General features: G+C 65.9%; 45 protein-coding genes (2 of these 45 cut by a window edge). 27 read left to right on the top strand and 18 right to left on the bottom strand.

Features of this window, described 5'->3' with window-relative positions; genetic code table 11:
• A protein-coding gene (locus MRBLMU1_RS09910) for a LysR substrate-binding domain-containing protein (RefSeq protein ID WP_363500309.1) crosses the window boundary here: on the bottom strand, window positions 1-87 show its beginning. 828 nt of this gene lie to the left of the window's left edge; the window shows 87 of its 915 coding nt (coding positions 1-87); the start codon lies at window positions 85-87; the stop codon falls past the left edge of the window.
• Window positions 88-199: 112 nt separating this feature from the next.
• Between MRBLMU1_RS09910 and MRBLMU1_RS09915 the strand changes: the two genes are divergently transcribed.
• The 8 genes from MRBLMU1_RS09915 to pcaD are packed head-to-tail and all read left to right on the top strand — an operon-like array spanning window position 200 to window position 7,018.
• Window positions 200-1,312 carry a muconate/chloromuconate family cycloisomerase gene (locus tag MRBLMU1_RS09915; protein WP_363500312.1) on the top strand — a complete coding sequence of 371 codons (1,113 nt, stop codon included), beginning with the start codon at window positions 200-202 and terminating at the stop codon, window positions 1,310-1,312.
• An 11-nt stretch (window positions 1,313-1,323) separates the two neighbouring features.
• A complete protein-coding gene (catC, locus tag MRBLMU1_RS09920; RefSeq protein WP_315217201.1) occupies window positions 1,324-1,614 on the top strand; it encodes a muconolactone Delta-isomerase in 291 nt (96 codons plus the stop codon).
• Between the two features lie 31 nt (window positions 1,615-1,645).
• Window positions 1,646-2,566: a catechol 1,2-dioxygenase gene (gene catA, locus MRBLMU1_RS09925; protein WP_363500316.1), complete on the top strand. Its 921-nt coding sequence runs from the start codon at window positions 1,646-1,648 to the stop codon at window positions 2,564-2,566.
• Window positions 2,567-2,580: 14 nt separating this feature from the next.
• Window positions 2,581-3,951 carry a benzoate 1,2-dioxygenase large subunit gene (gene benA / locus MRBLMU1_RS09930; RefSeq protein WP_363500319.1) on the top strand — a complete coding sequence of 457 codons (1,371 nt, stop codon included), beginning with the start codon at window positions 2,581-2,583 and terminating at the stop codon, window positions 3,949-3,951.
• A complete protein-coding gene (benB, locus tag MRBLMU1_RS09935; protein ID WP_363500322.1) occupies window positions 3,948-4,427 on the top strand; it encodes a benzoate 1,2-dioxygenase small subunit in 480 nt (159 codons plus the stop codon). The genes benA and benB overlap by 4 nt, the downstream gene beginning before the upstream one ends.
• Before the next feature lie 15 nt (window positions 4,428-4,442).
• Window positions 4,443-5,468, top strand: a complete 1,026-nt coding sequence (gene benC, locus MRBLMU1_RS09940) for a benzoate 1,2-dioxygenase electron transfer component BenC (protein WP_363500325.1) — start codon at window positions 4,443-4,445, stop codon at window positions 5,466-5,468.
• Window positions 5,465-6,250 (top strand): 1,6-dihydroxycyclohexa-2,4-diene-1-carboxylate dehydrogenase, encoded by a 786-nt coding sequence (locus tag MRBLMU1_RS09945; RefSeq protein ID WP_363500328.1) that lies wholly within the window; start codon window positions 5,465-5,467, stop codon window positions 6,248-6,250. Before benC ends, MRBLMU1_RS09945 begins: the two co-directional genes overlap by 4 nt.
• Window positions 6,251-6,253: 3 nt before the next feature.
• The gene (pcaD, locus tag MRBLMU1_RS09950; RefSeq protein WP_363500331.1) at window positions 6,254-7,018 is read left to right on the top strand and encodes a 3-oxoadipate enol-lactonase; all 765 of its coding nucleotides are present in this window, start codon (window positions 6,254-6,256) and stop codon (window positions 7,016-7,018) included.
• Between the two features lie 3 nt (window positions 7,019-7,021).
• On the opposite strand, the gene MRBLMU1_RS09955 is transcribed toward pcaD, so the two are convergent.
• Window positions 7,022-10,615, bottom strand: coding sequence for a pectinesterase family protein (locus MRBLMU1_RS09955; protein ID WP_363500334.1), 3,594 nt, complete (start codon window positions 10,613-10,615; stop codon window positions 7,022-7,024).
• 28 nt (window positions 10,616-10,643) lie between these two features.
• Window positions 10,644-11,261, bottom strand: coding sequence for a PEP-CTERM sorting domain-containing protein (locus MRBLMU1_RS09960; protein ID WP_363500337.1), 618 nt, complete (start codon window positions 11,259-11,261; stop codon window positions 10,644-10,646).
• Window positions 11,262-11,702: 441 nt separating this feature from the next.
• On the opposite strand from MRBLMU1_RS09960, the gene MRBLMU1_RS09965 reads away from it, so the two are divergent.
• The 5 genes from MRBLMU1_RS09965 (at window position 11,703) to MRBLMU1_RS09985 (ending at window position 19,489) form a co-directional block, all read left to right on the top strand.
• Window positions 11,703-12,326 carry a hypothetical protein gene (locus MRBLMU1_RS09965; protein ID WP_363500340.1) on the top strand — a complete coding sequence of 208 codons (624 nt, stop codon included), beginning with the start codon at window positions 11,703-11,705 and terminating at the stop codon, window positions 12,324-12,326.
• Window positions 12,327-12,544: 218 nt separating this feature from the next.
• The gene (locus MRBLMU1_RS09970; RefSeq protein WP_363500343.1) at window positions 12,545-14,089 is read left to right on the top strand and encodes an efflux transporter outer membrane subunit; all 1,545 of its coding nucleotides are present in this window, start codon (window positions 12,545-12,547) and stop codon (window positions 14,087-14,089) included.
• A 75-nt stretch (window positions 14,090-14,164) separates the two neighbouring features.
• Complete coding sequence (locus MRBLMU1_RS09975; RefSeq protein WP_363500346.1) at window positions 14,165-15,313, top strand: efflux RND transporter periplasmic adaptor subunit; 1,149 nt, start codon at window positions 14,165-14,167, stop codon at window positions 15,311-15,313.
• A 13-nt stretch (window positions 15,314-15,326) separates the two neighbouring features.
• Window positions 15,327-18,404 (top strand): efflux RND transporter permease subunit, encoded by a 3,078-nt coding sequence (locus tag MRBLMU1_RS09980; protein WP_363500349.1) that lies wholly within the window; start codon window positions 15,327-15,329, stop codon window positions 18,402-18,404.
• 38 nt (window positions 18,405-18,442) lie between these two features.
• Window positions 18,443-19,489, top strand: coding sequence for a GGDEF domain-containing protein (locus MRBLMU1_RS09985; protein ID WP_363500352.1), 1,047 nt, complete (start codon window positions 18,443-18,445; stop codon window positions 19,487-19,489).
• Window positions 19,490-19,491: 2 nt separating this feature from the next.
• On the opposite strand, the gene MRBLMU1_RS09990 is transcribed toward MRBLMU1_RS09985, so the two are convergent.
• The 5 genes from MRBLMU1_RS09990 to MRBLMU1_RS10010 form a co-directional block, all read right to left on the bottom strand.
• Window positions 19,492-21,015, bottom strand: coding sequence for a serine hydrolase domain-containing protein (locus tag MRBLMU1_RS09990; RefSeq protein ID WP_363500355.1), 1,524 nt, complete (start codon window positions 21,013-21,015; stop codon window positions 19,492-19,494).
• A 200-nt stretch (window positions 21,016-21,215) separates the two neighbouring features.
• A complete protein-coding gene (locus tag MRBLMU1_RS09995; RefSeq protein ID WP_363500358.1) occupies window positions 21,216-23,375 on the bottom strand; it encodes a TonB-dependent receptor in 2,160 nt (719 codons plus the stop codon).
• Between the two features lie 138 nt (window positions 23,376-23,513).
• Entirely contained in the window at window positions 23,514-23,834 is a 321-nt protein-coding gene (locus tag MRBLMU1_RS10000; RefSeq protein ID WP_363500361.1) for a hypothetical protein, read from the bottom strand.
• Between the two features lie 90 nt (window positions 23,835-23,924).
• Window positions 23,925-24,623, bottom strand: coding sequence for a response regulator transcription factor (locus MRBLMU1_RS10005; RefSeq protein ID WP_363500365.1), 699 nt, complete (start codon window positions 24,621-24,623; stop codon window positions 23,925-23,927).
• Between the two features lie 26 nt (window positions 24,624-24,649).
• Window positions 24,650-25,060 carry a hypothetical protein gene (locus tag MRBLMU1_RS10010; protein ID WP_363500368.1) on the bottom strand — a complete coding sequence of 137 codons (411 nt, stop codon included), beginning with the start codon at window positions 25,058-25,060 and terminating at the stop codon, window positions 24,650-24,652.
• 231 nt (window positions 25,061-25,291) lie between these two features.
• Between MRBLMU1_RS10010 and MRBLMU1_RS10015 the strand changes: the two genes are divergently transcribed.
• Genes MRBLMU1_RS10015 through MRBLMU1_RS10030 form a run of 4 tightly spaced genes read left to right on the top strand, consistent with a single transcriptional unit; the run spans window position 25,292 to window position 28,557 of the window.
• Complete coding sequence (locus tag MRBLMU1_RS10015) at window positions 25,292-25,567, top strand: DUF1427 family protein (RefSeq protein ID WP_363500371.1); 276 nt, start codon at window positions 25,292-25,294, stop codon at window positions 25,565-25,567.
• A complete protein-coding gene (locus tag MRBLMU1_RS10020) occupies window positions 25,564-27,501 on the top strand; it encodes an amidohydrolase (protein WP_363500374.1) in 1,938 nt (645 codons plus the stop codon). Before MRBLMU1_RS10015 ends, MRBLMU1_RS10020 begins: the two co-directional genes overlap by 4 nt.
• A gap of 2 nt (window positions 27,502-27,503) precedes the next feature.
• A complete protein-coding gene (locus MRBLMU1_RS10025; protein WP_363500377.1) occupies window positions 27,504-27,914 on the top strand; it encodes a DoxX family protein in 411 nt (136 codons plus the stop codon).
• Window positions 27,901-28,557 carry a YoaK family protein gene (locus MRBLMU1_RS10030; protein WP_363500380.1) on the top strand — a complete coding sequence of 219 codons (657 nt, stop codon included), beginning with the start codon at window positions 27,901-27,903 and terminating at the stop codon, window positions 28,555-28,557. The genes MRBLMU1_RS10025 and MRBLMU1_RS10030 overlap by 14 nt, the downstream gene beginning before the upstream one ends.
• 19 nt (window positions 28,558-28,576) lie before the next feature.
• Here the strand turns inward: MRBLMU1_RS10030 and MRBLMU1_RS10035 are convergent, their stop codons facing one another.
• Window positions 28,577-29,215 (bottom strand): response regulator transcription factor, encoded by a 639-nt coding sequence (locus tag MRBLMU1_RS10035; protein ID WP_363500383.1) that lies wholly within the window; start codon window positions 29,213-29,215, stop codon window positions 28,577-28,579.
• A 184-nt stretch (window positions 29,216-29,399) separates the two neighbouring features.
• Between MRBLMU1_RS10035 and MRBLMU1_RS10040 the strand changes: the two genes are divergently transcribed.
• On the top strand, window positions 29,400-30,371 hold the full coding sequence (locus MRBLMU1_RS10040; protein ID WP_363500386.1) for a LysR family transcriptional regulator: 972 nt from the start codon (window positions 29,400-29,402) through the stop codon (window positions 30,369-30,371).
• Between the two features lie 15 nt (window positions 30,372-30,386).
• On the opposite strand, the gene MRBLMU1_RS10045 is transcribed toward MRBLMU1_RS10040, so the two are convergent.
• The 4 genes from MRBLMU1_RS10045 to MRBLMU1_RS10060 all read right to left on the bottom strand — a co-directional run bounded on the left by MRBLMU1_RS10045 (window position 30,387) and on the right by MRBLMU1_RS10060 (window position 36,306).
• Complete coding sequence (locus tag MRBLMU1_RS10045) at window positions 30,387-31,337, bottom strand: tetratricopeptide repeat protein (protein ID WP_363500389.1); 951 nt, start codon at window positions 31,335-31,337, stop codon at window positions 30,387-30,389.
• Window positions 31,338-31,378: 41 nt separating this feature from the next.
• Complete coding sequence (locus MRBLMU1_RS10050; RefSeq protein ID WP_363500392.1) at window positions 31,379-32,638, bottom strand: D-amino acid dehydrogenase; 1,260 nt, start codon at window positions 32,636-32,638, stop codon at window positions 31,379-31,381.
• An 11-nt stretch (window positions 32,639-32,649) separates the two neighbouring features.
• Window positions 32,650-34,536, bottom strand: a complete 1,887-nt coding sequence (locus tag MRBLMU1_RS10055; RefSeq protein WP_363500395.1) for a DUF885 domain-containing protein — start codon at window positions 34,534-34,536, stop codon at window positions 32,650-32,652.
• 150 nt (window positions 34,537-34,686) lie between these two features.
• Window positions 34,687-36,306, bottom strand: a complete 1,620-nt coding sequence (locus MRBLMU1_RS10060) for an FAD-dependent oxidoreductase (protein ID WP_363500398.1) — start codon at window positions 36,304-36,306, stop codon at window positions 34,687-34,689.
• A gap of 115 nt (window positions 36,307-36,421) precedes the next feature.
• On the opposite strand from MRBLMU1_RS10060, the gene bla reads away from it, so the two are divergent.
• Together bla and MRBLMU1_RS10070 are read left to right on the top strand one after the other, a co-directional pair.
• Window positions 36,422-37,288: a class A beta-lactamase gene (gene bla / locus MRBLMU1_RS10065; RefSeq protein WP_363500401.1), complete on the top strand. Its 867-nt coding sequence runs from the start codon at window positions 36,422-36,424 to the stop codon at window positions 37,286-37,288.
• A gap of 30 nt (window positions 37,289-37,318) precedes the next feature.
• Complete coding sequence (locus MRBLMU1_RS10070) at window positions 37,319-37,864, top strand: hypothetical protein (protein WP_363500404.1); 546 nt, start codon at window positions 37,319-37,321, stop codon at window positions 37,862-37,864.
• A gap of 38 nt (window positions 37,865-37,902) precedes the next feature.
• On the opposite strand, the gene MRBLMU1_RS10075 is transcribed toward MRBLMU1_RS10070, so the two are convergent.
• The 3 genes from MRBLMU1_RS10075 to MRBLMU1_RS10085 all read right to left on the bottom strand — a co-directional run bounded on the left by MRBLMU1_RS10075 (window position 37,903) and on the right by MRBLMU1_RS10085 (window position 43,556).
• Complete coding sequence (locus MRBLMU1_RS10075; protein ID WP_363500407.1) at window positions 37,903-38,604, bottom strand: polysaccharide deacetylase family protein; 702 nt, start codon at window positions 38,602-38,604, stop codon at window positions 37,903-37,905.
• Between the two features lie 44 nt (window positions 38,605-38,648).
• The gene (locus tag MRBLMU1_RS10080) at window positions 38,649-39,308 is read right to left on the bottom strand and encodes a PEP-CTERM sorting domain-containing protein (RefSeq protein WP_363500410.1); all 660 of its coding nucleotides are present in this window, start codon (window positions 39,306-39,308) and stop codon (window positions 38,649-38,651) included.
• 201 nt (window positions 39,309-39,509) lie between these two features.
• Window positions 39,510-43,556 carry a Pls/PosA family non-ribosomal peptide synthetase gene (locus MRBLMU1_RS10085; RefSeq protein ID WP_363500413.1) on the bottom strand — a complete coding sequence of 1,349 codons (4,047 nt, stop codon included), beginning with the start codon at window positions 43,554-43,556 and terminating at the stop codon, window positions 39,510-39,512.
• Between the two features lie 141 nt (window positions 43,557-43,697).
• On the opposite strand from MRBLMU1_RS10085, the gene MRBLMU1_RS10090 reads away from it, so the two are divergent.
• The 6 genes from MRBLMU1_RS10090 (at window position 43,698) to MRBLMU1_RS10115 (ending at window position 54,533) form a co-directional block, all read left to right on the top strand.
• Window positions 43,698-45,197, top strand: coding sequence for an AMP nucleosidase (locus tag MRBLMU1_RS10090; RefSeq protein WP_363500416.1), 1,500 nt, complete (start codon window positions 43,698-43,700; stop codon window positions 45,195-45,197).
• 332 nt (window positions 45,198-45,529) lie between these two features.
• A complete protein-coding gene (locus tag MRBLMU1_RS10095) occupies window positions 45,530-47,437 on the top strand; it encodes a TonB-dependent receptor plug domain-containing protein (RefSeq protein WP_363500419.1) in 1,908 nt (635 codons plus the stop codon).
• A 1-nt stretch (window position 47,438) separates the two neighbouring features.
• A complete protein-coding gene (locus MRBLMU1_RS10100; RefSeq protein ID WP_363500422.1) occupies window positions 47,439-48,074 on the top strand; it encodes a YfiR family protein in 636 nt (211 codons plus the stop codon).
• Entirely contained in the window at window positions 48,071-51,139 is a 3,069-nt protein-coding gene (locus tag MRBLMU1_RS10105; protein WP_363500425.1) for a hybrid sensor histidine kinase/response regulator, read from the top strand. Before MRBLMU1_RS10100 ends, MRBLMU1_RS10105 begins: the two co-directional genes overlap by 4 nt.
• The gene (locus MRBLMU1_RS10110; RefSeq protein WP_363500428.1) at window positions 51,136-53,775 is read left to right on the top strand and encodes an EAL domain-containing protein; all 2,640 of its coding nucleotides are present in this window, start codon (window positions 51,136-51,138) and stop codon (window positions 53,773-53,775) included. The genes MRBLMU1_RS10105 and MRBLMU1_RS10110 overlap by 4 nt, the downstream gene beginning before the upstream one ends.
• Before the next feature lie 101 nt (window positions 53,776-53,876).
• A complete protein-coding gene (locus tag MRBLMU1_RS10115; RefSeq protein WP_363500431.1) occupies window positions 53,877-54,533 on the top strand; it encodes a PEP-CTERM sorting domain-containing protein in 657 nt (218 codons plus the stop codon).
• 3 nt (window positions 54,534-54,536) lie between these two features.
• On the opposite strand, the gene MRBLMU1_RS10120 is transcribed toward MRBLMU1_RS10115, so the two are convergent.
• Together MRBLMU1_RS10120 and MRBLMU1_RS10125 are read right to left on the bottom strand one after the other, a co-directional pair.
• Window positions 54,537-55,010, bottom strand: a complete 474-nt coding sequence (locus tag MRBLMU1_RS10120) for a hypothetical protein (protein WP_363500434.1) — start codon at window positions 55,008-55,010, stop codon at window positions 54,537-54,539.
• A 158-nt stretch (window positions 55,011-55,168) separates the two neighbouring features.
• Complete coding sequence (locus MRBLMU1_RS10125) at window positions 55,169-55,822, bottom strand: DJ-1/PfpI family protein (protein WP_363500437.1); 654 nt, start codon at window positions 55,820-55,822, stop codon at window positions 55,169-55,171.
• Window positions 55,823-56,070: 248 nt separating this feature from the next.
• Between MRBLMU1_RS10125 and MRBLMU1_RS10130 the strand changes: the two genes are divergently transcribed.
• Window positions 56,071-57,671, top strand: the 5' portion of a protein-coding gene (locus MRBLMU1_RS10130) for a TonB-dependent receptor (RefSeq protein WP_363500440.1). It continues 1,102 nt past the right edge of the window; only the first 1,601 of its 2,703 coding nucleotides appear in the window; the start codon lies at window positions 56,071-56,073; the stop codon falls past the right edge of the window.

Here is a 57,671-nt window from a genome sequence, read left to right on the forward strand (position 1 = left end):
CTGCGCGATGAACAGCCGTTTGGCCGCCCGAGTGAAGTTCTTCTCCTCGGCGACGGCGACGAAATAGCGCAGGTGGCGTAGCTCCATGAATAGCTTCTTTCATACCTGATGGGTATGGAGACCATACCAACTCAGTGTTGGACGCCCCCGTTTGAACGGCATATTGTGTATTTATTCCGACTTATTATACAAATTAAATATGATCCAGAGCATAGAAGTCATCCTCGCCGACGTGCCGACGATACGCCCGCACAAGCTGTCGGTTGCGACGATGAACACGCAAACGCTGGTGCTGGTCCGGGTCCGCTGCGCCGACGGCGTCGAGGGCTGGGGCGAGGGCACCACCATCGGCGGCCTGAATTACGGCGAGGAGAGCCCGGAGAGCATCAAGGTCAATATCGACACCCACATCGCGCCGCTGTTGATCGGTATGGAGGCGAGCCAGGTGGCGAAGGCGATGGCGAAGATCCGCAAGGTCATTCAAGGCAACCGCTTCGCCAAATGCGCGATCGAGACCGCGCTGCTGGACGCGCAGGCGCGCCGGATCGGCATCCCGCTCAGCGAGTTGCTGGGCGGCCGGGTGCGCGACGCGCTGCCGGTGGCCTGGACGCTGGCCAGCGGCGACACCGCCAAGGACATCGCCGAGGCGCGGATGATGCTGGAGTTAAGGCGTCACCGCATTTTCAAGCTGAAGATCGGCGCCCGCGCCGTCAGGGAAGACGTGGCCCACGTATTGGCGATCAAGAAGGCGCTGGGCGATACGGTCAGCGTGCGGGTCGACGTCAACATGGCCTGGAGCGAACTGGAAGCGGTGGAGGGGATCGCGGCGCTGGAGGCGGGTGGCGTCGATCTGATCGAGCAGCCGGTGAGGGCGGAGAACGTCGCGGCCATGGCACGGCTCGCGCAGCGGTATGCGGTGGCGCTGATGGCCGACGAGGCGCTTCAAGGTCCGCACGATGCGCTGGCGCTGGCCAACGCGGGGGCGGCCGATGTTTTCGCGGTCAAGATCGCGCAGTCTGGCGGGCTGGTTCCGGCGGCGCAGGTGGCGGCGGTGGCGCAGCTTTCGGGGATCGCGCTGTATGGCGGGACGATGCTGGAGGGAGCCATCGGCACCGCGGCATCGGCGCATCTGTTTTCGACCTTTGGCGATCTGTCGGCCGGCACCGAGTTGTTTGGACCGCTGCTGTTGACGGAAGAGTTGCTGCGCACCCCGCTGGTGTACAAGGATTTCATGTTGCAGGTGCCGACCGGGCCGGGATTGGGTGTGGAGATCGACACCGAGAAGCTCGATTATCTGCGCCGTAAATTTTAGAGGAGACCTTTATGTTGTTTCACGTCCGTATGGATGTCCAACTGCCACCGGCCATGCCGGCGGCGCAGGCGGACGAACTTAAAAAGACCGAACGCGAACTGGCGCAGAGCCTTCAGCGCAGCGGCAAGTGGCGCCATCTTTGGCGCATCGCCGGGCAGTACGCCAACGTCAGCATGTTCGACGTCGACAGCGTCGACGAGCTGCACGCGCTACTGACCTCGCTGCCGCTGTTCCCGTATATGCAAATCGAAGTAATGCCCATGTGCCGCCATCCATCCTCGATCCGCGACACCGACGCCTGACCTAAACGATCATCACAACAAGGAGACTAGCATGACCCATAACGAAATCGACACACTGGTAAAGAGCTGGATCATCGACACCGCCACCGGCCCGGTCAATCCACGCGTGCAGCAGGTGGTGTTCGGCCTGGTGAGCGCGCTGTGCAAAACCATCGAGGACCTGGACATCCAGTCCAGCGAATTCTGGAGCGGCCTGGAATACCTGCGCGAAGCGGGCGTGCGTAATGAACTGGGCCTGTTGGCGCCCGGCCTGGGGCTGGAACGCTTCCTCGATATCCGCGCCGACGAGGCGGAAGCCAAGGCCGGACTGGTTGGCGGCACGCCGCGCACCATCGAAGGCCCGCTGTATGTGGCCGGCGCGCCTGAAAGCAAAGGATACGCGCGCCTCGACGACGGCACCGAAAGCGACAAGGCCGAAGTCCTGTTCATGCAAGGCACGGTGCGCGACGAGCAGGGCAAGCCGGTTCCCGGCGCCAAGGTCGAAGTCTGGCACTGCAACCTGATGGGTGGTTATTCGTTCTTCGACCAGACGCAATCGCCTTTCAACCTGCGCCGCACCATCATCGCCGATGGCGAGGGCCGCTACCAGTTCCGCAGCATCCTGCCGGTCGGCTATAGCTGCCCGCCGGACGGCACCACCCAGCGCTTGCTCGATCAACTGGGCCGCCACGGCCACCGTCCCGCGCATATCCACTTCTTCATCAGCGCGGAAGGCCAGCGCAAGCTGACCACCCAGATCAACATCGACGGCGACGAGTTCCTGTGGGACGATTTCGCCTTCGCCAGCCGCGAGGGCCTGGTGCCGGCGGTGCGCAAGGTGACCGAGCCGGCCGCCATCGCGGCCAAGGGACTGGATCGGCCGTACTCCGAGATCGACTTCGATTTCCGCCTGTATGCCGAGCGCCAGCAAGCACCGGCGGCCGAAGTGCAGCGCGTGCGCGTGGCCGCCTGAGGGGAAATGCGATCATGATCCCGATTTACGTCGAGAAGAAGGCCGGGCTGAAAAACCTGGACCGCTACCTGCTCGAAGACCACGAGAAAGGCGATTACCGCCTGCACCGCAGCGCCTTCACCGATCCGGAACTGTTCGAACTGGAGATGAAGCATATCTTCGAGGGCAACTGGATCTATCTGGCCCACGAAAGCCAGATCCCGAACAACAACGATTACTACACGACGCACATCGGCCGCCAGCCCGTGTTCATCGCGCGTAACCGCCAGGGTGAGCTGAATGCCTTCATCAACGCCTGCACCCACCGTGGCGCGCAGCTGTGCCGCCACAAGCGTGGCAACAAGGCCACCTACACCTGTCCGTTCCACGGCTGGACCTTCAACAACAGCGGCAAACTGCTGAAGGTGAAGGACCCAGAAGGCGCCGGCTATCCGGATTGCTTCAACAAGGAAGGCTCGCACGATCTGAAGAAGGTCGCGCGTTTCGAAAGCTACAGGGGCTTCCTGTTCGGTAGCCTGAATGACGACGTGTTGCCGCTGGCCGAATTCCTGGGCGAGGCGGGCAAGATCATCGACATGATCGTCAACCAGTCGGCCGACGGATTGGAAGTGCTGCGCGGTTCGTCCACCTATACCTTCGAGGGCAACTGGAAGCTGCAGGCCGAGAATGGCGCCGACGGCTATCACGTCTCGGCGGTCCACTGGAACTATGCGGCCACCACCAACCGCCGCAAGGATCTGAACGAAGTCCGCCCGGATAATATCCGCGCCATGGACGCCGGTAACTGGGGAAAACAGGGTGGCGGTTTCTACGCGTTCGACCATGGCCATTTGCTGTTGTGGACCCAGTGGGCCAATCCGCAGGACCGGCCCAATTATCCAAAGCGCGCCGAGTACGCCGGGCAGTTCGGCGGCGCCACGGCGGACTGGATGATCGAGCGTTCGCGCAATCTGTGCCTGTACCCGAATGTGTATTTGATGGACCAGTTCGGCTCGCAAATCCGCTTGCTGCGCCCGATCTCGGTCGACAAGACGGAGGTGACGATCTATTGCATCGCGCCGAAGGGCGAATCCGACGAGGCGCGCGCCCGCCGCATCCGCCAGTATGAGGACTTCTTCAACGTCAGCGGCATGGCGACGCCGGACGATCTGGAGGAATTCCGCGCCTGCCAGCAGGGCTACAACGGCCGCGCGCTGGAATGGAACGACATGTGCCGGGGCTCGACGCACTGGGTGCAGGGCGCCGACGCGGCGGCGAGGGAAATCGGTCTGGCGCCCGTCATGAGCGGCGTCAAGACCGAGGACGAGGGCCTGTACACGATCCAGCACCGTTATTGGCTCGACGTGATGAAAAAGGCGATCAAGGACGAGGGAGAGGCGGCATGATCGACAAAATCAGCGCTTTCCTCTACAAAGAAAGCCGTCTGCTGGACGACAAGCAGTGGGACGACTGGCTGGAATGCTACCACCCGGACGCGCAGTTCTGGATGCCGGCGTGGGACGATGACGATGAATTGGTCAGCGACCCGCAGCGAGAGATTTCGCTGATTTACTACCCGACCCGCCAGGGCCTGGAGGACCGCGTATTCCGCATCAAGACCGAGCGTTCCAGCGCGACGATGCCCGACACCCGCACCAGCCACAATATCGCCAACGTGGAGATCGAGTCCTGCGAAGGTGGCCGCTACACGGTGCGCTTCAATTGGCACACGCTGAGCCATCGCTACAAGACGGACTTCAGCTACTTCGGCATGTCGCGCTACGTCATCGATTTTTCCGGCGAGCGCCCGCTGATACTCAATAAGTATGTGGTACTCAAGAACGATTACATCAACCAGGTGATCGACATCTACCACTTATAACACCAGGAGACGACGATGAGCTACAACATCGCCCTGCAGTTCGAGGACGGGGTGACCCGCTTCATTTCATGCAACGAGAACGAAAAGCTGGCCGACGCCGCCTACCGGCAAAAGGTTAATATTCCGCTGGATTGTCGCGATGGCGCCTGCGGCACGTGTCGCGGCTTCTGCGAGTCGGGCCGCTACGACATGCCGGAATCGAGCTATATCGAAGACGCGCTGGACCCGGAGGACGCGGCCAAGGGCCACGTGCTGGCCTGCCAGATGAAGCCCACGTCGGACTGCGTGGTGCGCATCCCGGCCACGTCGGCGGCCTGCAAGACGGGCGTGTCGCGCTACACGGGCAACCTGGGCGCCGTGAAGCAGTTTTCGAGCACCACCATCGGCTTCTCGATCGAACTGGATGCCGCGGCCAGCCTGGACTTCCTGTCCGGCCAGTACGTCAATGTCGATGTGCCGGGAACCACGCTGACCCGTTCCTATTCCTTCAGTTCCCCGCCTGGCTCCCGGCAGGTCGATTTCGTCGTCCGCAATGTGCCGAACGGCCGTATGAGCGAGTTCCTGTCGCACCAGGCCACGGCGGGGCAGGCGATCAGCTTCTCCGGGCCGTACGGCAGCTTCTATCTGCGGGAGGTGGCGCGGCCCTTGCTGCTGCTGGCCGGGGGCACCGGCATCGCGCCATTCCTGTCGATGCTGGCGGTGCTGGCGGCGTCCGGCTTCACCGAGCCGGTGCGCATGGTGTTCGGCGTGACCAACGATGTCGACCTGGTCGGGCTGGAGGCGCTGGAGCGCATCGCGGCCGCGAATCCGATGTTCAGCTATCGCACCTGCGTGGCGGCGCCGGAAAGCGCGCACCCGCGCAAAGGCTACGTCACGCAGCATGTGGACGAGGAATGGCTCAACGGCGGCGATGTCGATGTTTACCTGTGCGGCCCCGTGCCGATGGTCGATGCGGTCAAGCGATGGCTGGGCGAGTGCGGCGTGACGCCGGCGAACTTCTACTTCGAGAAATTCTCGGCCAGCAGCGAGGTGGCGGCGTGACGCGCGCGCGACGTTTCGAAGGCCGGACGGTGATCGTCACCGGCGCGGCGCAGGGCATAGGGCGCGGCGTGGCGCTGGCCGTGGCGCGGGAGGGCGGTCAACTGGTGCTGGCCGACCGCTCGCAACTGATCGAGGAGGTGCTGGCCGAGGTGCGCGCGGAGGGTGCGAAAGCGGTCGTGGTCAACGTCGACCTGGAAACGTGGGAGGGCGCGGAAAACATGGTTGCCGCCGCGCTGGCCGCGTTCGGCGCGGTCGATGTGTTGATTAACAATGTGGGCGGCACCATCTGGGCCAAGCCGTTCCAGGAATACGCGCCCGAGCAGATCGAAGCCGAGATCCGCCGCTCGCTGTTTCCGACGATGTGGTCGTGCCGCGCCGCGCTGCCGCATATGGTGGAGCGGCAGCGGGGCGCCATCGTCAACGTGTCGTCGATCGCGACCACCGGCATTTATCGCGTGCCGTATTCCGCCTCCAAGGGCGGCGTCAACGCGATGACGGCCGCGCTGGCGATGGAGCACGCGCAGGACGGCATCCGCGTGAACGCGGTGGCCACCGGCGGCACGGAGGCGCCGCCGCGCAAGGTGCCTCGCAATCCGCAGCCTTTGAGCGAACAGGAACAGCGCTGGTATCAGGGTATCGTCGACCAGACCATCGCCAGCAGCTGGATGCACCGCTACGGCAGCATCGCGGAACAGGTCAACGCCATCCTGTTCCTGGCGTCGGATGAAGCGTCGTACATCACCGGCACGGTATTGCCGGTCGGTGGCGGCGACCAGGGGTAGCCTATGCCGGTCGCGAACGGAATCCACTACGAAACCGAGGGCTCGCCGGGCCTTCCTGCGCTGATCTTCTCCAATTCCCTCGGCACGACCCTCGAGATGTGGAACGCGCAGGCGCGCGAATTCGGCAAGAACTATCATGTGGTGCGCTACGACACGCGCGGGCATGGCCGCTCATCCAGTCCCACCGGCCCGTACACCCTGGCGCAGCTGGGCGGCGACGTGCTGGCGCTGATGGATTATTTGAGCATCAGCCATGCGCACTTTTGCGGGCTGTCGATGGGCGGCTTGACGGCGCAGTGGCTGGGGATATACGCGTACGACAGGATGGACAAGCTGGTGATCGCCAATTCCGCCGCGCGCGTGGGCACGGCGGATGGCTGGGAGCAGCGTGCACGGCTGGCGCGCGGAGAGGGATTGGGCGGCATCGCCGATGGCGCCGCCGGACGCTGGTTCACGCCGGATTTCATCGCACGTGAGCCGGGTCAAGTCGCGGCGCTGGTGGAGACCATGCGGCAGGGGAGCGCGGACGGCTACGCGGCCTGCTGCGAGGCGCTGGCCGTCGCCGACTTGCGCGATAAGATACAGACGATACCCAATGCGACGCTGATCATCGCCGGCGCGCACGATCCGGTGACGACGCCGAGCGATGCCGTCTTCATGCAGCAAAAGATCAGGGGCGCGGCCACGGTCACGCTGGCCGCGTCCCATATCTCGAACATCGAAGCGCCCGACACCTTCAATCAGGCGCTGGCGGCGTTCCTCCGTTGACCGCTACGGCTGCGGGTCCCAACCAGCGCCGCCGTTCCAGGCCGAGAACACCAGCGCGCGGTTGGCGAAACCGGCTGCGACATCCGATGCGCTCAACTGGAAGCCGCCGACGCGCGCCGCCAGGTTGATCGGATCGCCGCCCAGTGTGGTGCTGCCGTATTCGCGCCAGCCGCTGGCCGCCGTCGGCGTCACCGGATTCGGCGCCGGCTGGCCGTTGACGCCCGCGCCGGCCCATCCCGCCGCCGCGACGTGGGTATCCATCTTCGTGTTGATGAAGGCGATGTTGTCCCACGTGGCGGTGCCGCCGGGGCTGCGCGCCAGCCAGGTGGCGCCGTCCGGCACGTCGCCGTGCAGCGGGCCGGGGCCGGGACCGTGGGTCAATCGGCTGTTGAGGAAGACGAAACCCTTGTCGGTGGCGTTGGGCACGCGCGCCTGCAGGATGTAGCCGCCGCCGGTGGCGCTGGTGGTGTCGCCGACGGAGCGGATTTCGCTTTCCTCGAACAGGGCCGCGCGGCTGCCGCCCCAGATGAAGTCCACATTGCCCGCCACCAGGCTGCGGTAGAACCAGGCGTAGCCCTTCAGGTTCAGCGTATCCTGCTCGCTGAAGAAGGCGGCGTTCTTCGCCACCAGCCGGCCGTTGTCGCTGTTGAAGTAGATGGCCTCCGCCTGGGCCGAAATCGCGCTGGAGCGCAGCGTCGTGTTGCGCAGCGTGAGGGTGTCGAGGGTCAGCATGTCCGCCGCCTCCACCAGCATCACCGAGCGGCCGCCGGATGTCGCCGAACTGTCGGCCGACTGGCTGCCGCCGGTGCCGCTATTCAGGCTGTCGTAGTTGGTGTACTGGATGACGGCGCCGTCGCGGCTTTCGCCGACGATGGTGACGTTGTTCTTCCCCCGCAGGTAAAGCAGTTCCGTATACGTGCCGTTGCGCACGGTGATGGTCAGCGGATCGTTGGCCGCCACGTCCTTCATGGCGTAATTGAGCGCCGCCTGCACGGTGCCGAAGTCGGCGTCGTCGGACGCGCCCACGGTGACGCTGGCGCTGCCCGGCGCCGGCCCCGCCGCGCGGGTGGTGAACGACCAGTCACCCAGCTTGCCGATGCCGACGAACGGGATGCCGCCCAGCGAGGCGCCGGTGAACACGCCGTTGGAGATGGCGACGTAGTACTCCGTGCCGTATTCAAGCTTGTTGCTATGGGGTTTGATGGTCACCGTGTTGCCGCTGATGGCGACCGGCGTGGTGTTGACCTTGCGGATCGCCGCCTGGCCGGCGTAGCCCAGCATATCGGTCTCGCCGGACAGGCGGATGACATCGACCAGCGCGTCGTCGGCCTTGCGGAAGATGCGGATGCTGCCGCCCGTGCCCAGCGTCGGCGGGCTGTCGAAGGTCAGCTTGAACGCGGCGTCGACGTGGGCCGATGGCGCGGCCGCCGCTGGTTGCGTGGCGCCACCCAGCGGATAGGTCTGCGACGGCTGCACGAACCGGGGACTGATGGTGGCCGCGATGGTCCGCTGCAGCGTGGGGTCCGAGCCGCTGGTGACGGTGATGGTGGCGGTGCCCGCGCCGACGGGCGTTATGGTCAGCGTGCCGCCGCTGGTGGCGACGGCGGCCACACCCGGTTTGCTGGAGGCGGCGGCGAAGGCGTCCGCCGTGCCGTCCGGCTTGACGGCGTTAACGTTGATGGTCAACGGCGTGTCGCCCACCTCGGCGATGTAGTTCAGCGACGCCGGATTGAGCGTCAGCTGCGCGGGCTTGAGCGATGGATCGCCGATGCGCACGTCGTCGATCTGGAACGACTTGTTGGTGGTGTACAGGCCGACCAGGCCGCGCTCCGCGAACGAGGCATCGGTGACGGTGCCCAGCGCCTCGCCGTCCAGGTAGACGGTCAGCGAAGTGCCGATCATTTCGAAGCGCACCGTGTAGAACTGCGCGTCCATCAGAATCGGTTTCCGCACCTGCTTGGGCCGCGACAAGGTGGCGTTGAGCATGCGCGCGATCTCCACCTGGGTGGTGGTGCTGGAGTTTTGCACATTCAGGCCGGCCCCGTACCAGTTGGCCGCGTCCTTGTAGCGGGTGATCAGATACAGCTGCTTGTTACCGGTGGTGCTGTTGGTCATCGGCTTGATGCGCGCCTCGACGTAGTAGTCGGCCGATGGCACGGCGCTTAGCGCGGCGGGCTTGAGCAGCGCCAGCACGCCGCCGGTGGAGGCGGCGGTGTACTGCATCACCAGGTTGGCCGCGCCGATGCTCTCGGCCTTGACGCTGAAGCTGCCGTTGGCGCCGGCGACCGGCAACAGGTTCCAGTTGGCGGTGCCGCCATTCTGGAAGTCGTCGCAGAAGTAGAGGCCCGACGGCGGGCAGTTCAGCGTGACGGTGGTGTCGGGCGTGACGTCGCCGCTGCCGCTGATGGTGGTGGACAGCTTGCCGCCGCCGGCCTGCGCCAGCGCGTTGGCCTTGACCAGCGCCAGTGGACGCGCCGCATACGCATAGGGCGCGGTGAAGGCGACGCCGTTAGGCACCGAGCAGCCGGCCAATGCGGCGCCGTTGAGCGTCGACCCGGTATCCTTGAAGGCGCCGGGGATGGTGCCGCCTATCGGTTCTATGACGTCGTCGCAACGAACCGGGGCGGCGGGGGCGCCCGTTATGTCGAACACGTTGTTATGCGACAGGATCTGCGAAGCGTGGCCCACGCCGATCGAGTATTCGTGCGGGTAGACGGGATTCGCCTTGCTGCCGACGAAGTAGTTGTTGAACATGTGGATCTGGCCGTAGCGCACGCGCGGCGCGCGGCTGACCACATCGCGGAAGACGTTGTTGCTGAAGCTGACGCGCAGCTTGCCGGTGTCGGCCGGGTCGTTGTCGCTGGAGCCGATCAGGCTATTTTTACGGTGCTGGCCAAAGACGTTGTACGACACCGTCACGAAATCCGACGCCTTGGTGATGTCAACCGCGCCGTCATGGCACTGCTTGATCTGGCCATTCTCGATCGGCAGCTTGTCGTCGGTCATGGCGCCGTCGGTGAAGGTGTTGTGATCGATCCAGACGTGATCGGAGGTGGTGACGCCGATGGCGTCGAAGGCCGAGTTCCAGTTGCCCAGGGCGCCGTCGTTCGGGTCCCAGACCGGACCGACGTCGCACGGATTGACGATCTTCAGGTTGCGCACGATGACCTGGGAGACGCCGGAGACGACGATATGGCCGTTGACGATGCCGGCGCCCGCGCCTTCGCCGATCAAAGTGGTGTTGCTGGGCAGGCGTATCAGTCCCCGGCTGGCCTGGTCGCCGGTGTTCGCGAATGGAACGCCTTCGCTCATGTCGATGGTGCCGCGCAGCTTGACGATTTTGGGATTGGCGGCGCTGCGCCTGAGCGCCGCCAGCAACTCGGCGCGATTGGTGGCGGTGTAGATCTGTGACGGGATCGCGGCGGAACCGCCGATGGTGCCGCCGGTCTGGCCGGCGAAGCCGTCGGCCGGCGCGGTCTGCAGCGCCGGATCGATGGCGGCGGCGCTGACGGCGGTGGCGGCCAACAGCGAGAACGATAACACCGCGCGCAGTGAACAGGACAGGCGTAACGCGGCCCTGAAGCGAGTCAGTTTCATGTGAAGCTCCTTGTTTGAACGGGCGTTGTTAGCGTGGCGAAGTATTGGTGGCGCCGCTACCGGAGGCGCGGCGGCGCCGGGCCAGCATGCCGACACCGGCCAGGCCGGCCATCATCATCCATGCGGTGGCCGGTTCGGGCACCGCCGCCACCGGTCCTTGCAGCGTGATCGCGGTGGTCAGCGCGCTGAAGTCGCCGTTCCACGTCACGCCGGACAGGTCGATCGAGATGGTATGGCCGTTGACGATGTCCAGGACCGGCGCGCCGGTGGTGATGCCGGCATCGAGCACGCTGAAGCCGACGATGGGCGCGGCCAGGGTGGCGCCGAAATCGAAAATGGCGCTGTAGGCGCCGGCGGGAAGGGCGCCGTTGTTGAAGATGGTCAGGCGGCCGTCGGGCGCGAAGTCGAATGCCAGCAGGTAGTCGCTGGTGAGGAATTCGGTGCCCGGCTCGATCGGATCGAGGCCGCTGACGTTGCTGCCCGCTTCATCGGCGAACAGGTGGTCGGCCCCCAGCATGCCGCCGGGCTGGCCGTTGTAGCTGGCGGTGATGATGGCGTCGTGCAGTGGATCGGCGGCCGCGTGGGCGGCGCCGGCGGCCAGCGCAAAACATGCGGCGGCCACGGCTTTGTGTAGTGAGGTGTGCATTTTGTCTCCAGATATTGAGTTCAACAACGCCGGTCTTTGCCGGTCGCCGGTCGGCACACCTCGCGTATGCCGTGCCACCGCGAGGAGGGCGCAGGAAGCACCGAGCTCGTGGTTGGTCAAAAATCTGTCGTAAAGGTCGTGTAGCGCACAAGGTCGCGCACAGGGCGCGATGTAAGTTTGCTAATTCTTGCGATCAATTCTACGGTGGCCTGACCAATCCCGCAAGGTGGACTGGCCAATAAAACAACATTCAATAGCGGGTTGCACGTTGCTTCTATGAATAGAAACTATGGCAATCGAAAAGCGATAAATTTTTACGATCAGACGCCCACTTTTTCGTGCGCAAAATCAACTTTTTACCGCCGCAGGCCGCTAAAAATGGTGCCTGCTGGTAAATTTATTGATAGAATTGTGCTGTGAGGAATCTCCCAACAGGAGTCGATGATGATTACGATAAATGCCATAGGTGGCGCCACCCGGTTTGCAGCAGTTGTTGCAGAGGCGGCGCTCGACCCGAACAAAAAGCCTGATCCCTCGAACGACCCGCAAAGTTTCGAGCTGAACGCTTCCGTGGCCTCTTATTTGTCGCTGCCGGGCTTCAACGCGCCGACGCAGGTCGATTCCAGCGAGGCCAGCAACACCGTCAGCGCCGCCGACAAGGCCAGCGCCATGGTCAAGGCCGTGACGGAGTCGGATGACACCGGCTTGAAAGAAGCACTGAAACAATTCGACGACGGCCTGAAACGCTTGGCCATGCGTCCGGAAACGCAGATCTTCCAGGCCAAGTACGGGTTGGACAATGGCGCGCAGGAAAACCTGGTGTCGCCCGATCCGTTGCCTGGCGTGAGCGAAGACGGCGTGCTGGGCGTGCCCAGCAAGGAACACGCTGCCGCCGACCTCAACAACGACGGCAAGATCAGCGAAGACGAACGCCGCCGCTATCAGCTGCCGATCACCTATCGCAGCAGCGAGCGCTCGACCGACGCGCTGGTCGACGGCCCATCGGCATTCTCGCTGACCGAAGCCAATCGCGCCTACGGCGTGGTGGCGGCCGCGCTGGCCTGATCCCGAACTGTCGATATTCATAATTAGGGCTTTGCCATCGTGGCAAAGCCCTTTTTTTTCGCGGGTACTCCCCTGCGGGCAGCGCCAAGCGTCCAACAAAAAAGACACCGCATCCGTAAAAAATGCGAACATGTGGTCAAATGACTATCTGATCTGAGCTAATTGAATACCGGGCAACGGGTGGGAGACGCTCGTCCTGGGCATAACGGGAGTTTGTTATGGCAAAACAATATAGTGGTCTGGTCTTGGCCTCGGTGGCCTCGGTGGCCTCGGCGGCCTTGGCGGCCGGCTTGAGCGCGTGTGCGCTGGGTCCCGATTTTCAGACGCCGGCGCCGCCCGCGGCCGCCACGGATCGCTACACGCCGGCGCCGCTCGCCGCGCGCACCGCGTCGGCCCCGGCGTCCGCCACCGGCGGCGCGGCCCAGCAGTTTTCGATGGGACAGGACATACCGGCCCAGTGGTGGACGGTTTTCCGCTCGCCGGCGCTGGACCAGTTGATCCGCAACGCGCTGGCGAGCAACCCCAACATGGCGGCGGCCGAGGCGACCTTGCGCCAGGCGCAGGAAAACTATGCCGCGCAGGCGGGCAACCTGGTCTGGCCGGCCGTCGACGGCCAGCTCGGCGTGTCGCGCCAGAAGGCCAATGCCGCCAGCACCGCAGGCGCGCCCGGCGTCTTCAATCTTTATAACGCCTCGGTCAACGTGTCGTACACGCCTGACGTCTTCGGCGCCACGCGCCGTACGCTGGAGGCGGCGCGGGCGACGATCGATTACCAGCGCTTCCAGGTCGAGGCGACCTATCTGGCCTTGAGCGCCAACGTGGTGACGACGGCGATCCAGGAGGCCTCGCTGCGCGCGCAGATCCAGGCCACGCGCGAGGTGCTCGACGCGCTGAACAAACAGCTCGGCGTGATCGAGAAACAGTTCGAGTACGGCGCCATCCCGCGCACCACGATCCTTAGCCAGCGCAATCAGGTGGCGCAGGTCGCGGCCACGCTGCCGCCGCTGGAAAAAGCGCTGGCGCAAAGCCGCCATCAGCTCTCGGTCCTGGCGGGCCGCTTGCCCAGCGAGGCCGGCATGCCGGAATTCGCGCTCGATTCCCTGACCTTGCCGGAGACGCTGCCGGTGTCCTTGCCGTCGGCGCTGGTGCGCCAGCGTCCCGACATCCGCGCCAGCGAGGAGCTGCTGCACCAGGCCAGCGCGCTGGTCGGCGTGGCGACGGCGGCGCAGTATCCGCAGTTCACCCTGAGCGGCAGCTATGGCGCCTCCAGCCCCACCTTCGGCAATCTGTTCGAGGCCAATAGCGCGGTCTGGAGCCTGGCGGCCGGCCTGGCGGCGCCGATCTTCAACGGCGGCGCCTTGAGCGCGCAGCGCCGCGCCTCCGAGGCGGCGTACGACGCGGCGGCCGCGCAGTACCGGGCGACGTTGCTGACGGCGTTCCAGAACGTCGCCGACAGCCTGCGCGCGCTCGACTCGGATGCGCTGGCGCTCAAGGCGCAGGCCGAGGCGGAGGCGCTGGCGGCCGAATCGCTGGCGCTGGCCACCGAACAATACAAACTGGGCGCGATCAGCTATCTGGCGCTGCTCGACGCGCAGCGCAGCTATCAGCAGGCGCACATCAATCTGGTGCAGGCGCAGGCGGCCCGCTATGCCGATACGGCGGCGCTGTTCCAGGCGCTGGGCGGCGGCTGGTGGAATCGGGCCGACGGCATGCCGGCAGCCACGCCGGTGTCGGCGGCGCCGTCGATCAGCAAAAGTCCGTAGCGGCCCTCCGGGCCACGCACTTAAGCCATACCGTACTTTGCCGCACATTCCAAAAAAAACGCAGGAGACTTGTTCATGACCAAGCGTATGCTCATCATGGTAGGGTGTGTCATCCTACTGATCGCCGTACTGGCCTTTGGAAAATACCTTCAGATTCAAAAAATGATCGCCAGCTCGCCCAAGCCCGGCGCGCAGGTGGTCACCGCCATCAAGGTGCCTGCGGTGGAATGGCAGCCGCAGCTCACCGCCGTCGGCACCCTGGTGCCGGTGCGCGGTGTCGACGTGACGACGGAGATCGCCGGCCTGGTACGCAAGGTCAATTTCAAATCCGGCGACGAGGTCAAGGCCGGACAGGTGCTGTTCGAGATGAACGCCGAATCCGACATCGCCCAGCTGCGCTCCCTGCAGGCGGCGGCCGACCTGGCGGCGACGGTGCTCAAGCGCGACAAGCTGCAATTGGCGGCGCAGGCCATCAGCCAGGCGCAGGTCGACAACGACGAGGCGGACCTGAAGAGCCGCAAGGCGCTGGTGGCGCAGCAGCAGGCGCTGGTCGACAAGAAAACCATCCGCGCGCCGTTCGCCGGCAAGCTGGGGATCACCGCCGTCAATCCGGGCCAGTATCTGAATCCCGGCGACGTGTTGGTCACCCTGCAGACCATCGATACCGTGTACGCCGATTTCTTCGTGCCGCAAAAGCAGATCGCCGGCCTGTCGATCGGGCAGAAGCTCAATCTGACCAGCGACGCCTGGCCCGGCGTGGCGTTCCCCGCCAGGGTGACGGCCATCAGCCCGAAAGTCGATGCCGCCACCCGCAACGTACAGGTGCAGGCGACGGTGGCCAACGCCAAGCGCCAGCTGTTGCCGGGCATGTTCGCCAATGTCAGCCTGGATCAGGGCGACGTGAAAAAATACCTGACCTTGCCGCAGACCGCCATCACCTACAACCCGTACGGTTCGACCGTGTTCGTGCTGGCGCCGGCCAAGGCGGAGCAGGGCAAGCAGCCGCCAAAAGACGACAAGGGCAATCCGCAACTGGTGGCGCAGGAGGTGTTCGTCACCACCGGGCCGACGCGCGGCGACCAGGTGGCCGTCCTCACCGGCATCAAGGAAGGGCAGACCGTCGTCACCAGCGGCCAGCTGAAACTCAAGAACGGCACGCCGGCCGTGATCAACAACACGGTGCAGCCGGCCAACAGCCCGAATCCGACGCCGCAGGAACAGTGAGGACGGACGCGCCATGAACTTTACCGACATCTTCATCAAACGTCCGGTGCTGGCCAGCGTGGTCAGCCTGCTGATCGTGGTGCTGGGCCTGCGCTCGCTGTTCAGCCTTCCGATCAACCAGTATCCGAAGACGCAAAACGCGGTGGTCACGATTTCCACCACCTACTATGGCGCCGACGCGGCCACCGTGGCCGGCTTCATCACGCAGCCGCTGGAATCGGCGATCTCGCAGGCGCAGGGCATCGACTACCTGTCCTCGTCGAGCAACAGCGGGGTGTCGACCATCACCGCCACCTTGCTGCTCAATTACGACTCCAATCGCGCGCTGACCGAGATCACCACGCAGGTCAATTCGGTGCGCAACCAGCTGCCGCAGCAGGCGCAGCAACCGGTGTTGACGGTGCAGATGGGCCAAACCACCGACGCCATGTACATGGGCTTCTACAGCGACACGCTGCCCACCAATAACGTCACCGACTTCCTGGCGCGGGTGGTCAAGCCCAAGCTCGATTCGATCCAGGGCGTGCAGACGGCCGAGCTGCTGGGCGCGCGCCAGTTCGCGCTGCGCGCCTGGCTCGACGCCGGCAAGATGGCGGCCCACGGCGTGACGGCGGCGGAGGTGAGCGCCGCGCTGGCGTCGAACAACTACCTGGCCGGCCTGGGTTCGACCAAGGGCCAGATGGTCAGCGTGCCGCTGACCGCCGGCACCGACTTGCACACGGTGGAGGAGTTCAAGGCGCTGGCCGTCAAGCAGAGCGGCGGCGCCATCGTGCGGCTGGAGGATGTCGCCAACGTCACGCTGGGGTCGGAGAACTACGATTTCAACGTCGCCTTCAGCGGCGTGCGCTCGGTCTTCATCGGCATCAAGGTGGCGCCGGAGGCCAATATCCTCGACGTGGCGAGCCGGGTGCGCGAGGCCTTCCCGGCGATCAAGGAGCAGCTGCCCACGGGGCTGACCGGGGAGATCGTCTACGATTCGACGGAGTTCATCAACACCTCCATCCACGAAGTGGTGGTCACCCTGGTGGAGGCGCTGGTGATCGTGACGGTGGTGATCTATCTGTTCCTGGGCAGCCTGCGCGCGGTGATCGTGCCGGTGATCGCGATGCCGCTGTCGCTGATCGGCACCTTCTTCATGATGCTGATGCTGGGCTATTCGATCAATCTATTGACGCTATTGGCGATCGTGCTGGCGATCGGCCTGGTGGTCGACGACGCCATCATCGTGGTGGAGAACGTCGACCGCCATATGAAGGCGGGCATGAAGCCCTTCGACGCCGCCATCCTGGCCGCGCGCGAATTGGGCAGCCCTATTTTGGCGATGACGGTGGTGCTGATCGCCGTCTACGTGCCGATCGGCTTCCAGGGCGGACTGACAGGCGCGCTGTTCACCGAGTTCGCGTTCACCCTGGCGGGGGCGGTGGCGGTGTCTGGCATCGTCGCGCTGACCCTGTCGCCGATGATGTGCGCCTACTTCTTCGACCCCAAACAGGACCAGGGCAAGTTCGTCAAGGCCATCGACCGCGTGTTTGAGAAGGTCCATAACGGCTACCTGCGGCTGTTGCATAGTTTGCTCAACACCTGGCTGGTGCTGATCGTGCTGGGCGTGATACTGAGCGCGTTGCTGGGCGTGATGTTCACGATGTCGCAGTCCGAGCTGGCGCCGGAGGAGGACCAGGGCATCGTGCTGTCGCAGGTGGTCGGCGCGCCGACCGCTACCTCGGACCAGATGCAGGCCTATGCGAAGCAGATTTTCGACATCGCCAAGGCGCTGCCGGAGTACGACCAGATGTTCCAGATCACCGGGGTGCCGACCACCAACGCCGGCATCGGCGGCGTGTTGTTCAAACCATGGGACAAGCGTAGCCGCTCGGCCGCCGAGATCCAGCAGGAGTTGCAGCATAAGTGGGGCAACGTGGCCGGCGGCCGCGTGGCGGCGTTCCAGTTCCCGGCGCTGCCGGGCAGCTCCGGCCTGCCGGTGCAATTCGTTATCACCACCACCGAGCCGTTCGAGAACCTGAACAACGTGGCGCAGGCGGTGCTGGCCAAGGCCACCAAGGAAGGCAAGTTCTATTTCGCCGACGTCGACCTGAAGATCGATTCGCCGCAGGCCCGCGTGGAGGTGGACCGCGACAAGCTCAGTACCCTGGGCCTGACGCAGCAGGACTTCGGCAACGCCATGGCGGCGGCGCTGGGGGGCGGCTACGTCAATTACTTCTCGATCTCCGGCCGCTCGTATAAGGTGATCCCGCAGGTGCGCCAGGTCGACCGCCTCAACCCGTCCGATGTGCTCAACTTCTACATCAAGACGCCGAGCGGCGGCATGATCCCGGCCAGCACCGTGGCCAGCATCAAGTACAGCGTGCAGCCGGAATCGGTCACCCGCTTCCAGCAACTCAATTCGGCCACGATCTCCGGCGTCAGCGGGGCCTCGCAGGGCGAGATCCTCGAGTACCTGCGCAACGCGGTGAGGGAAGTGGCGCCGTCCGGCTACACGGTCGACTATTCCGGCTCGTCGCGCCAGTTCATGACCGAGTCGGGCGGCTTTGTCGTGACCATGGCTTTCGCCGTGATCATCGTGTTCCTGGCGCTGGCGGCGCAGTTCGAGAGCTTCCGCGATCCGATCGTGATCCTGTTCTCGGTGCCGATGGCGCTGTTCGGCGCGATGACCTTCATCTTCCTCGGTTTCGCCTCGATCAATATTTATACGCAGGTTGGGCTGGTGACATTGATGGGACTGATCTCCAAGCATGGTATCCTGATCGTGGAAGTGGCGAACCACCTGCGGGCGGGCGGAAAGAGCAAGCGCGAAGCGATCGAGGAAGCATCCGCCACGCGTCTGCGGCCGATTTTGATGACCACGGCCGCCATGGTGTTCGGCGTGGTGCCGCTGGTGATCGCTTCCGGCGCCGGCGCCGCGGGACGGCACGCGATGGGACTGGTGATTTTCACAGGGCTGTCGATCGGAACGCTGTTTACGCTGTTCGTGGTGCCGGCCGTGTACATGCTGCTGGCGGGGGAACACAAGGCCGAGGCGCCAGCGGGAGAACGTCCGGCTGCGCCGGCGCCGGCGCACGCGCCGGTGTCATAAAAAAAAGCAAAAAACCAAAGAGACGACTGGCCACCTTTATGCCTGAATTAGAGAAGATTTTTGGCGGCCGGCTGGCCTGGGTATCGGCCCGCCGCAAGCGCAGCAAGGAAGAAGTCATCCTGTTGTTGATGTGCTCATTGAGCATACCGAGCATCCTGCCGTTCGGTATCTACCGGCTGCTGCAGGGCAGCTGGATCTCCGCCGCCGTCGATCTGGCGCTGGTGGCGGCCATGCTGGCGGTGATCGTCCATGTCTTGCGCACCGGCCGCTACAAGGCCGCCAGCCTGGGGGTGACGCTGTTCTATTCGGCGGGCATGCTGGCCACCATCCACCTGCGTGGGCTGTCGCTGGTGTACTGGGTCTATCCGACCATGATCGCCGCCTATTTCATGCTGCGTCCCCACGTGGCGCTGGCGATCAACAGCGTGTCGATGCTGGTGCTGGTGGCGATCCTGACGCGCGAGCTGGAGTTGCTCAACTTGTTCACGGTGGTGGTGACCATTTCGCTGGTCAATCTGTTCGCCTATATCTTCTCGTATCGCACCGGCCTGCAAAACCAGGAGCTGCATACGGAGGTCGAGCGCGATTTCCTGACCGGCGTGGGCAACCGCCGCGCGCTGGATGGCAAGCTGGAAGCCTATGCCGCCGAACGCAGGCCGCATCCGGGATCGTGCCTGCTGCTGCTCGACCTCGACCACTTCAAGCAGGTCAACGACCGGTACGGGCACGCGGCCGGCGACAAGGTGCTGGTACGCCTGTGTGAATTGATGCGCAGCCACACCCGTTCCTCGGACCAGATCTTCCGCTACGGTGGCGAGGAATTCGCCATCATCGCCACCGGCGCGGGCCTGGGTGCCGCCAGCCGGCTGGCCGAGGGATTGCGCGCGGCGGTCGCCGAGGAACCGTTGATGGAGGGGCATCCTATCACCGTGTCGATCGGCGTGGCGGGCATGGACAAATCCAGCACGCCGGAAGAGTGGCTGATGCGTGCCGATAAAATGCTGTACGCCGCCAAGCAGGCCGGCCGCAATACCGTTCGGGTGGACAACCCGGCGACGCCCGTAGAGAATAAGGAACGTGTTTAAGCCTACTTCTGCGTATCCGGTTCGAGCGCTTCGATGACGGCCGCCAGCAGGGCTTGCGGCTGATAGCGCAGCCGCTCCGGCGTCAGGCCCAGCCGCACCAGCACCAATCCTTTGGAGGGAACGATGGCGATGGACTGGCCGTCGTGGCCCAGCATCCAGAAGGTATCCTCCGGAAGTTTGAAAGGCAGGTCGGGATTTTGTCCCGGCGGCGTTGCGCCTTGCGGTCCGTGCCGCCAGACCTGGCCCTGGCCGTATTGGCCGCCAGATGCCGGCGCCGGTTGCCGCATGGCCTCCACGAATCCGGCGGGCAGCATGCGTTTGCCCTGCCAGACGCCGTCCTGCAGCAGGAACTGGCCGAAGCGCGCCCAATCGTGCGTGCTGGCGAACATATAGCTTGAACCAACCAGGTTGCCGCGCGCGTCCGCTTCGATCAAGGCGCTGCTCATGCCCAGTTGCGCGAACAGCCGGTCGTGCGGCAGCGACAGCACGGCCACCGATGTCGGTCCGTTCTTGGCGGGCAGGGCGCCGGCGGTGGTAAGTTGACCAACCCCGATTCCGCCACCGGCGTTTGTGTCGTCGCCCGCATCGCCACGGGCAGCGGCATTCGCGCCCGCCGCCGCGCGCTGCCAGATGCGCGACAGCAGCAGCGAGGTTCCGCTCGAATCGTTCCATGCGGTGCCGGCCGGCTGCAACAGCGGCTGGGCCGCCGCGTAGGCGGCCATGTCCGGCTCCAGATACAGCATGCGCGTGAGGTCGGAGACGCCGCCATAGCTCTCGTCGAACTGCAAGCCGCTGCTCATCGCCATCAGGTGGGACAGCGCGATCTGCGAGCGGGCGTCGGCGCCCGCCGGCCAGAAGCCGCTTTGTTGCGGCGACAGTTTGCCTTCGGCGATGTGCATGCCCACCAGCGCGGCGTTGACGGTCTTGGTCAGCGACCATCCCAGCAGCGGCGTGCGCAGCGCGAAGCCGTCGCCGTAGCGCTGCGCCACCAGGCGGCCGCGATGGATCACGGCGATGCCGCGCATCCCGGGGCCGGACAGCGCGTCCTGGTTCACCAGCGCCTGCACCGCCGGCGCGGTGTCCGCCATCGAGCCGGTCGGCCACGGCACGCTGGGCGACGGCGACCAGATCTTGATCGGGACAAAATTGTAGAGCGACGCCCGCTCCACGTCCCCGTCCGGCACCACGGCGCAGCCGGTGCCGGGCCGGTAGACCGCGAGCCCGCCGCCGATCACGCCGAACAGGTCGGCGCGCACCACCTTGCGCTGCTGGTCGATCCGTACTTCCAGGTGTTCGAGTATGGGATGGCCGGGCGCCTGGACATCGTGCGCCAGCACGCCGGCGCTATCGCGGCCGGCGACGAAGACGTTGGAGCAGACGGTTTTGGCGGCGTAGGCTGCGCCGATGCGCAGCAGTTCCGGCGGGCTGGCGACCAGCGCCCATGCGGCGGCGGCCAGGATGATCAGGATGGCGCCGATGGCAAGCAGCAATCGGAACAACAGCCGGGGGAATGCGCGAGACGCCATCTACACCCTTGCCGTCAGGGGCCGGCGAGCGTTGTATCGGTCAGCAACAGGGTAGTACATATCATCTTCCGCGAAAGGCCTCGCACCGATTATGCCTACAACAACCGCCGAATACAACGGCCACACGAACCTGCGCGGCTCCACGAAAGGGAAAAAATCGAGGCCGGCACTGGTGTTGCATCCGGCGCCGGCGCTCATGGTCAGAAGCTGGTCGACAGGCCCGCGTACAGCGTGCGGCGCGCGCCGTACTGCGGCGCGCCGACGCCGACGCCGGAGCCGTCGCGCAGCAGGTACGATCTGTCGAACAGGTTGATCACCGCCAGCCGTCCCTCGACGTTGCCGACGGGGGTGTTTTTCCAGTTATGCGTCAGCGACAGGTTGGCCGTGACGTAGCCCGGCAGGGCGCCCGAATTCGGCGCGCCGCCGTCCGGCGTCATGCGCAGGCCGCTGCCATACAGGACGTCGCCGCTGACTTGCGAGTCGCCGAAATGGTAGTGCGCGCCGCCCGAGACGGTGTAGGTCTGGTCATGGTCGACGAAGATATAGTGGTTGGCGATGTACGCCAGTTCGTCGGGTGCGAACAGCGACTGGCCGGAGGTGATGTTCTGCGCCTTGGCCTTCTGCGAAGTCACATTCAGGAAGGCGCCCCAGTCCTTCTCGCTGTAGACGGCCGACAGTTCCAGCCCTTTGGCGTAACCGCGATCGTAGTTAAACGGCGACAGGATCAGCGCCTGGCCGAACTGGCCTTCGTCGAGCATGTTGTGGATCTTCTTGTAGTAGGCGTCCGCCGTCACCGTCAACTGTTCGTTGAACTTGTGGCTCAGGCCCGCGTCGAAGTAATTGGTGCGTTCGGCCTTGACGTTGTCCGACACCGGCACTTCCGGCGCGTTCGACGTACCGGCGTACTTGTCGATGCTGGCTTGCGCGGCCAGTTCCTGTGGCGGCGGCGTGAAGTAGCGCGAATAGCCGGCGTGCAGCGTGGTGTCCTTGGCCACCTGGTAGGCCAGGTTCACGCGCGGGCTCCATTGATGCTCGTTGATGAAGGCCGACACCTTGTCGTAGCGCAGGCCGTAGTTCAAGGTCAGCGGCGCGCCGATATGCCATTCGTCCTGCAGGTAGATGCTCGACAGCTTGCCGATCTGGCTGTTGTTATCGACGATGGTGCGCGGATCGGTGCCGGCCTGCGTGCCGTCGGCGTTCATGTCGAACACGGAGACGCTGTTGTCGCTATGGGTGTTCTGGCGCGAGTAGGCCAGGCCGGTGCGCACGGTGTGGGCGTCGTTCAGCTTATAGCTGGCGTCGAACTGCACGCCGCTGGAGGAGTTCGAGCGCAGGGTGTCGGAACCGACGCCGTTGTAGACCAAATCGCCGACCTGGTCCGGCGTGTAATGCAGTTCGGAGTATTGGTGGAAGGCCGAGACCTGGTAATTCAGGTCGCCCAGGCTTTTTTGCAGCGACAGCACCAGGAAGCGGTTGACCTCCCGCTGGCGCTCGTCGAGCTGCGACGACGGCAAGGTCCTGGTGCCGGCGGCGGCGTCGCTTTGGCCGGTGAGCGAAAACGCCGGCGCCTGGTCCGGATTGTTCGGGATCTGGAAGCGGCCGTTATAGGTGCCGAACATCAGGCCCAAACGGGTCTGGTCGTCGAGGAACCAGGACAGGCTGCCGAACGACTTGGCCTGTTTGGTTTGATTGTGGATGGCGTCGCGGGTCGGCAGCGGGTTTTCGATGCCCATTTTATTGGTCAGGTAGCTGCCGGACAGGTAGTAGTTGAACGCGCCCTGGGTGCCGAAGAATTCCGCGCTCGGCGCCACGTAGTCGTTGCTTCCCACCAGCACGCCGACGCGGCCGCCGGATTTGACCGTGCCTTCCTTGGTCTGGATATCGACGATGCCGGCCGTGCGCAGGCCGAATTGCGCCGGCAGCGCGCCGGTGATGAAATCGGTCTGCTGCACGAAGCGGGTATCGATCGACTGGCCGAAGCCGGTGATACTTTCCGGCAGCTGCACGCCGTTGACGCGGTACTGCACATTGGCGTGGTCGTCACGAACGTGGATCGAGCCGGATGCCTTGGAGTCCTGGGCCACGCCGGGAAGGCGCAGCAGCACTTCATTGAACGGCGTGTTGTCGCCCTGGCCCAGCTGGTCGATCATGTGGCGGTCGATCGAGTAGACGGTGGTGCCGACGTTGGGCGAAAGGTCGATGCGCGCGCTTTTCAGGTGGGCGACGATGTCGACCTGCTGCATCGGCGCGGCCGGGGCATCAGGGCCGGCGGCAGGGGCGTCATCGGCGTGGGCGTGGGAGGCGTAAAAGGCGGCGGCCAGCAGCAGTGGCAGCGTGCGGAGTTGTGGGGTGCGTTGCATGTTCAATCCTTGAATGTTCAGGCGCGTGCGGCCGCCGGCCCGCGGAGACGTGACGAAGCGTATCGAAACGTGTCGGGCAGGCGCGCGGTTGCGCAAATTCGCGCAAAGGGGCGTTACGGGTGGTGCGGTGAAGTCAGGTCAGGAGAGAACAGCGAAGGGCGGGGCGTGCGAAGGGGGAGTGAGGTAGCCGGCGCTGGCGATCCAGGCCTGGCGCGGCAGCGCGGCGACGGCGTAGCTGACCAGGGAGGCCACCGGAACCACCGTCGCCGGAGGTGGCGGCGCGCCGAACGGCATGTCGGTGATTTCGCATGCCGCGCAATCGCTTTTGTGGTCGTCGGTGTAGGCATGCGTGTGCGATACCGCGCCGATCAGTTGCAGCGCCAGGAATATCAGCACGAACAACATCACCACGCGCTGGTAGCGCGTGTTGCGATGTTGCGTGGCCGGGGAAAGCGTCATTGCGTGCATAGCCGCGATTTTACAGGGGTTATGCGCGAACAGACAACGCCTATTCGCGTTGCCCGTCGATCGGGAGGGGGGAGGGGGCCGTCAGTGCTGGCTATGGACGCTGTCGCCGACCAGGCCCCGGCGCGTGGCCAACACCACCGCGTGGGTGCGTGCCGTCGCGCCAAGCTTGTCGAAAAGACCTTTGACGTGCGTCTTGACGGTGCCGACGCCGATCCCCAGCTCGCGCGCGATCGACTTGTTGCACTGGCCCTGGGCGAGCAGCTGCAGCACGTCGGTCTCGCGGCTGGTCAGGCCGATGCGGGTGAAGCTGTCGGCCACGCAGCGGCTCAGGTCCGCGCTCAGGTAGCGCATGCCCCGGCTCAGCGAGCGCACCGCCGACAGCAGCTGGTCGGCAGGGCTGTTTTGCAGCAGGTAGCCGTGCACGCCGGCCATCATCGCCGTGCGCACCTCCCACTCGCGGTCCAGCTGCGTGACGATCAGCACCCTGGGCAGCTGTTCCTGGCCGTGCTGGGCGTCGGCGCGGCGGCGCATGTGTTCCAGCGCGCCCTTGTGGTCGACGATGACGACGTCGGCGCCGCAGTGACAGGCATCGTCGGCAGTCGGGCCGCTCCTGACCGAGATGTCGGCGTTCGCCCCGAGCAGGGCGGCCAGGCCGGCGCTGACGATGGCGTCGGCGTGCGCCACCAGCACATTGATTTTTTCGCCCTGATGGAGGATGGCGGCCGTCCCATTGCTACCTCCCACGGCCGTCTGCGGCCAGGTTTTGCTATCGAGTCGCATGTCGTTACTCCCATATGAACGTCTGACTAAAATCGGTTGTGGTCCGAAGGGCTGGCCGGCAGCACCAGACGGCGCCGGCCGAACAGCCGCGCGTCCGCCGCGTACGCGCCTGGCCCCAGCAGCACCAGCGCGGCGGCGGTGAAGGCGCCGACGATGCACGGCGAGGCTTGCGCCCAGCCGGCGTGGGCCAGGCAGAACAGCTGGGACAGCGAGGCGAAGGCGCCCGCCACCGGTGTCAGCATGCCGAGCACCAGCAGCGCCGTCAGCAATACCGCCAACAAGGCCGCCAGGCTGGCCGGCAGCATCGCCTGCCACCACCACGGCGCCATTTCGGTGAGCAGCGTTTCCGACAGCAGTTGCAGCGCCACGGCCAGCCGCAATAGCAGCAGGCCGACGCCGGCGCCGCCGCGCGGAAAACTGGTGCTGAATCCACGCATGTTTGTCGGCCCTCGCTGGTTTGCATTTCTGGCAGCCAGCTTAAGCTTTTTCGAGGCTTTTGCCACGCCCCGATCCGGGGTGGAGGGCATACCTAGATCGGGGTATGTTCAAACCCCACCGCATGTGACATTGTTCGGGCAACGTCACCGCCGCCGGGGGTGTCCCTGGCACAAAGGCAGGGGCGCGGCTCGCGGTTCAGGGAGTACAGTTTTAGCTTTAAGGAGCCAGCCATGAAAATTTATATCGTCTCGATCGCCACCGGCCTGCTGGTCGGGATCATCTACGGATTCTTGAACGTGCGCTCGCCGGCGCCGCCGGTCATCGCGCTGGTCGGCCTGCTGGGCATACTGCTCGGCGAGCAGGTGCCGCCGTTGCTGCGCCAGCTGTGGCAACCGCAGCAAGCGCAGGCCAAACAGGCGTCGTGGATCGAAGACCACGTCAAGCCGCATTGCTTCGGCCAGCTGCCGGGCGCTCAGGCCGAAAATGAACAGAAAAGGAAAGTATGATGACCGCCTCCACCTCCACCCACACCAGTCCCGACCTGATTTTGCACCGGGGCTTGTTCACCACCCTGGACCGCTCCAACCCGCACGCTGAGGCGGTGGCCATCAAGGACGGCCGCTTCACCCACGTCGGCCGCGCCAACGAGATCATGGCGCTGGCCGGTCCGGCCACACGCGTCATCGACCTGCAGGGCAAGCGCGTGTTGCCGGGCCTGATCGACAACCACTGCCACATCATCCGTGGCGGCCTGAATTTCAACCTGGAGCTGCGCTGGGACGGCGTGCGCAGCCTGGCCGACGCGATGGAGATGCTCAAGGCGCAGGTGGCGATCACGCCGGCGCCGCAATGGGTGCGCGTGGTGGGCGGTTTCACCGAACATCAATTCGCCGAGAAGCGCCTGCCGACCATCGCCGAATTGAACGCGGTGGCGCCGGACACGCCGGTGTTCATCCTGCACCTGTACGACCGCGCCTTGCTGAACGGCGCCGCGCTGCGCGCCGTGGGCTACGACAAGAACACGCCGGCGCCGCACGGCGGCGAGATCCTGCGCGACGCCGCCGGCAATCCGACCGGTCTGCTGCTGGCCAAGCCTAACGCCGCCATCCTGTACCAGACCCTGGCCAAGGGACCCAAGCTGCCGCTGGAATACCAGGTCAACTCGACCCGCCACTTCATGCGCGAGCTCAATCGCCTCGGCGTGACCGGCGCCATCGACGCCGGCGGCGGCTTCCAGAACTATCCGGAGGATTACCAGGTGATCCAGCAGCTGTCGGACGCCAAGCAGCTGACGATACGCCTGGCCTACAACCTGTTCACGCAAAAGCCGCAGCAGGAGAAGGAGGACTTCCTCAACTGGACGCAAAGCGTGACCTACCAGCAGGGCGACGACTACTTCCGCCACAACGGCGCCGGCGAGATGCTGACCTTCTCGGCGGCCGACTTCGAGGACTTCCGCCAGCCGCGTCCCGATATGCCGGAGAACATGGAAGACGACCTGGAAGGCGTGGTGCGGGTGCTGGCGCAGAACCGCTGGCCATGGCGAATGCACGCCACCTACGACGAAACCATCAGCCGCGCGCTCGACGTGTTCGAGAAGGTCAACCAGGATATCCCGCTGGCCGGCCTGAACTGGTTCTTCGACCACGCCGAGACCATCTCCGACCAGTCGATCGACCGCATCGCCGCGCTGGGCGGCGGCGTCGCCGTGCAGCACCGCATGGCCTACCAGGGCGAATACTTCGTCGAGCGCTACGGCCACGGCGCGGCCGAGGCCACGCCGCCGGTCAAGAAAATCCTGGAGGCCGGTGTCAAGGTCTCCGCCGGCACCGACGCCACGCGCGTCGCCTCGTACAACCCGTGGGTGTCGCTGGCCTGGATGATCACCGGTAAAACCGTGGGCGGCATGCAGCTGTACCCGCGCGCCAATTGCCTGGACCGCGAAACGGCATTGCGCATGTGGACCGAGAACACCACCTGGTTCTCGAATGAGGTGGGCAAGAAGGGCCGCATCGAGGTGGGCCAGCTGGCCGACCTGATCGTGCCGGACAAGGATTTCTACGCCTGCGCCGAAAGCGAGATTTCCGACATGAGCTCGCGCCTGACCATCGTCGGCGGCAAGATCGTCTACGCGGCCGGGGAGTTCGCCGCCTACGACGAGGCGCCGCCGCCGGCCATGCCCGACTGGTCGCCGGTGCGCCGCTTCGGCGGCTACGCCGGCTGGGGGGAACAGATCGGCAACAACCGCGCCGCCCTCAAGGAACTGGAGCAGCGCAAGCGCCACCAGGCGCAGTTGCGCGAGCAGCAGGCCGCCTGCGGCTGCGCCAAGCAGTGCAATGTGCACGGCCACCAGCACGCCACGGCGTGGACCAGCAAGCTGCCGATCGCCGATCTGAAAAGCTTCTGGGGCGCGCTGGGTTGCGCCTGCTGGGCGGTGTGACGATGGCCTTCCCTTCGTTTTTGCGCGCCCCGTGGGTGCGCTGGTCCGGCCTGTTGCTGCTGTGCTCCGCGTATCTGCAGGGCGGCATCGACAAGCTGGCCGACTTCGGCGGCGCCGTCGCCGAGATGCAGCACTTCGGCGTGTCGCCGGCGGCGCCGATGGCCGCCGTGGTGATCGCCGGCGAGATCGGCGCCTCGCTGATGATACTGGCCGGCTTCTATCGCTGGCTGGGCGCCGGCTACCTGGCGGTGTTCACCTTGATGGCCACCTTCATGGCCAACCGCTTTTGGGAGGTGACCGGGCCGGCGCGCTTCATGGCCGAAAATGGCTTCTTCGAACACCTCGGCCTGACCGGCGCCTTCGTGCTGGTGGCCTGGTACGATATTCAGAAAGGTAAGGATGGAACGCGGTGATATCAAACAAGGCGTCACGCTCGGCTTTTTAGCCGGCTACGTCGACACGCTGGGCTTTATCGGCCTGTTCGGATTGTTCACGGCTCACGTGACGGGCAACTTCGTGCTGATCGGGCGCTCGGTGGTGCAGGCGGCGCCGGAGATCTTCCTCAAGCTGCTGGTGTTTCCGGTGTTCATGCTGTTCGTCGCGATCGCGCGGCTGCTGATCCTGCACTGGCAGCGCTCGGGCGGCAAGCAGCTGCGTAACAGCTTCCTGACGCAGTTGCTGCTGATGGTGGCGACGGTGGCCTGCGCCTGGCTGGCGGCGCCCATCGTCTCGGCCGACGCGCCGCTGAGCATGGCGACCGGCATGCTGTGCGCCGGCGCGATGGCGGTGCAGAATGCCTATGGCAAGCTGCTGCTGGGGAAATCGGCCGCCACCACCGTCATGACCGGCAACGTCACGCAGCTGGTGATCGATCTGGTGGATTCGGCGCGCGGCGACCCGGACGCGATGGGGCGTTGCAAGAAGCTGGTCTGGCCGGTGCTGGCGTTCGCGCTCGGCTGCATGGGCGGCGCGCTGGCGTTTGTCGCCGTTGGTTTCAACGGTTTGCTGTTGCCGTGCGCGCTGTTGTTGTGGCTGGCCATGGCCGCCGTCGACTGAGCTTGTTTTAAAAGTAAGACTAAATCGTAATAATGCCGCGCTTGAGGGCGATCGTCACCGCGTGGGTGCGATCGTTCGCGGCCAGTTTGGCCAGCACGTTTTTCATATGCGCCTTGACGGTTTCCTCGGAAATCGACAGGTGCTCGGCGATCCGGCGGTTCGAATTGCCGCCGGCGGCGTGATTGAGCACTTCCATCTCGCGCGGGCTCAACGGCCCCTGGCCCATGTGCTGGGCCAGCTCCATGGCGATTTCCGGCGGAATGCGGCGCTGCCCCATGTGGACGCCGCGCACGGTGTCGAGCAATTCGCGCCGCAACGTGCTTTTCAGCAGGAAGCCGCTGGCGCCGCCTTGCACGGCGCGCAGGATCTGGGCGTCGCCCTTATAGGTGGTCAACATGATGATGCGGGCGCCGCCGTGTTCGCGGCGGATGTGCTGCAGCGCGGTCACGCCGCACATTTCCGGCATGGCGATGTCCATGATGGTCACGTCCGGGCGCAGCGCCTCGTAGCGCTCGACGGCCTCGCGGCCGTTGTTGGCCTCGCCGACCAGGCGCATATCGTCCTGGCTGGAGATGGCCTCGCCGAGGCCGGCGCGCAGCAGCGGATGGTCGTCGACGACCAGCACGGTGATGGGGCGGGGTGCGTTGCTGAGTTCCATGTTGTAGGGGATGCGATCTTCCGATTAACAGGAATGTAAACCAAGTTGGACGACTCCGCCCAACGTGTGCGATTGTGGTGTGCAGTGCAACACAAAGTATGCACTTTAGCAAAAAATGGCACAATAGCTCTTCCGGCAATTGTCTTTTGCATTTTCCGCAACCGGCCGGCATGGGGAGAATTGGATGATCGATGCCTTGCATTGCCTGATCGCGGTGGTCGAGCACCGCAGCCTGTCGCGCGCGGCGGTGCAGCTGGAGATGGCCGTGTCGTCCGTTTCGCGCAAGCTCGACGCGCTGGAGGCGCAGCTGGGCGCCCGGCTGCTGGTGCGCAGCTCGCGCCACGTGGTGCTGACCGACGCCGGCGAGCGCTTCCTGCCGCGCGCCCGCAATATCCTGGCCGAACTGGCCGAAGGGCAGGCGGCGGTGCAGGAGACCGAAAGCGAGCCGCGCGGCCTGTTGACGGTGACCGCGCCGGCCGGCTTCGGCCGGCTGCATGTGGCGCCGGCCATCGCGACGTTTTTGCGGCGCTATCCCAGGCTGCAGGTGGATTTGCACGTCAGCGACAGCGTCGTCGATCTGGCCTCGCGCCGGATCGACGTGGCGGTGCGCGCGGGCGTGCTGCCCGACGGGGATCTGGTGGCGACGCGGCTGGCGCCGCAGAACCGCGTGGTCAGCGCCAGTCCCGGGTATCTGGCGCGGCATGGCTGGCCGGCCTCGCCGGAGGATTTGCTCCACCATCAATGCCTGTCGATGGTGGGCAAGTCTCCACGCGCATGGTGGCGGTTCGAGGGTGTCAATCAAAACCAGCCGCTCGACGTGAAAAGCGCGCTGCGCTGCGACGATACCGATACGCTGATGCACGCGGCGATCGCCGGGGCGGGGCTGGTTCATCTGGCCAACTGGATGGTCAGCGAGGCGATCGTGGCCGGCAAGCTGGTGCCGGTGTTTCCGATGGCGCCGTTGCAAAGGGATGTGTCAGTGACGCGGCACGATCCGACCGCATCGGCGATCCACGCCGTGCACATGCCGGGACGCTCCAACCAGGCCAAGTCGCACCTGTTGATCAATCATTTGCGCGAGTATTTCGGCGATCCGCCGTATTGGGATGTGGCGATGGAAGCCGCCGGGGCCGGCGAACGCCGGGCCCCGGCTTAACGGTTCAATTACGATTTAATTCCATTCGTCGCCCCCGCCGCCGGCATCGCCGCCGGAATCATCCCAGCCGCCGCTGACGCCGAAGTCGTTGCCGCCCATGTCGTCGTTTTGCACGATGTTGCTGTGCGCAGGATCGTCGTAGACGATGTCGTTGCGTCCCTGGTCGTTGGCGGCATTGCCGCCATTCTCATGGCCGCCGGTGAACTGGCGCGCGATCGCTTCGCCGGCCACCAGGCCCGCGCCCAGCGCGGCGCCGGTCGCCAGGCCGCCCATGATGCGCGAACCCATGCCGTTCCCTTGCGGCGCCTGGCCGTAGCCGGGACCATAACCCTGCTGCGGATAACCGCCGCCGGGAGGATAGCCCGGCGGGGTGCCGCCCGGATTAAAGCCCTGGCCACCTTGATTAAAGCCGCCGACGCCGCCTTGCTGCTGCGCGCGGCGCGACATGAAGCGCGAGGCGATAAAGATGAAGCCCACCAGCAGGCCGCCCATCAGCAGAACGGTGCCCCATGGGATGCCGCCGCCACCGCTCGACCCGGAACCGGCGCTGGCGCCATTGGCGTAGCCGCCGCTGTTATAACCGGTCTTCTCGGCGGCTGGCTTGTGCTGCGTGTAATTCTCTTTCGGTTTGGCGTCGCCCGTGGCGATCACCGCGCGCAGCTTGCTGACCGCCGTCGCGTCGATCTTCGGCAGGCCGGGCGAGAGCCGTTCGGCCGTGTCCAGCGACTTTTGCGCGGCCGCGAACTTGCCTTGCTTGGCCAGCAGCTCCGCTTCGACGAAGTGGGCTTTGGCGCTGTTCGGGTGCTCTTTGAGCACTTGGTCCATCAACGCCTGCGCCTCGGTGAATTTTCCGGCTTCGGCGGCAACGTAGACATCGTGTACGGTGGGAGCAGCCGCAAAGACCGGCGCCGCCAGCGCCATCGCGCCGGCCAGCAAAGTGATGCTTGCTAAGGATTTTGCCTTCATGGTCGATCTCCAGTTGGAACTACTCTAATGATGATGGCAGTTTAGGCCATTTTCAAGGGGACGGCGGTGCGTTGCGCCACAGAGCGCAGATTGGCCTCGACGGTGGAGGCGATCATGTCGGCGGTGGCGGCGGACAAGGTCCAGCCCAGATGGCCGTGGCCCGTATTGTAGAAAACGCAAGGCAGCTTGCCCTGGCCGACGCGCGGCATCAAATTGGGCATCATCGGCCGCAATCCCGCCCACGGCGTGATATTGCGCGTGGCGACGCCGGGAAAACGCTGCCGCACCCAGTCGACCAGCGGCGCGATGCGGTCGGCGCGGATGTCGCGGTTGAAGCCGTTGAATTCGGCCGTGCCGGCCACGCGAAAGCGGTCCTCGCCCAGCCGGCTGGTGACCAGCTTGGCGGCGTCGTCTTCCAGGCTCACCGTGGGGGCCGCGGCGCGGCTGGCGTCGTCGTCCAGGTGGACGGTGATCGAATAGCCCTTGACCGGATAGACGTTGACGCGGTCGCCCAGCATGGCGGCCAGCTCGCGGCTGGCGGTGCCGGCGCAGATCACCACGCCGTCGTAGACGCCGATGTCCGGCACGCCGTCCTGCAGCACGGTGACGCAGGCGCCGCGCGCGTCCGCGCTCAGGCCCACCACCTGCTGGCCGAAGCGCATGCGCACCCCGAGCCGCTGCGCCGCCTGCGCCAGCCCGGTGGTGAATTTATGGATGTCGCCGGAGCTGTCGCTCTCGGTGTAGTGGCCGGCGTAGTAGTCGCCCGCCAGCGTCGGCTCGATCGCGCGCATCTCTTCCGGCGTGACGGTGCGCCGGCGCACGCCGCCCTGCGCCAGCAGCAGCGAGACGTCCTCGCCGTGTTCGAAATCGGCGCGGTCGCGGTAGATGTGCAGGATGCCGGCGCGTTTGAGGTCGAAGTCGATGCGCTCCTCCTCGGCCCAGCTGAACAAATGCTCGCGCGCCGCCACCGCCAGTTTGGCGATGGCGACGGTGTTTTCGCGGTAGTCCGGCATGGCGGAGATGAACTCCGCCAGCCAGGACAGCTTGTGCCAGCCCGGTTTGGGGTTGAGCAGCAGCGGCGCGTCCTTGCGCAGCATCCACTTCAAGCCCTTGGCCACGGTGGCGCGGTGGTTCCATACCTCGGCGTTGGAGGCCGACAGCTGGCCGCCGTTGGCGAATGAGGTCTCCATCGCCGGATAGCGGTGGCGCTCGAGCAGCGTCACGCGCAGGCCGCGTTTGGCCAGCGCGTAGGCGGTGGTGACCCCGGTGATGCCGCCGCCGATGACTGCGATGGTCTTCATGGCGGTCCGGATCAGGCCTTCTTCACGCCCGCGATGTAGCGGTCGATCACCGTCGGCAGCACCGTCAGCGGCACGCCGCAGCTTTGCACCAGCGCGTCGTTGAAGCCGGGCAGGTCGAATTTCGGCCCCAGCGCGGCCTTGGCGCGCTCGCGCTGGCGCAGGATCTCGTTGTGGCCCACCTTGTAGCCGCAGGCCTGGCCCGGCGACACCGTGTAGCGGTCGATTTCGCTGGTCATGGCCTGTTCGCCACGGCCGGTGCTTTCGACCAGGAAGCGGATCGCCTGGTCGCGCGTCCACTTCATCGCGTGCATGCCGGTGTCGACCACCAGGCGGCAGGCACGGAACTGCTGCGCCTGCAGATAGCCGATCTGGCTGAACGGATCGTTGACGTACAGGCCGAATTCGTCGACCAGCTGCTCGGCGTACAGCGCCCAGCCCTCGATGAAGGCGTTGAAGCCGATCAGCGAGGAGATCAGCGGCAGTTCGTTGTGGTGCTCGGCCAGGTAGGCGCCTTGCCAGGCGTGGCCCGGCAGGCCTTCGTGCGCGGTCAGGGTGGCGATCTCGGACTTCGGCCACAGCGTGGTCGATTTCAGGTTGATGTAATAGATGGCCGGACGCGAGCCGTCCAGCGCGGCGAAGTTCATATAGCCCAGCGGCGCGCCCGACTCGATATCGACCGGCACCCGCCTGACTTCCAGCGGCGCCTTCAGGTTCATGTTGGAGATCTTGGGCATCAGCGCGCGCACCGCCTCGACGCGGTCGTTGCAATAGGCGATCAGTTCCTCGCGGCCCTTGTCGTTGTCGGCGTAGAAGCGTTTCGGGTCCTTCGACAGCGCCAGCAGGCGCGCGCCGACGGTGCCCTGCGTGATGCCCTGCGCCTTGAGGATGGCGTCGATGCGCGATTGCAGCATCTTGTTCTGTTCCAGGCCGACCGCGTGGACCTCGCGCGGACTGAGGTTGGTGGAGGTGCCCAGGTGCAGCGCCCACTCGTAATAGGCCGCGCCGTCGGGCAGGCGGTGCACGCCGGCGACATCGGTGGCCTTGGCCGTGGCGCGGGTGAAGGTGGCGATCTGGCGCTCCAGCGCCGGGTAGACCTGGCTTTCCACCAGCGCCGTTACGCGCGCGTTCCAGTCGCCGGCGAGGCCCAGCTTTTGCGTGCGCTCGGTCAGCGAGGTGACCAGCTTTTGCTGCGCGATCGCGGTCTTGCGGTAGTCCTGTAACTGGCCCAGCGCCGTGCGGGCGATGAAGTTCGGCGGCAGGATGCCGCGGCTGGCCTGGTCGGCGATGCGGGTGCTTTCCTGGTCCAGCATGCGCGCCATGCCGGTGACGCGGTCCAGATAGGCCTCGGCGTCGGCGGCGTCGGCGATCTGGTGCTGCGAGTGCAGGAATTCCGGGATGCGCGTGACCGCGCCGTCCTGCTGCGTGACGGGGAAGGGCGAGGTGCCGCCGTTGAAGCCGGCGGCAGCGCCGCCGAAGGAGAAGCGCAAGCCCTCCAGGCCTTCGTTGGCGGCGTAGCGGATGGTGTCGTAGCGGATCTGGGCGTCGGCGCCGAGCTTGGCGCGGTCGATGCCGGACAGGCGCTTGAGCATCGATTTGACCTGGCCGGCCCAGGCGGCATCGCCGGAGCGGCTGAGGTTTTCCAGCTGCGATTTCAGGCCGGCGCGCTCGCCCTTGTCCAGGCCCAGCGAGGTGGCGGTGGTTGGCGACAGGCGCAGGATTTCCTCGGCAAAACTGTCGATCAGTTGCGTGAAGCGGGCGTCGCCGGCGGCCGGGGGGGCCGATGTGGCGGCCTGCGCCCGCGCCAAACCGGGCAGCAGGGGCAGGGCGCCGACGGCGGTGGCTGAAAGGGCGGACAGCAGCAGGTCGCGGCGGGTGAAGTTCTGGGACTTGTTGCTCATGACATCCTTTTATTGTTTGTTGGCAATGCGGGCCGAGTCTGCGGACGAGAGTTTTCAACGGTACCCATCGCTCGGCAGCCGGCGCGACGCTGACCATAGCGCGTCCGCCGGAAAATTGTCAATGAGTATTGTGTGCCGGTTAAGGCGGATTTAATACTGGGGCGACGATGACGGAGGCGATTCCGGCGATGAATCCGACATCGGATACGGGTGCGCATGCGGCGGCGCGGGCAGGTCGGCATCGGCGGAGGGACTCGGCTCGAAGCGCAGCTGGAAACGGGCGATCAGTTCCCGCAGCGCGTCCAGTTCCTGGCGCGGCAGCGCGAGCGCCACGTGCATGTCCGGGCGGATCAGGTAGGCGGCGTCCTCCAGCAGGCCGGCCTCGCCGGCGGTGTCGGTCCACGGCCAGGCGTGCAGCGGGAGGCGCAGCACCTGGGCCGCGGCGGCGAGTAAGGGATCGGTTTTGCCGTAGACGTGCAATTGCCACCCCAGGCTGCGCAGCGGGGCGAAGTTGTCGCCGCCATCCGCCCGCGGCACCCACGGCAGGCGATCGCCGCCGATAATCTCGCCAGCGCGCCCGCCGCTGAGCAGGCTGTCGGGATAGTGGATCTGCACCTGGGACACCGTCTTGAACAAGGTGCGGCGCGCGGCGGTGAAACCGGTCAGCATCGGGAACACATGCGGCACCAGCCAGTTGCGCAACAATTGGCCGCCGGCGCCCTGCGACACCACCAGCTGGAAGGCGCGGTCGGTGGTGGTGACCAGCTTGCGGGCGAAGGCGAGCCGTTCGGCCTGGTAGGTGTCGAGCAGCGCGCCGTGGGCGCCGGCCTGCAGCACGTGCGCCAGCTTCCACGCCAGGTTGACGGCGTCGCCGATGCCGGTGTTCATGCCCTGGCCGCCGGCGGGGCTGTGGATGTGCGCGGCGTCGCCGGCCAGGAAGCAGCGGCCGACGCGGAACTGCGACGCCACCCGGTGGTGCACGCGGTAGGTGGAGAACCAGTTGAGCTGCTCGACCTTAATGCCAAGCAACGGTTCCAGCACGGGGCGCACGTCCTCGAAATTGGGTTCGGGCTTGCCCGGGGCCGGCTCGGGCATGATGCCGATCAGGCGCTGCATGCCGCGCGAGCGCACCGGCAGCATCAGCGCGAAGGTGTTGGCGCCCAGGTGGCCGACCAGGTCGACATTGGGCGGGCCGTCGGTCTTGACGTCGGCCACGTAATACAGGTGGTCGTAGGTGCCGCCGCCGAAACCGACCTTGAGCGACTCGCGCACGCGGCTATGGGCGCCGTCGCAGCCGCACAGGAAGGCGGTGTTGCACGCGATGCGTTCGGCGCCGCGCTGGAGCACCGCGCGCACGCCCCATTCGTCCTGCGTGAACGATTCGAGTCCGGTGTTCCAGTCGACCTCCACGCCCTGCGCGCGCAGTTGCTCGACCAAGAATTGTTCATGGTCGTCCTGCGGGAATGCCAGCACGAAGGGGTAGGGGCTGATGCCGGCGCCGACGTCCTTGAGCGGCAGCTGGGCGATATCGTGGCCGTCCTCGCGCAGGTGGATGGCCTCGATGCGGATGCCCAGATCGACGACGGCGTCGGCGAAACCCAACTGGCGATAGAATTCGAGCGTGCGCGCATGCACGGCCATCGCCCGGGACGCCTGGCCGGGGCCGCTATTTTTGTCGATGATGCGCACGGCGACACCATGCCGCGCCAGCCGCAGGGCGAGTACCAGGCCGGTGGGTCCGGCGCCAACGATGAGAACTTGGGGAACCATCAACCCAGTCTACCCGCGTGCGCGAATGCGGCGCGCGCAATTGGGGATGCTTATTGGATAAATTGGTATTATATTGGTCAATATTGTTACTGATCACCACCCACCCACGCCCGATATGACCCATTCCGCTACCCGCCGTACCTTGTTGCTGGCACTCGCCGCGACGCCACTTGCCCGCGCCTACGCCGCGCCGATGCCGCCGGATATGCGGCTGGTCCGGTTGGAGGCGGCGTCCGGCGGGCGCCTGGGCGTGGCCGCGCTCAACACCGCCGACGGCCGCGAGTTGCTGCATCGCGCCGACGAGCGCTTTCCGTTTTGCAGCACGTTCAAGATGATGCTGTCGGCGGCGGTGCTGGCGCGGGAGCCGTCGGTGCTGCAACAGACCATCCGCTACGACAAGGACGAGCTGGTGGCGCATTCGCCGATCACCGAAAAGCATCTGGACGGCGGCATGACCATCGAGGCGCTGTGCGCGGCCACCATCCAGTACAGCGACAACACGGCGGCCAACCTGCTGATGCGCCACCTCGGCGGACCGGAGGAGGTGACCGCCTACGCCCGCTCGATCGGCGACCGGCAGTTCCGCCTGGACCGCTGGGAGACCGCGCTCAACAGCGCCATCCCGGGCGACCCGCGCGACACCACCACGCCGGCGGCAATGATGGCGTCGCTGCACAAGCTGACACTGGGCGAGGCGCTGCCGCCGGCCAAGCGCGCGATCTTGACCGATTGGTTGATCGGCAACACGACCGGTGCCACCCGCATCCGCGCCGGCGTGCCGTCGAGCTGGACGGTGGGCGACAAGACCGGCGCCGGCGACTATGGCACCATTAACGACATCGCCATCCTGTGGCCGCCGGGCGGTAGACCGCCGATCGTGCTGGCCGTTTATCTCACGCAGCCGGGAAAGGACGACAAGACGCGCCCCGAAATCCTCGGTCAGGCGGCGAAGATTGTCATCGATGCCTTCAAGGTGGGCTAAACTACGGCCCTTAACACTAGTGGGCCACCCATGACGAACAGAAAACAGCCGCCAGCCAAAAATCCCGCCGAGGCGCCGGTGGGCCGCGCGCCCAATCCCTTCCTCAACGCTGAGTTGTATTCCCGCATGCGCGACTACACCGAGCGCGACGCGGCGTTTTCGAAGGAATTGAAGGCGATCGGCGAGAGCGGCGCGGGCAAGCGCAGCACCGACGCGCGCAAGGCGCCGTCGCTGGCGGTGCTGCGCGGCGTGGTCAAAAAGGGTTTGCCGCTGTGGACCATGCTGGACCGCATCGTCGACGGCGTCGAGAGCGGCTTGTGGGAACCGTGGCTGACGGCCTACGGCTTCGAGCTGCGCGGCGTCAACTACGCCAAGACGGGCGAGCGCAACGCGCGGCTGGCGCTGGACATCAGCCTCGGTTCGAAGGCGCACACGGCGTTCGCCAACGCCGGCGTGGGCAACTGGCGCAGCCTGGTGGTGGAGGATTGCGCCCAGGTGCAGATCGACAAGCCGACCGAAAAGGCGCCGGCCAAGGCCCACGCCATCTTCTTCCTGGATGCGCCGCCGCAAAGTTGAGGCGTGATTCGCATCACGCGATTCGGTCTAGCGAGCTTTTATTTCTCCCACTCGAGGTGCACCACCTTGTAGCCCTTGTCCTTCAATAGCCTGAGCAGCGAGGGCAGGGCCTTGACCGTCGGGCCGTTGGCGTCGTGCATGAGTATGATGCCGCGGCCGGGCTTGGTCAGGTTCTCGGCCAGGCGGACCATCAAGACTTCGGTCGTGTCGTGTGGCAGCCAGTCGTTGATGCCCAGGTCGATCGACATCACGGTCACCTTGGCGGCCTTGAGCGCCGCGAGCATCGTCGGCGTTTCTTCCAGATACGGGAAGCGGTAAGCCGGCGCCGACACGCCGAACGCGGCGTGATAGGCGGCCTGGTTCTTGCTCAGGTCGTCGAGTTGCTGCTGCGCGCCGAGCTCGGACAAATGTGGATGCGTGTTGCTGTGGATGCCGGCCGAATGGCCCTCGGCGACGACGCGCCGCGCCAGTTCCGGCGACCGCGCCAACTTGTCACCGAGCATGAAGAACGTCGCCTTGACGCATTGGTCGGCCAGGGCCGCGAGCACGGCGGGCGTGCCCGCCGGTTCCGGTCCGTCGTCGAACGTCAGCACGACCTCGCCTTTTTCCAACGGCAGCGCGGCATGCTGTTGCGTGCCATAGAGCGCGCCGTCGCGCGGCAGTTTGATGGTGCGGCTGGTGCCGAGCTTGTCGGCGCCGCATTCGGCGGCCAGAACGGGGCCGGCCAGCGAGGCCAGCATGCCCATTGCCACGAGTTTTGTGACTTTTCCGGTAGAAAGCATTTTCAGACGGCGCGTTTGCGGCGTGCCAGGGCCGACACCAGCGCGATGCCAGCCAGCATCATGGCATAGGTTTCCGGCTCGGGGACGGCGCTCACGGCCAGTTGCGTGCCTTCGATCAGCGCCGCCGGGCTAAGGATGTTTTCGAAGCCGCCGGTCCAGACGCCCGCCTCGGTCGAGAGCGCATAGTTGGCCAGGTTTCCGGTGGTCCAGGTCGCCGAGGTATCGACGGCCGAACCGGTCAGCCAGTAGGTGCCGGCGCCGAGCGTCCAGTTCAGGTTGGACAGGGAGGCGCCGGTGAGCACGCCGGTCAGGTCGCTCGAGTACAGGAGCTTGCCCGATGGCAGTTGCTGGAAGTCGCCGGGGTTGGGCATGCCGGTGGTATCCGGCTGGAACGATGTCATGATGCCCAAGGTGAGCTTGCCCAAGCCGCTCGCGTTATCGATGGCGGTGCGGATCGAGGTGATTTTCGTCTCGGCGGTCAGCGTGAAACGCACGGCATGGCTTTGCTCGTGGTGCGTGCCATCGGCATCGGTGCCGTTGTCGACCGCGTACTGCAGGAAATCGTTGGGGCCGAAGCTGTCGAAGACGACGGCCGCGTTCGCCGAGCCGGCCAGCAAGCCGAGTACGAGCATTGGGATGGCAAAAAAGCGTGTTGGTGACATGACAAACTCCGTAATTTCAAACAAGTAGGAAAAGCACAATACCATTATTACATGCCGACTTGTTAATTGAAATCATGAAATTAATTGCTGACGTGAAATCGACACGTTGTTATTTAACACATTTGCCGGGCGGGTGGCGTACCGCAGCGCGCATCGCCCCGGCGCAGCGGGCACGGCGGTGTTGCGACTATTGTTTTGATACTAACTTGACGGCGCCGCCGGGCAACCGGACCAGTTGCCGCCGGCCGGAATATGCTCGCCTTTCATGACCAGGGTTAGCGCGCCGAGGCGGGCGTTGTCGCCGACCACGGCGCTGTACAGCACCGCGCTGCGCGGTCCCAAATAAACGCGCGCGCCGATGGTCACCTCGTCGATTTTCATCACCCGGTCCTCGAACAGGTGGGTCTGCGGACAGGTGAGGGCATTGAGTTCGCTATGGTCGCCGATGCGCACGCAATCGAATTCGGTGATGTCGGTGGTGTCCAGATAGACGCCCTTGCCGATTTTCGCGCCCATCAGGTTGAAGGCCAGCGGCAGCCACGGCGTGCCGCGCAGGTAGCGCATGAAATTGGGCACGGCGATGCCCTCGTACAGATTGGTGACGCCCTCCGACAGCCAGACGAACGGCGTCCACATCGGCGCCGAGCGCTTGCGATAGCGGCCGATCAGTATCCACTTGAGCAGCGCCACGAACACGTAGTTGCCGACACCGTAGACCAGCCCCGCCAACGTCAGGTCCCAGATCACCTCCGCCCAGCGGCCGGCGCCGGCCGCCGGCATCACCTCCATCACCAGGGTGTAGCCGACCGCGATCACCAGCGCGTGCGGCGCGACGATGCGGAACGCCTCGATCAAGCCGCGGCCGAGCCGGCGCATGGCCGAAGGGTGGAATGTCAGCGACTCGGGATAGCCGCTGGTCTGCTCGCGCGCGGGCAGGTTGATCGCCGGGGAGCCGAGCCAGGTGTCGCCGCTGTGCATGCGCGCGTTGTCCGGCGCGCGCGAATGGACGCCGATCAGCACCTGCTCCGGCAGCACCGTGCCGTCCGGGATGTAGGCGCCGTTGCCGACGAAGCTGCGGTTGGAGATCACCGTCGGCTGCATGGTCATCCAGCCGCCGTCGATTTCCTCGTCGCCCAGCATGACGGCATCGGCGATGAAGGTCTCGTCGCCCAGGGTCAGCATGTCGGGCACCACGCCCAGCGCGGTCGAGATCTCCGCGTCCTTGCCGACTTTGGCGCCCAGCAGCCGATACCAGTACGGCGCGAACACGGTGGCGTAAATGCCGTGCAGGACCTGCAGGCTCGATTCCTGGATCTGGCTAACCAGCCATTTGGCGCAGTAGGTGTTGCTGTGCACCGCGAAGCGGCCCGGCTTCAATTTCGGCAGCACGGTCCAGCGGATGCCCGCCGACAGCAGCGCCGTGAGCAGGATCAGCACCGCGCTGGCGGGGAAGGCCAGCAGGAAGTAGCGCAGCAGGCGGATGCCCATGCCGTCGCCCTGGATCGCCGGCATCACGCCGATTTCGTCGAACCAGTCGATCAGCACGAAGCTCGGGAACACCGGCATGAAGAACAGCGTGACGATCAGCAGGATGCCGGCCACGAAGAACAGGCCTTCGCCCAGGCTGCGCGCGCGCGTCAGCTCCGGGCGTGGCGGCAGGCGCGCGGGATCGAAGGCGCCGGCATCGCGCGCCGGCGAGCCGGCCCACACGCGGCCCGCCGGCACGCGGGCGCCGTCGCCCAGCGCCGATTGCCCGTCCAGGTGGCCCTGCGCTTCGACATGGGTGTTCCCTTCGAGGATGGCGAAGGAACTCACACATGTGTCGCGTTCCAGCGTGATGCGGCCAAGTCGCAGCACGCCGCGCTCGACGCGGGCGTTCTCGAAATTGACGGCGTTGCCGATGCTGGCGTTGTCGGCGATGGTCAGCAGATCGGGCACGCGCACGCTCATCGAGCCTATCGTCACGTCGCGGCCGATCTTCGCGCCCAGCGCGCGCAGCCACCAGGCGTTGAGCGAGGAGCCGCTTAACAGATACGCCGGCGCCGCCTCGACCAGGCGGTCGGCCAGCCACCAGCGGTAGTAGGTCAGGCCCCACAGCGGATAGTCGCCGGCCTTGATGCGGCCGGCGATCAGCCATTTGCCGCCGATGGCGATGGCGAACTCCAGCACCGTCGCCAGCAGGAACACGCCGACCGAGGCGGCGATGGCGCGCCTCACCGAGTCGCCCGGATCGCCGGTGAAGAAATGGTAGGTGAAGAACGGCGCCAGCCACTGCGCCATGCGCAGCGCCACCAGCGCCGGCATCACGGCCGCCTGGGCCAGGCCGCAGGTCCAGCGCTTGAGGGCGGAGGGCGGCGTCCATTCTGCTTCCTTCGTGCTGGCGCCGTGCGCCTCGCCGAGCACCCGCGCGATCTTGCCGACCTCGCGCTGCTGATAGATGTCGCGCACGGTGACGTGGGCGTAGCGCGGATCGGCGCGCAGGGCCGACGCTAGGCGCGCGGCGAAGAACGAATGGCCGCCAAGGTCGGAGAAGAAGTCGGCGTGGCGCAGGATAGGCTGGCCGGGGAACAGTTTGCCAAGGGCGGCGAACAGCGCTTCCTCGGCGGGCGTTTCGGGCAGGTCCGAATCCTCGGCGCCGGCGGCCGGCGCGGCGCTGAGCTGCGTGGCCTTCAGCGTCTTGCGGTCGATTTTTCCGGAGGTCAGGCGCGGCATGGCGTCCAGGATTTCGTAGCGTCCCGGGACCATGTAGGGCGGCAGCTTGTCGGCCAGGCCGGCGCGCAGCGCGCGCGGGTCCAGCGTCACGCCGGCTTCGGCGACCAGGTAGGCGACCAGCTGGTCGATGCCGTCGTCCTTGCGCAGCAGGACCGCCACGGTGCCGACGCTGCCGGCCTGTGCCAGCAGCGCTTCGATCTCGCCCAGCTCCACGCGGAAGCCGCGTATCTTGACCTGGTCGTCGGCGCGGCCAAGGCAAACCACTTCGCCGTCGGCGGCTATGCGGGCCAGATCGCCGGTGCGGTACAGGCGCTCGTCATGCCGGCCGGTGGACCAGGGATTGGGCAGGAATTTTTCCGCCGTCAGATCGGGGCGGCCAAGGTAGCCGGCCGCCAGGCCGGGACCGGTGATGCACAACTCGCCGATCTCGCCGCGCGGCAGCAGGCGCAGGGGCGCGCCAGGCGCGGCGTCCGCATTCGCTTCGATCACCAGCAGGCCGTAGTTGGGCAGCGGCGTGCCGATGGTGACCGGGTGGCCGGGCCGCAGGCGCGCCAGGCTGGCCGATACCGTCGCCTCGGTCGGACCGTAGGTATTGAACATCTGGCGGCCGTCGCGCGACCAGCGCTCGACCAGCGATTCCGGGCACATCTCGCCACCGAGGTTGATCAGCCGCAGGCTCGGCACGTCCTGGTTGAACAGCGCGAGCAGGGTGGGGACGGCGTGCAGCACCGTCACCTGATGCCGATCGAGCATGCGCGGCAGCGTCTCCGGATCGCCGCTGATCTCCTTGGGGCCGATCCACAAAGTGGCGCCGGCCAGATAGGCGATCCAGATCTCCTCGAACGACATGTCGAAGGCCACCGAGAAGCCTTGATACACCTTGTCGGCCGCCGTCACGCCCAGCACCGCGTTTTCGCTGCGCAGGAAGTGGCAGATGCTGCGCTGGGTGATCAGGATGCCCTTCGGTTTGCCGGTCGAGCCGGAGGTGTAGATCACGTAGGCCGGCAGGTCGGGCGAGACCTGGCCGCGCCGCGCCGCCGGAGGATGGGATGGGTCCAGCAGCGCCTCGGCCGTCCACACCGGGCGGCCGAGTCCGGCCAGGCGGGGCGCGAAGGCGGCGCAGGTCAGCACGCCGGCGCCGTCGGCGTCGTCCAGGCACACTCGCAGGCGGTCGACCGGGGTGTCCTCGTCGACCGGCAGCCACGCGGCGCCGGCCTTGGCGATGCCGGCCTGCAGCACCAGCAGCTCGATCCCGCGCGGCAGCCACAATCCGACGATCCGGCCCGGCCGCACGCCGGCCTCGATCAAGCGTCCGGCCACCAGGGTGGCCTGCGCGTCGAGTTCGCGGTAGGTGAGGCGGCGGTCGCCGCAGATCAGCGCGATCTGGTCCGGGGTGCGGCGGGCGGTCGCCTCCAGCAGATCGGCCAGGATCTCCTCGCGCAGCAGCTCGCTTTGCTGGTGACCGTAAAGAATGTCGGGATGCGGTTGCGGAAGCGTAAGGCGTGGTGTTGCTGACTCGATTACTGGCTCGTTCATGCTGAAACTTTATTAATGGCGTGGGGTCATTGTACGGTACGCCTTCATCTTCCTCCATGGGAAGAATGCAAGTTCTGCTTACAGCCTTTACAATAGGAAATAAGAACCCCTGATTCATTCGCCGTTTCAAAAAGGAGTCGCATGTTACCGAACCGTCCTCATATCGCCCCGATGCAATTTGACGATCCGATTGCCGCTTACGAACAGGTTCTGGCCATTTATGACGCCAACATCGCCCATCTGCGCGATGCCATGAAACGCTTTGTCGCCGGGGAGGACCTCGGCGAGCATGTGCGGGCTTGCTACCCCTTCGTGCGCGTCCACACGGACACCGTCGCGCGCGCCGATTCGCGGCTGGCCTTCGGCTTCGTCGCCGGTCCCGGCACCTACGAAACCACCTTGACCCGGCCGGATTTGTTCGCCCGCTACTACCAGGAACAGTTCCGGCTGCTGCTCAAGAACCACGGCCACCACCAGCAGGTGCGGCTGGAAGTGGGCACCAGCGCGCAGCCGATCCCGATCCATTTCTCGTTCGCCGAGCACGAGCACATTGAAGGCAGCATGACGGCCGAACGGCGCCTGTTGATGCGCGATGTGTTCGACTTGCCCAATCTTGCCGCGATGGACGACGGCATCGCCAACGGCACCCACGAGCCGCCGCCGGGCGAGGCGCATCCGCTGTCGCTGTTCACGGCGCCGCGCGTCGACTACTCGCTGCAGCGGCTGCGCCACTACACCGGCACCTCGTGCGAGCATTTCCAGAAGTTCGTGCTGTTCACCAATTACCAGTTTTACATCGACGAATTCGTCAAACTCGGCCACGAATTGATGGCGGCGGCCGGGCCCGAGCACGACTACATCGCCTTCGTCGAGCCGGGCAACATCATCACGCGCCGCGTCGGCGAGTCGGTGCAGGCGATTGACGCGCTGGGTGCCGCATTGCCGCGTCTGCCGCAGATGCCGGGTTACCACCTGATCCGCGCGGATGGCGCCGGCATCTCGATGGTCAACATCGGCGTCGGCCCGGCCAACGCCAAGACCATCACCGACCACATCGCCGTGCTGCGTCCGCACGCTTGGCTGATGCTGGGTCATTGCGCCGGCCTGCGCAACACGCAGGAGCTGGGCGACTACGTGCTCGCGCACGGCTATGTGCGCGAGGACCACGTGCTCGACGAGGATTTGCCGCTGTGGGTGCCGATTCCGCCGCTGGCCGAGGTGCAGGTCGCGATCGAAGCGGCGGTGGCCGAGGTGACGCAGCTGACCGGCCACGACCTCAAGCGCATCATGCGCACCGGCACGGTCGCCAGCACGGACAACCGCAACTGGGAATTGCTGCCGCAGCGCACGCCCGAGCGGCGGTTCAGCCAGAGCAGGGCGATCGCGCTGGACATGGAAAGCGCGACCATCGCCGCCAACGGCTTCCGTTTCCGCGTGCCGTACGGGACCTTGTTGTGCGTCAGCGACAAGCCGATGCACGGCGAAATCAAGCTGCCGGGCATGGCCAACAAGTTTTACCGCGACCGGGTCGACCAGCACCTGCGGATCGGCATCCGCGCCGTCGAAATGCTGCGCGACCTCGGCGTCGACCGGCTGCACAGTCGCAAACTGCGCAGCTTCACCGAAGTCGCCTTCCAATAACAACCCCGGGGGTCAAGTCTGGCATTCGGACACGGACTCAGTTGTAAGGCTGCTTTCTCGGACGAGATCGTGTCCGATTGTCAGACTTGACCCCGGGGTGGTTTGTCGGCAAAACGAATTGTTGCATTCCGCGCCTATCCGCTCTTTAATCTTGCACTAAAACATAAATTCCTGCGGGAAAGCGTAGCCAATGTGGCTATAATTTCCCTGTACGAGGAGCCGTTCGGCGGTGCGTGGCGCTCCTCCTGAGCGGGGCGCCGGCTTGGTCGGGCGGCGGCGAGGGTGCGGCAACCGCGGGGGGCGCGATGGCCAGAGGAGTCGACTTTTCACAGGTGTTACTCGTTGCGACGGTGCTTTGCGCGACATCGGCGCGGGCCAGGGTCGCGGACGGCAGCGTCATCGCCGACATGTCGCTCGAGCAGTTGAGCGATGTCATCGTGACGTCCGTGTCGCGCCAGGAAGAGCGCCTTGGCACCACGGCCGCGTCGGTGTTCGTCATCAGCGCCGGCGATATCCGGCGCAGCGGCGCGCAGTCGCTGCCCGAGGCGCTGCGGCTGGCGCCCAATCTGCAGGTGGCCCAGGTCGACGCGCGCAATTGGGCCGTCACCGCGCGCGGCTTCAACAACGCCTTCGAGAACAAACTGCTGATGCTGATCGATGGCCGCAGCGTTTATTCGCCGCTGTTTTCCGGCGTCTTCTGGGACGCCCAGGATGTGGTGATGGAGGACGTGGAACGCATCGAGGTGATCAGCGGTCCCGGCGCGACGATCTGGGGCGCCAACGCGGTCAACGGCGTCATCAACGTCATCACCCGCTCGTCGGCCGACACCCAGGGCGGCCAGCTGAGCGCCATCGGCGGCGACCGCGACCACAACGCCTCGGTGCGCTACGGCGGCAAGCTGGCCAACGGCGGCACCTATCGCGTCTATGGCAAATACCAGAAGCTGAACGATACCTTCACCGCCACCGGCGTCAACACCAACTTCGGCATGGAGCGCAGCCAGGCCGGTTTCCGGACCGACTGGGCCCTGGCCGAGGGCGCGCTGAGCGTCTCCGGCGACGGCTACCAGGGCCACCTGGGCCAGTTCCGCCGCGCGCCGGTGCAGATCTCCGGCGCCAATCTGATCACCCGCCTGACCCGCAAGCTGTCGCCCGACGCCAACCTGCGCCTGCAGGTCATCCTGGACCACACCGAGCGCAACCAGCCCGGCGCCTTCATCGAGCGCCTGTCCACGCTCGACCTCGACGCCCAGCACGACCTGCGCCTGGGCCAGCGCAACGTGCTGACCTGGGGCGGCGGCTACCGCCATAGCCGGGACCGGGTGACGAACTCGACCGAATTTGCGTTCCTGCCCGGCGACCTCGATCTGCATTGGGCCAATCTGTTCGTCCAGGACGAATACGCCGTCACGCCGGACCTCAAGCTGACCGCCGGCGCCAAGGTCGAACATAATAAGTACACCGGCGCCGAATACCTGCCCAGCCTGCGTCTGGCGTGGACCCCGGCGCCGGACCAGTTGGTTTGGAGCAGCCTGGCCCGCACCGTGCGCGCGCCGTCGCGCTTCGACCGCGACCTGTACTTTCCAAGCCGGCCGGTCGTCTCCGGCGGCCGCACGGTGTATATATATGGCGGCGGGCCCAACTTCCAGTCCGAGGTGGCCAAGGTGGTCGAGCTGGGCTACCGCGCCCAGCCACTGCCGACGCTGTCCTATTCGGCCACCGCCTTCTACAGCCGCTACGACAAATTGCGCACGCTGGAACCGCAGACCAGCCCGACCGCCCCGGCGTTGCTGGCGTTCGAGAACCGGGCGGAGGGCGACACGCGCGGCGTCGAGCTGTGGGGCACCTGGCAGGCGGCGCCCGTCTGGCGGCTGAACGCCGGGCTGGTGGCGCAGCGCGTGAACCAGCGCCTGCTGCCGGGCAGCCGTGATTTCAGTGCCACCAACCCGTCCCTGCCGACCAACGACCCCAGCCACCACTGGTTGCTGCGCTCCTCGTACGACCTGACCGACCGCAGCGCGCTGGACCTGACGCTGCGCCGCATGGGCGCGCTGCCGTCGCCCGCCGTGCCGGCCTACTACGAGCTGGACGCCCAATGGATGTGGCAACCGCAGCCCACGCTGGACGTGGCGCTGATCGGGCGCAACCTGCTGCACCGGTCCCATGTGGAGTATGGCGGCGGCGCGGGCCGCAGCATGATCGAGCGCGGCGTGCAGCTGAAACTGACGCTGCGTTTTTGACGTGGCGACCACCGGCGCCCCGGCACGCGCGCACGGCGGCATCGCGGCCGCGCCATCGCTGCCGCGGGCGCGGTTGCCGTCGTTGCTGCCCTTCCTTGTGTCGCTGCTGCTGTTCACGTGGTCGCTGCCACCCCCGGCGGCGGCGGCCGGGGACGCCGACCCGTCGCGCGTCGCGGCGCAGGTCAAGGCGGCCTATATCTACCGTTTCGCCGAATACATCGAGTGGCCGCCGGCCGCCTTCGCCGACGACGCCGCGCCGCTGGTGATCGCCGTGGTGGACGCCGACCAGGTCGCCGCCGAGTTGAACCAGCTGCGCCAGACCCGCCAGATCAAGGGGCGCGGCGTGACCGTGCGCACCTTGCGCGCAGGCGATCCCGCCGGCGCCATCCAGGTGCTGTACATCGGCACCCAGGACGACGCGCGCGTCAAGCGCACGCTCGAGGCGGCGGCGACCCAGGGCGTGCTGGCGATCACCGACGGCGCCGGCACGCTGGCCGCCGGCAGCGCCATCAGCTTCGTGCCGGTCGATAACCGCATCCGTTTCGACGTGTCGCTGGCGCACGCCGAGCGCAGCGGCTTGAAGATCAGCGCGAGGTTGTTGGCGGTGGCGCACAAAATCGAGGGGGGAAGACCATGAAGCTGAGAATACGCTCGGTGCGCCACAAGCTGCTGCTGCTGGTGCTGGCGACCAACCTGTGCGCGCTGGCGCTGGCCGGCGCCGGCCTGCTGTACCGCGACCTGCGCGAGAACCGCGCCACCACGGTGCGCGAGCTGACCTCGATCGCCGCCATCCTGGGGCAGGGCAGCGCGCTGGCGATCGAGTTCGACGACCCCAAGGTCGCCACCGAAAACCTGGCGCTGCTGCGCGCCAACCCCAACATCCTGACGGCGGCGATCTACACCGCAGGCGGCAAGCGCTTCGCCGCCTACCGGCGCGACGCCGACTCGCCGGCCGCGCCGGCGACATTGGCGCCGGCCGACGGCGCCGAATTCGGCGCCGGCGAACTGACCGTGTTCCAGCGCATCACCGGCAGCGACACGGTGCACGGCACCGTCTACCTGCGCGAACGCTACGACCTGGCGGCCTGGCTGCGCGGCTACCTGGCCATCCTGGCGGCAGTGTTGCTGGGCAGCCTGCTGCTCGGCCTGGGCCTGTGGTCGCTGCTGCAGCGCTGGATTTCGGGACCGATCATGGGCGTGAGCGAGATCGCGCGCCAGGTCGTGCGCGAACGCGACTACCGCCTGCGCGCACCCAAGGACAGCGAGGACGAAGTGGGGCAGCTGGCCGACGCCTTCAACGGCATGCTGCAAACGCTGGAACACGAGATCACCGAGCGCGCCGCCGCCGAGACGGAGGTGCGCGCGCTCAACGCCGGCCTGGAGGAGCATGTGGCGGCGCGCACCGCCGAACTGCGGGTCGCCAACGCGGCGCTGGAGGCGCGCACCGTGGAGGCCGAGGCGGCAAGCCGCGCCAAGGCCGACTTCCTGGCCAATATGAGCCACGAGATCCGCACGCCGATGAACGGCATACTGGGACTGGCCTACCTGCTCGACCAGCGTCCGCTCGACGCCGACGCGGCCGACCTGGTGCGCAAGATCCGCAACGCCGGCCGCTCGCTGCAGGCCATCATCAACGATATCCTCGACTTTTCCAAGATCGAGGCCGGGCGGCTGGAGATCGAGCGCGTGCCCTTCAAGCTGTCCGATGTGCTCGACAACCTGGCCAGCATCATGGCCGCCAGCGCCGGCGACAAGGATGTGGAACTGACGATCGCGCCGCCGCCGCCGGGCATCGGCCAGCTGGTGGGCGACGCGCTGCGGCTGGAGCAGGTGTTGATCAACCTGACCGGCAACGCCATCAAGTTCACCGAGCGTGGCTCCCTCGGCATCGGCCTGACGCTGCTGGAACACGACGGCCAGCGCGCCGTGCTGCGCTTCGCCGTCACCGACACCGGCATCGGCATCGCCGAGGACAAGTTGAAGCACATCTTTTCCGCCTTCAGCCAGGCCGACACCTCGACCACGCGGCGCTTCGGCGGCTCCGGCCTGGGATTGACCATCTGCCGCTATCTGGTCGAACACATGGGCGGCGAGATCGGCGTGACCAGCGCGCCGGGGCGCGGCAGCGAGTTCTGGTTCACCATCCCGTTCGAATGCGTGGACGCCGGCCAGGTCGAACCGGCCGCGCTGAGCAACCTCGATGTGCTGGTGGTCGACGACAGCGACATCTCGCGCGACAATATCGCGTCGATGGCGCGCGCGCTGGGCTGGCGCGCCAGCCAGGCCGTCTCCGGCGCGCTGGCGCTGGACTGCGTCCATCAGCGCCATCTGGCCGCCGGCGGCTTCGACGCGCTGCTGCTGGACTGGCAGATGCCGGGGATGGACGGCATGCAGCTGGCGCGCCAGATCCGCGCCAGCTATCCGGACGACGCCCAGCCGGTGCTGATGATGGTGACCGCCTACGCCCGCGACGAGTTGCTCAGGCATAGAGACATCGGGCTGGTCGACGGCATCCTGACCAAGCCGGTGACCAGCTCCTGCCTGTACAACGCGCTGGCGCAGGCGCAGGCACGGCGGCGCCAGGGGGCGCAGGGCGACGGCGCGCAGGAACGCCCGGCCAGCGTGCGTCTCGCCGGCGTGCGCGTGCTGGTGACCGATGACAGCGACATCAACCGCGAGGTGGCTTCGCGCATCCTGAGCGCCGAGGGGGCCACGGTCAGCGTGGCCCGCGACGGGCGCGAGGCGGTCGACTGGTTGTTGCGGCAACCGCACGCGGTCGACATCGTGCTGATGGATGTGCAAATGCCCGTGCTCGATGGCTATGGGGCGACGCGGCTGCTGCGCCAGTCGCCGCTGTTCGACGATCTGCCCATCGTGGCGCTGACGGCGGGCGCCTTCAAGAGCCAGCAGGATGAGGCGCGCGCGGCCGGCATGGACGCCTTTGTAGCCAAGCCGTTCAATGTCGATGAACTGATGGAGGTGGTCAGGCGCCTGGCGCGCGGCGGGCCGGCGCGGGCCGCCGAGGACGCGGCGTCCTTGCCATCGTCCCTGCCATCGCCTTTACCTTTGATGGCGCCGCTCGCCGGCGTCGACATCGAGCGCGCGCGGCTGGTATGGAGCGAGTGGGAAGCCTACGGCGCGGTTCTTGGCCGCTTCGCCGCCGACTACGGCGACGTCGCCGACCGGCTGGATGCGGAACTGGCGGCGCGCGGCACCGCCGGCATGGACGCCTTGTGCCATCAACTGAAAGGCGTGGCCGGCAATCTGGCGCTGCCCGAGATATCCCGGCTGGCGGGGGAGCTGCAAAAAGCGGCCGCGCACGGCGGCGACGCCGCCGGGCTGATCGCGCAACTGCGCGGCGCCCTCGCCACGGCGCTGGAATCGATCGCCGCGCTGGCGTCGCAGGTGGAGCGTAGCGGCGCGGCGGGGCAGGCGGCGCCCGCGGCCGCCCAGGTCGCGACGGAGGACGGGCCGCCGTCCCCCCCGGTCGCGGAGGAACTGCTGGCCGCTTTGCTCGAATGCCTGGACCAGGACAACCCCGACGTCGCGGCGCCGCTGCTGGCCGCGCTGGCGCCGTTGCTGCCGGCGGAGGCGGTATCCGCCGTGCGTTCGCGGCTGGACGACTTCGACTTTCGCGGCGCCGAGGCCGAGGTGCGGGCGTTGATCGCGCTGGCGCCGGGCGGCGCGGGAGACGCGCGATGACCGCCCCCATCCTCATCATCGACGATGAGCCAAGCAACCTGGCCACGCTGCGCGCCATCCTCGGGCCGGACCATGTGCTGGCGTTCGCGCGCAACGGCGCCGAGGGCCTGGCGGCGGCGCGCAAGCACCGGCCGGCCCTAATCCTGCTGGACGTGCAGATGCCCGACATGGACGGCTACACCGTCTGCCGCCAGCTCAAGGCGCAGGCCGACACCAGCGACATCCCGGTGATCTTCGTCTCGGCGATGAGCGAGGTGGTCGACGAGGCTGCCGGTTTCGCCTGCGGCGCGGTCGACTACATCGTCAAGCCGGTGTCGCCGGCGCTGGTGCGCGCGCGCGTGCGCACCCACCTGTCGCTGGTCAACGCCAACCGGCTGGCCCATTATGTGCGCGAGCTGGAATCGCACCAGCAAAAGATCGCCCGGCTAAGCCGCATCAAGACCGTCCTGAGCGGCATCAATTCGGCGGTGATACGCATCCGCGACCGTGCCGCGCTGTACGACGAGGCCTGCCGCGTCGCCGCCGAGGATGGCGGCTTCGACACGGCCTGGATCGCGCTGCGCGACGGCGGCGGAATGCGGGCCGCCGCCTGGCGCGGCACCGATCCGGAGCGGCTGGACCGGCTGCTGCAAGCGATGGCGCTGGAAGCCAACGATGAAGTGAGCGTGCCACGGCGCGCGCTGGCGCAGGCGCGCGCGGTTTGCTGCAACGACCTGCGCGCGCCGGAGCAGGGCGGGGCGGCCTGCCGCGACGCGCGCGAACACGGCTTCCTGTCGCTGACGGCGATACCGCTGATGCAGGGCACGGCGGCGGCCGGGGTGATGGTGCTGTACGCGCGCGACGCCGACTATTTCGACGCCGAGGAGCTGATGCTGCTGGACGACCTGGCCGGCGACATTTCCTTCGCCATGGAGTACATCGCGCAGGAGGAACGCGTCAATTACCTGTCCTACTACGACCCCGTGACCGGGCTGCCGAACCAGGCCCTGTTCCATGACCGGTTGGGCCAGATCATCCAGTCCGGCAAGCACGAGGGCGGCCACGCCTTCGTCTTCATGATCAACCTGGATCGCTTCAAGCGCCTCAACGACACGCTCGGCTCGCGGGTCGGCGACCAGGTGCTGCGCATCGTCGCACAGCGCCTGGTCGACGGCCTGGGACGCCCGTGCACGGTGGCGCGGCTGGCCGGCGACACCTACGTCGTCGCCGGCGCCTGCGGCGTCAACGAGAATCTGCTGCCGGTCATCGAGCACGCGGCCGAATTGATCGGGCAACCGGCGCAGGTGGACGGCAACGACATCCGCCTGAGCGTCCATGGCGGCATCGCCAGCTATCCGCGCGACGGCGCCGACGCCGAGACGGTGTTCCGGCACGCCGAGGCGGCGCTCAAGCAGGCCAGGGCCGGCGGCGGGCGGCTGTCGTTTTATTCGCCCGAGCTCAACGCGGCGATGATCGCCAAGCTCGAACTCGAAACCATGCTGCGCCGGGCCAGCGAGCAGCGCCAGTTCGTCATGTACTACCAGCCCAAGGTCGATCTGCGCACCGGCCGCATCGCCGCCGCCGAGGCCTTGATACGCTGGATACACCCGGAGCGCGGCATGGTCCCGCCGGCGCAGTTCATCCCGTTGGCGGAGGAGAGCGGCCTGATACTCGATATCGGCGCCTGGGTGATCGCCGACGTCTGCGCCCAGCAGGCTGCATGGGCGGCGGACGGCGTGCCCGTGGTGCCGGTGGCGGTCAACCTGTCGGCCCTGCAGTTCGGACAGGGCGACCTGGCCGCGCAGCTGGCGGGCCTGCTGGAGGCGCATGGGCTGAGCAGCAATCTGATCGAGCTGGAATTGACCGAGTCGCTGGTGATGCACGATCCGGCCGGCGCGGAGAAAACCATGCGCCAGTTGCGCGCCCTCGGGTTGCAGCTGTCGCTGGACGATTTCGGCACCGGCTATTCCTCGCTGGCGCACCTGAAGCGCTTCCCGTTCAACAGCGTCAAGATCGACCGCGCCTTCATCACCGACATCACGACCAATCCGGACGACGCGGCCATCGCCTCGGCCATCATCGCCATGTCGCACAATCTGCGCATGCTGGTCATCGCCGAAGGGGTGGAGACGGCGGCGCAATTCGAACAGTTGCGCCTCAAGGGCTGCGACCAGATCCAGGGCTATTATTTCAGCCCGGTGGTGCCGGCGACGGCGTTCGAGGCGATGCTGCGCGCCGACACGCATATCGAGCTGTCGGCGACGGCGGAGGTGCGCGAGCTGACGCTGTTGATCGTCGATAGCGAGGCGTCGCTGGTGTCGGCCGTCAAGCGGGCCTTGCGTTCGGAAGGCTACCGCATCGTCACGGCGGGCAGCGCGGAAGAGGCGCTCGATGTGCTGGCGCGCGTGCCGGTGCAAGTGATCCTGTGCGAGCACCGGCTGCCGGGCATGAGCGGTCCGAAATTCCTGGCGATCGCCACGCGGCTGTATCCGGACACGATGCGCCTGATATTGAGCGGCTACACCGAGTTGGAGTCGGTGCTGGAGGCGGTCAATCGCGGCGAGATCTACCGCTTTTTGACCAAGCCGTGGGACGATGTGCAACTGCGGCAAAACATCCGGGACGCGTTCAAGCGCCATCAGCCGACCCCGCCCTGAGCGGGGGGCGATGCGATAAATATCAGTGTATTTGCAAAATAGCATGCTAATATCGCAGCCGATTTACGTTGCGAAAACACAATAACTATTTTGGAGAACTCATGACTTCGTTTAAAACGCTGACCAACGCCGTGCTCGCCTGCGTCGCCATCCTGTCCACCCAGGCCCACGCCACGACCGTGGATTTTGAGGATGTGCCGGCTTATAGCCAGGGAGGTTTTTCCTCGAACGGCTTTGACTTCATTTTGGCCGGGGACGGCTCCGCCGTCACGCCCACGGGTTCCTACTGCGGTCCGCAGTGTCCGGACAACGGCACCCACTATGTCGTCGCGCCCTATGGCGTGGACGCGGCCTCGCTGACGATGACCAAGGCCGGCGGCGGCTTGTTCGCCCTGTCCAGCTTTGACGGCGCCGGCGCCTTCAACTTCGGCGACGGCTCCACCTTCATCCCCAACCAGATCGACGTCACCGGCGTGCTGGCGGGCGGCGGAACGGTGTACCAATCCTTCCTGATCGATAAATCGACGGGTGCCAACGGCAGTCTCAATTTCACGTCGTATGCCTTCTCGTCGGGCTTCAACAACCTGGTGTCGGTCCGCTTCAGCAGCAGCGGCAGCGATCTCCCCGAGTTCAACGGTTTCTCGGTCGATAACATCAACGCCACGGCCGTTACCGCCGTTCCCGAAGCTGAAACCTACGCGATGCTGCTGGCTGGCCTGGGGATGATGGGCGTTGTCGCCCGCCGTCGCAAGGCCTGACGCTTAGTCGGATCGCGATCGCGTCGCCAGCGCCACGATCGCGGCGCCGGCGGCGACGATCAGCGCGTCTTCAATCAGCCCGCTGCGGGTTTGGCCGATACTCGCCATGGCCCGCTTGCGGCCGGATAGCGTCAGATAGGCGAGCGGCACGGCGGTTGCCACCGCGACCGCCGCCCCGGCCTTTTCCCGCCCCTCGGGCGCCAGCGCGGCGCCCGCGATCCCGGCGCTCGCCACCCTTGCCAGCAGTCCCAGAAAGACCGTCCTGTCGGGCGCCGTTCTCATTTTATCGCCCAGCAGTTCGCCGACGCCCATGGCCAGCGCGCCGTATTTGAACACGGGACGATCCAGTAACACCAGCTTTCCAGTGGTGTGGCGGTGCGCGAGGCGCGCCGCCGAGATGGTGGCCATCGGCGTCATCGATCGCGCGCTGGCGACGGCGCCAATCAGGGCGGAGGCGAGCAGGCTGGTAATTTTCATCTTGTAACTCCCGGGTAAGTGGAGACTATGCCGCCCAGTTGGGCAACTACCCGGACAAGTCTAGCACCGGCATCAAGCGTTATCGCGCCGTGCGCACCGGTCAACCATCGTGTTAAGTGCGACAGCTAACCGTACTGATGAGACTGCCTACAATCCGCCTATTTGCCTTTCGGTTTCCAATCGTATTCCATGTAACGGGCGGCGGACAGCGCGCGCTCGGTGCCCAATTCCCGCTCCACGAGATGAAGCGAGCCATCGATACCTGCGGACAAGCCGGCGGTGGTGATCACCTTTCCCGCATCTACGAAGCGCTCGGCGACAACCTTTGTGGATGGGAAATTCTTCGCCAACTGAGGCCGCATCACCAATGTGGTAGTGGATGAAATCCCATCCAGCAGGCCCGCTTTGCCCAGTATGAACGCGCCGGAGCACACCGACATCACGACCTTGACCTTCTTGCTTCGCTCCTTGATCCAGTTTAGCAATTTCGGATCTTTCCAGGCTTCGACTATTCCGCCGCCCGGGACGATCAAGACATCCACCTCCGGCAAGTCCGAAAAATCGTAGTCGGGTGTCACCTTCAAACCATAGACAGATTCGACGGCGGATTTGGATTGCCCAACGGTGAATATCTTGGCTCCGCTGGCACCGAAAACCTCAATGGGGCCGGCGTAGTCGATCTCCTCGGCGCCCTCGAAAAGGAGCACCGCCACGCGCAAGTCGCTTTGAGCCATGTCGTGTGCATGGGCACCCATGGATGAAAGCAGCAAAAATAAACAAAGAAACCGATGCAAGAGGGTGAAACGTACCATGGAATTCCTCGGAAAATTAGTTGGCCGGCGGACACTATCAACAGGATAGCATCTTGCTCGGATGGAAAGTTCACACATTCCCACGCTGACTCCTCGGTCCCGCACGCTTATCGATACTTTTTTCGGTATCAAAAACCCGAAAAAATTGATTGGTTTGTTTTTTGTCTAGCCCCTAAGATGAAATCCGAAAGTTGCACCCAGCGTGGCAACTCTCCCATAAAACAGAAAACAGATAACACTGGAGACCTATGAACTACCTCGCATCCGGGACTTTCGAGTCCCAGGCAAAGCATCGCCTCGTCCTCAAATCCAGCGTCGCAGTGCTGGCCGCGGCCGGCCTTCTGAGCGCCTTCCCGGTTCTGGCACAAGATACTTCGGCGGCTCCAGTTGCTACCGCACCCGCCGCCGCTGAAACCCAGGCTCCCGCCGCCGACACCACTCCCGCTCCAGCCGCCGTCGTCACCGTGACCGGCGTGCGCCGCGCCGCGCAGACCGCGCAGAAGATCAAGCAGGATTCGGACAACGTCATCGATTCGATCGTCGCCGACGATATCGGCAAATTCCCGGACACGAACGTGGCCCAGACCCTGGCCCGCGTCAGCGGCATCCAGGTGCGCCGCAATGGCGGCGAGGCCGATACGGTGCTCATTCGCGGCCTGCCAGGCATCGCCACGCTGATCAACGGCCGCGAGATGTTCACCACCACCGGCCGCTATATCAAGCTGGCCGACATCCCTTCGACCATGCTGCAGCGCGCCGACGTCTACAAGTCGCAGAGCGCCGACCAGGTGGAGGGCGGCATCGCCGGCATTATCGACGTGCGCACCAACCGTCCGTTCGACTTCAAGGACTTCACCGCCAGCGCGCAGGTCGGCGCCAAGAACAAGGACAAGGCCAAGGCCACCGATCCGGAGTTGTCCGGCATGGTGTCGAACCGCTGGAAAACCGGCATCGGCGAAGTGGGTGCCTTGTTCGGCGTGTCGTCGATCAAGGACCGCTTCCAGGAGGAGCGCGCGTTCCAGACCTTCCCGATAGATAAAAGCTTCGCCGCGCCGAACCTGACCGGACCCGATCTGGTCGGCCTGCAGGACGTGCACGGCCAGCGCAAGCGCCAGGCAGCGAACTTCGCGCTGCAATGGAAGCCGAACGCGGATCTGGAAGTGTATGCCGAGGGGCTGCATTCGGTGTTGAAAAACACCGAGGAGACCGATTTCTTCGTCGGCCTGCCATGGGCGACGTCGGCCGACCAGATCAAGGTCACCAAGATCCCTGGCACCAACCAGACCGACACCATCACATCGACCAACGCGTTCACCATCCTGTCGACGCAGGGTCGCGAGAATACCAGCACCGCTTCGCAGTACGCGGTGGGCGCCAACTGGCGCGTGTCGCCGGGCCTGCGCGCGACCACCGAGCTGGCGACCACGCGCAGCAAATTTGATTGGGTCAATCCGATCCTCGACACCAGCCTCAATGTCGACAACGTGTTCGTCAAGACCAACGTCAACGGCGGCGCGTTCGTCCAGTATCAGAGTCCGGCGCTGAACGATCCAGGCAAGATCTTCCTGTCGCAATTCTTCGACCGCTATGGCAGGGATCGCGGCAAGTCGACCGACTGGCGTGGCGACGTGACCTACTCGCCGGAAGCGGATGGCTTCTTCAAGGAGTTCAGCGCCGGCCTGCGCCTGAACGAGCGCACCGCCAACTCGATCAAGTCGTTCGAAGGCAGCGTGCCGACTCCGGCCGGCATCGCCATGTCGAGTATTCCAGGCCTGTCGTGCAGCACCACGGAGTTCTCCGAGAATTACGGCACGCCGAAGTGGTCGACGCCTTGCGCCGGCTATTTGAT

This window comes from Burkholderia sp. LMU1-1-1.1 (assembly GCF_040675865.1).
Classification (GTDB): Bacteria; Pseudomonadota; Gammaproteobacteria; order Burkholderiales; family Burkholderiaceae_D; genus Rugamonas.

Excerpts from the sequence above, each read along its gene's own strand:
- MRBLMU1_RS09915 (WP_363500312.1), top strand. The coding sequence starts at position 200 with ATGATCCAGAGCATAGAAGTCATCCTCGCCGACGTGCCGACGATACGC.
- catC (WP_315217201.1), top strand. The coding sequence starts at position 1,324 with ATGTTGTTTCACGTCCGTATGGATGTCCAACTGCCACCGGCCATGCCG.
- catA (WP_363500316.1), top strand. The coding sequence starts at position 1,646 with ATGACCCATAACGAAATCGACACACTGGTAAAGAGCTGGATCATCGAC.
- benA (WP_363500319.1), top strand. The coding sequence starts at position 2,581 with ATGATCCCGATTTACGTCGAGAAGAAGGCCGGGCTGAAAAACCTGGAC.
- benB (WP_363500322.1), top strand. The coding sequence starts at position 3,948 with ATGATCGACAAAATCAGCGCTTTCCTCTACAAAGAAAGCCGTCTGCTG.
- benC (WP_363500325.1), top strand. The coding sequence starts at position 4,443 with ATGAGCTACAACATCGCCCTGCAGTTCGAGGACGGGGTGACCCGCTTC.
- pcaD (WP_363500331.1), top strand. The coding sequence starts at position 6,254 with ATGCCGGTCGCGAACGGAATCCACTACGAAACCGAGGGCTCGCCGGGC.
- MRBLMU1_RS09955 (WP_363500334.1), bottom strand. The coding sequence starts at position 10,615 with ATGAAACTGACTCGCTTCAGGGCCGCGTTACGCCTGTCCTGTTCACTG.
- MRBLMU1_RS09960 (WP_363500337.1), bottom strand. The coding sequence starts at position 11,261 with ATGCACACCTCACTACACAAAGCCGTGGCCGCCGCATGTTTTGCGCTG.
- MRBLMU1_RS09965 (WP_363500340.1), top strand. The coding sequence starts at position 11,703 with ATGATGATTACGATAAATGCCATAGGTGGCGCCACCCGGTTTGCAGCA.
- MRBLMU1_RS09970 (WP_363500343.1), top strand. The coding sequence starts at position 12,545 with ATGGCAAAACAATATAGTGGTCTGGTCTTGGCCTCGGTGGCCTCGGTG.
- MRBLMU1_RS09975 (WP_363500346.1), top strand. The coding sequence starts at position 14,165 with ATGACCAAGCGTATGCTCATCATGGTAGGGTGTGTCATCCTACTGATC.
- MRBLMU1_RS09980 (WP_363500349.1), top strand. The coding sequence starts at position 15,327 with ATGAACTTTACCGACATCTTCATCAAACGTCCGGTGCTGGCCAGCGTG.
- MRBLMU1_RS09985 (WP_363500352.1), top strand. The coding sequence starts at position 18,443 with ATGCCTGAATTAGAGAAGATTTTTGGCGGCCGGCTGGCCTGGGTATCG.
- MRBLMU1_RS09990 (WP_363500355.1), bottom strand. The coding sequence starts at position 21,015 with ATGGCGTCTCGCGCATTCCCCCGGCTGTTGTTCCGATTGCTGCTTGCC.
- MRBLMU1_RS09995 (WP_363500358.1), bottom strand. The coding sequence starts at position 23,375 with ATGCAACGCACCCCACAACTCCGCACGCTGCCACTGCTGCTGGCCGCC.
- MRBLMU1_RS10000 (WP_363500361.1), bottom strand. The coding sequence starts at position 23,834 with ATGACGCTTTCCCCGGCCACGCAACATCGCAACACGCGCTACCAGCGC.
- MRBLMU1_RS10005 (WP_363500365.1), bottom strand. The coding sequence starts at position 24,623 with ATGCGACTCGATAGCAAAACCTGGCCGCAGACGGCCGTGGGAGGTAGC.
- MRBLMU1_RS10010 (WP_363500368.1), bottom strand. The coding sequence starts at position 25,060 with ATGCGTGGATTCAGCACCAGTTTTCCGCGCGGCGGCGCCGGCGTCGGC.
- MRBLMU1_RS10015 (WP_363500371.1), top strand. The coding sequence starts at position 25,292 with ATGAAAATTTATATCGTCTCGATCGCCACCGGCCTGCTGGTCGGGATC.
- MRBLMU1_RS10020 (WP_363500374.1), top strand. The coding sequence starts at position 25,564 with ATGATGACCGCCTCCACCTCCACCCACACCAGTCCCGACCTGATTTTG.
- MRBLMU1_RS10025 (WP_363500377.1), top strand. The coding sequence starts at position 27,504 with ATGGCCTTCCCTTCGTTTTTGCGCGCCCCGTGGGTGCGCTGGTCCGGC.
- MRBLMU1_RS10030 (WP_363500380.1), top strand. The coding sequence starts at position 27,901 with ATGGAACGCGGTGATATCAAACAAGGCGTCACGCTCGGCTTTTTAGCC.
- MRBLMU1_RS10035 (WP_363500383.1), bottom strand. The coding sequence starts at position 29,215 with ATGGAACTCAGCAACGCACCCCGCCCCATCACCGTGCTGGTCGTCGAC.
- MRBLMU1_RS10040 (WP_363500386.1), top strand. The coding sequence starts at position 29,400 with ATGATCGATGCCTTGCATTGCCTGATCGCGGTGGTCGAGCACCGCAGC.
- MRBLMU1_RS10045 (WP_363500389.1), bottom strand. The coding sequence starts at position 31,337 with ATGAAGGCAAAATCCTTAGCAAGCATCACTTTGCTGGCCGGCGCGATG.
- MRBLMU1_RS10050 (WP_363500392.1), bottom strand. The coding sequence starts at position 32,638 with ATGAAGACCATCGCAGTCATCGGCGGCGGCATCACCGGGGTCACCACC.
- MRBLMU1_RS10055 (WP_363500395.1), bottom strand. The coding sequence starts at position 34,536 with ATGAGCAACAAGTCCCAGAACTTCACCCGCCGCGACCTGCTGCTGTCC.
- MRBLMU1_RS10060 (WP_363500398.1), bottom strand. The coding sequence starts at position 36,306 with ATGGTTCCCCAAGTTCTCATCGTTGGCGCCGGACCCACCGGCCTGGTA.
- bla (WP_363500401.1), top strand. The coding sequence starts at position 36,422 with ATGACCCATTCCGCTACCCGCCGTACCTTGTTGCTGGCACTCGCCGCG.
- MRBLMU1_RS10070 (WP_363500404.1), top strand. The coding sequence starts at position 37,319 with ATGACGAACAGAAAACAGCCGCCAGCCAAAAATCCCGCCGAGGCGCCG.
- MRBLMU1_RS10075 (WP_363500407.1), bottom strand. The coding sequence starts at position 38,604 with ATGCTGGCCTCGCTGGCCGGCCCCGTTCTGGCCGCCGAATGCGGCGCC.
- MRBLMU1_RS10080 (WP_363500410.1), bottom strand. The coding sequence starts at position 39,308 with ATGTCACCAACACGCTTTTTTGCCATCCCAATGCTCGTACTCGGCTTG.
- MRBLMU1_RS10085 (WP_363500413.1), bottom strand. The coding sequence starts at position 43,556 with ATGAACGAGCCAGTAATCGAGTCAGCAACACCACGCCTTACGCTTCCG.
- MRBLMU1_RS10090 (WP_363500416.1), top strand. The coding sequence starts at position 43,698 with ATGTTACCGAACCGTCCTCATATCGCCCCGATGCAATTTGACGATCCG.
- MRBLMU1_RS10105 (WP_363500425.1), top strand. The coding sequence starts at position 48,071 with ATGAAGCTGAGAATACGCTCGGTGCGCCACAAGCTGCTGCTGCTGGTG.
- MRBLMU1_RS10110 (WP_363500428.1), top strand. The coding sequence starts at position 51,136 with ATGACCGCCCCCATCCTCATCATCGACGATGAGCCAAGCAACCTGGCC.
- MRBLMU1_RS10115 (WP_363500431.1), top strand. The coding sequence starts at position 53,877 with ATGACTTCGTTTAAAACGCTGACCAACGCCGTGCTCGCCTGCGTCGCC.
- MRBLMU1_RS10120 (WP_363500434.1), bottom strand. The coding sequence starts at position 55,010 with ATGAAAATTACCAGCCTGCTCGCCTCCGCCCTGATTGGCGCCGTCGCC.
- MRBLMU1_RS10125 (WP_363500437.1), bottom strand. The coding sequence starts at position 55,822 with ATGGTACGTTTCACCCTCTTGCATCGGTTTCTTTGTTTATTTTTGCTG.